We start from the raw sequence: 56876 nt of genomic DNA on the forward strand, positions 1-56876 counted from the left end.
ATCCAGCCCGAACCGCACGACGCGTGGCTGGAGACCATGCGCCAGGCCTACATCGAGTACCAGGCGCGCTGCGACCGCGCCGGCCTGGTCGACTTCGCCGAGCTGCTGCTGCGCGCGCACGAACTGCTGCGCGACAACCCGGCGCTGCTGTCGCACTACCGCGCCCGCTTCCGCGAGATCCTGGTGGACGAGTTCCAGGACACCAATGCCATCCAGTACGCCTTCGTACGCGTGCTGGCCGGCGATTCCGGCCACGTATTCGTGGTCGGCGACGATGACCAGGCCATCTACGGCTGGCGCGGTGCCAAGGTCGAGAACGTGCAGGGCTTCCTGCGCGACTTCCCGGGTGCGCAGACCATCCGCCTGGAGCAGAACTACCGCTCCACCGCCAACATCCTCGGCGCCGCCAATGCGGTGATCGCGCACAACCCGGATCGCATCGGCAAGCAGCTGTGGACCGACAGCGGTGACGGCGAGCCGATCGACCTGTACGCCGCGTACAACGAGATGGACGAGGCGCGCTACATCGTCGAGCGCGCCCGCCAGTGGGTGCGCGACGGTGGCAGCTACACCGAAGTGGCCGTGCTCTATCGCAGCAACGCGCAGTCGCGCGCGCTGGAAGAAGCGCTGCTGAGCGAACAGGTGCCGTACCGCGTGTATGGCGGCATGCGCTTCTTCGAGCGTGCCGAGATCAAGGACGCGCTGGCCTACCTGCGCCTGCTGTCCAACCGCAACGATGACGCCGCCTTCGAGCGCGCGGTCAACACGCCGACGCGTGGCATCGGCGACCGCACGCTGGACGAAGTGCGCCGCGAGGCGCGCGCGCAGGGCATCTCGCTGTGGGAAGCGACCATGCTGGTCACCCAGGGCAGCGCGCTGGCCGCACGCGCGCGCAATGCACTGGCCGGCTTCCTGGTGCTGGTCAACGAGCTGCAGGCGCAGACCGTGCACATGACCCTGGCCGAGCGCGTGGACCACGTGCTGGCCCGCTCGCAGCTGCGCGAGCACTGGAGCAAGGAAAGCCGCAACGCGCTGGATTCGGAATCGCGCACCGACAACCTCGACGAACTGGTCTCGGTGGCCTCGCGCTTCGTGCGCCGCGCCGACGACATCGAGGAAGTGGGCGAGGACATGGATGAGCTGGTCGCGTTCCTGGCCTATGCCGCGCTGGAGGCCGGTGAAGGCCAGGCGCAGGCCGGCGAGGATGGTGTGCAGCTGATGACCCTGCACTCGGCCAAGGGCCTGGAATTCCCGCTGGTGTTCCTGGCCGGCCTGGAAGAAGGCCTGTTCCCCAGCGCACGTTCGCTGGAGGAAAGCGGGCGATTGGAAGAAGAGCGCCGCCTGGCCTACGTCGGTATCACCCGCGCGCGCCAGAAGCTGGTGCTGAGCTATGCCGAATCGCGCCGCATCCACGGCCAGGACAACTACAGCCTGCCGTCGCGCTTCCTGCGCGAGATCCCGCGCGAGCTGCTGCACGAAGTGCGCCCCAAGGTACAGGTCTCGCGGCCGGCCTCGATGGGCGCCAGCCGGGTGATGGGCCATGCCTCGATCGAAGCACCGCCGATCAAGCTCGGCGCGCTGGTCATCCATCCCAAGTTCGGCGAAGGCATGGTGACCGACTACGAAGGCAGCGGCGCGCACGCCCGCGTGCAGGTCGAGTTTGCCGACGCCGGCAGCAAGTGGCTGGTGATGGCGTATGCCAACCTGACGGTGATCTGATCACCGCCGAGGGGTCGGATCACTTTCCGTTGGAAAAGGGATCCGCCCCCGATTAGGCTGCCGGCATGACTCGCAACGTGCTCTTCCTCTGCAGCCAGAACCGCCTGCGCAGCCCCACCGCCGAGCAGGTCTTCGCCGATTGGCCGGGCATCGAGACCGCCTCAGCCGGGTTGCTGGCCGACGCCGAGGAAGTGCTCAGCCCCGAGCTGCTGCAGTGGGCCGACCTGGTGTTCGTGATGGAGCGCGCCCACCGCAACCGGCTGTCCAGCCGCTACAAGGCGTGGTTGAACGGCAAGCGAGTGATCTGCCTGGATATCCCGGATGACTACGAGTACATGGACCCGGTGCTGGCGGAGCTGCTCAAGCGCAAGGTGACCCCGTTCCTGCGCTGACGGGCTGTTGTAGAGCCGAGCCCATGCTCGGCTGCTTCTGGCGCGAAAAGCAGCCGAGCATGGGCTCGGCTCTACAATAGGCGGCACTTCTTTCAGGAACGCTCCCATGACCGAACCTACGCTGCACGTCACCGTGACGTTGAATGCCCGGCTGCAGCCCGAGCATCGCCACGAACTGTTCGAGGACCCACTCGATGCGCTGCTGCAGGCGGCCAATGTCGGCGAGATCACCGGCGGCGGCACGGCGATGTCCGACCTGGGTGAGGTCGAATACGGCGATATCGAAGTGGCGCTGGTCGATGCCGATGGCGTGCCGAAGCTGATCGATCTGCTGGAACAGCTGGGTGCGCCGAAGGGCTCGAAGATCCAGGGCGCGGGTGAAGCCGATCGCAGCTTCGGCGTGACCGAGGGCCTGGGCATCTACCTGGATGGCCTGAACCTGCCGGACGAGGTCTACGAACAGTGCGATTCCAACCACGTGTTCGAGCAGCTGTCCGAGCGCATTGATGGCCTTGGCGAGATCTGCAGCTGGTGGCAGGGCCCGAGCGAGACCGCGCTGTACATGTACGGCCAATCGTTCGAGGCGATGCGCGATGCGATCGCTGAATTCGTGGGCAGCTACCCCCTGTGCCGGAACGCACGCGTGGTGCAGATCGCCTGAGGGCGGAAAATGTGGAGCCGAGTCATGCTTGGCTCATGCATCCGAAGCCGAGCATGGGCTCGGCTCTACAGAAGGGGGGCGGGCAAGCGGGTGGCGCGCACGGGCCGCTGCACGGCGCCGGATTGATCCTGCTCAAGGCGCCGCCTCCACATCCGGTGTGCAATGGTGTTGTTCCCATCTGGCAGACCGCCACGGAGCCCTACCATGTACAAGCGCATCCTGATTGCCACTGACGGGTCCGAGCTGGCCGACAAGGGCCTGGCCAAGGGCCTGGAGCTGGCCAAGGACCTCAATGCCGAGGTCGATATCGTGACCGTGTCCGAGCCGTGGGCCGTGGGCATGTATGACGCCATGGGCTGGAGCGTGGGCTACATGAACAGCCCGGAATACAAGGCCGACCGCGAGGAGGGCGCGCAGAAGGTGCTGCAGCCGGCGCTGGCCAAGGCCGCCGAGCAGGGCATCACGGCCAACCCGGTGCACGTGCTGGACCGCTACGCGGCCGACGGCATCATCGAGACGGCGGCCGAGCGCAACAGCGACCTGATCGTGATGACCTCGCACGGCCGCCGTGGCGTGACCCGTGTACTGCTGGGCAGCCAGACTGCCGAGGTGCTGGCGCGCAGCACGCTGCCGGTACTGGTCATCCGCTGATCCATACCCGCTGATTGAAGCGTTCCCCGGGGAGGGGACCCGACGCCGGTGCGCAGGATGCGTGCCGGCGTTGTTTTTTGTAGGGGGCTGGGGTGAACTACTGGATCGCAGGGATCCGACCCGGTCACCTCACCAGCTGTACAGCTTCCAGTAGACCGGCGACACGCCATCCTTGTCGTTGTCGAATCGGCCATCGCCGTTCTTGTCGTACATGTAGAACGGGGCACCGCGCGACGGGGTCACCTTGACCATGCGCAGCTGGCCGGACACACGGTATTCCTCGATGACATCGCCGTTGTCCATGGTACGCCTGGACACATCCGCGCCCTTGACGTCCACCGGGGGAGCACCCGCGCCACCCATGCTGGCGCAGCCAGCGAGCAGGAGCAGGGAAGCCAGCATCAGGGTCTTCATCGGCGGGGGCCTTTGCCTGGAAAGAGCCCTGATTATGCCCCATCGCGGTGTGCGCGCCGTGTCGCCGCGGTGCAGGCACGGGCGCGTAGAATCGGCGCATGAGCAGATTAGTCCTGATCGACGGGTCCAGTTACCTGTACCGCGCGTTCCACGCGCTGCCGCCCCTGTCCAATGCACAGGGTGAACCCACCGGCGCGCTGTTCGGCGTGGTCAACATGCTGCGTTCGACGCTGAAGGAGCGCCCGGCCTACGTCGCGTTCGTGGTCGATGCGCCCGGCAAGACCTTCCGTGATGACCTGTACGACCAGTACAAGGCCAACCGCCCGCCGATGCCCGATGAACTGCGCAGCCAGGTCGAGCCGATGTGCCGCATCGTCGAAGCGCTGGGCATCAGCATCCTGCGCATCCCCGGCGTGGAAGCCGACGATGTGATCGGCACGCTTGCGCTGCAGGGCCTGGCGCAGGACCTGAAGGTGACCATTTCCACCGGTGACAAGGACTTCGCCCAGCTGGTGCGGCCGGGCATCGAACTGGTCAACACCATGACCGGCAGCCGCATGGATTCCGACGCGGCGGTGATGGACAAGTTCGGCGTGCGCGCCGATCAGATCATCGACCTGCTGGCGCTGATGGGCGACGCGGTCGACAACGTGCCGGGCGTGGAGAAGTGCGGGCCGAAGACCGCTGCCAAGTGGCTGGCCGAGTACCAGCACCTGGACGGGGTGATGGCGGCCGCGCCGACCATGAAGGGCAAGATCGGCGAGAACCTGCGTGCCGCCCTGGAGCGGCTGCCGCTGAACCGCGAGCTGGTGACCATCCGTACCGACGTGGAACTGGACGCCAGCCCGGCCACGCTGGCCCTGCGCGAGCAGGATGTGCCGGCGCTGACCGAGCTGTATACGCGCTATGGCTTCACCCAGGCGTTGAAGGAGCTGGGCGCGCCGGTGCCGGCACCGGTGGCCGCCAGCGAGGCGACCCCGAGCCTGCGCGGCACTGCGGCCGGCTTCGCGCGTGGCAGCGTCGAGGCGCCCGCCGCCGGCACGCTGGATCCGGCACTGTCCGCGCCGGGTGAATACGAGACCGTGCTGACCAGCGGGCAGCTGCAGGCCTGGGTCGAGCGCCTGCAGCAGGCCGAGCTGATCAGCTTCGATACTGAAACCGATGCGCTGGACGCGATGCGCGCGCGCCTGGTCGGCGTCAGCCTGGCGGTCGAGCCGGGCAGGGCGGCCTACATTCCGGTCGGCCACGATTACCCGGGTGCGCCGGCCCAGCTGCCGATGCAGCAGGTGCTGGATGCGCTGCGGCCGGTGCTGCAGGACCCGGCGAAGAAGAAGCTGGGCCAGCATGGCAAGTACGACCTGCATGTGCTGCGCCGCCACGGCGTGGAGGTGCAGGGCTACCACGACGACACCATGCTCGAGAGCTTCGTGCTCAACTCCACCGCCACCCGCCACGACATGGATTCGCTGGCCCTGCGTTACCTGGGCTACACCACCCTCAAGTTCGAGGACGTGGCCGGCAAGGGTGCCAAGCAGATTCCGTTCTCGCAGGTGGGCATCGACGAAGCCAGCCGCTATGCGGCGGAGGACGCCGACATCACCCTGCGCCTGCATCGCGCGCTGCAGCCGCAGCTGCTGGCCGAGCCGGCGCTGGACAGCGTGTACCGCACCATCGAGATGCCGCTGGTGCCGGTGCTGACCACGATCGAAGCCAACGGCGTGCGGATCGACACCGACGAACTGCGCCGCCAGAGCCAGGACCTGTCCTCGCGCATGCTGGCCGCGCAGCAGAAGGCCACCGAGCTGGCCGGGCGCAGCTTCAACCTGGATTCGCCCAAGCAGCTCCAGGCGGTGCTGTTCGACGAGCTGAAGCTGCCGGCGGTGGTGAAGACCCCGAAGGGCCAGCCCAGCACCAACGAAGAGGCGCTGGAGGCGATTGCCGACCAGCATGAACTGCCGCGGGTGATCCTCGACTACCGCGGATTGGCCAAGCTGCGCAGCACCTACACCGACAAGCTGCCGGAGATGGTCAATCCGGACACCGGCCGGGTGCACACCAGCTACCACCAGTCCGGCGCCGCTACCGGCCGCCTGTCCTCGTCGGACCCGAACCTGCAGAACATCCCGATCCGCACCGAGGACGGCCGCCGCATCCGCCGCGCGTTCGTGGCGCCGGAAGGCTTCCAGCTGCTGGCCGCCGACTATTCGCAGATCGAGCTGCGGATCATGGCGCACCTGTCCGAGGATCCGGGCCTGGTGCGCGCCTTCGAGCAGGGCGCCGACGTGCACCGTGCCACCGCCGCCGAGGTGTTCGGGCGCACGCTGGAAGAGGTGACCCCGAACGAGCGCCGTGCCGCCAAGGCGATCAACTTCGGCCTGATGTACGGCATGAGCGCCTTCGGCCTGGCCCGCAACCTGGGCATCGACCGGGGCCAGGCGCAGGACTATGTGGCGCTGTACTTCAGCCGCTACCCGGGCGTGCGCGACTTCATGGAGCGGATGCGCCAGCAGGCCCGCGACCAGGGCTACGTGGAAACCCTGTTCGGCCGCCGCCTGTACCTGAACGACATCCACGCCCGCAACCAGGGCCTGCGTGCCGGGGCCGAGCGCGCCGCGATCAACGCGCCGATGCAGGGCACCGCCGCCGACATCATCAAGCGTGCAATGGTGGATGTGGACCAGTGGCTGCGCGACAGCGGGGCACCGGCACGGATGATCCTGCAGGTGCACGATGAACTGGTCTTTGAAACCGAAAGCGGTTTCGTTGAAGACTTGCGTTTGCAGGTGGTAGAGCGCATGTCGCAAGCGGCCAAACTGCGGGTGCCTCTGGTGGTCGACACGGGCGTCGGCAACAACTGGGACGAAGCGCACTGACGGCATTTCAGGCCGAAAACGACGTGAATGTGTTCATGAGTCAGGGGTTTCTGACTCGACCATGAATGTTGCCCCGATTGAATTTCATTAAATGGGGCCCCTTCACGAACCGTTAGTGTTCGGAGTGCTTCTATAACTCCCGACAGGCGCAATGCCTGTTGTGGATCTCTCCCATCCCCTGGAGCAGATCTCGGAACGGGGACTCCTCCCCAAGTGCCCGTTCCCCGGCCCCGTTGACCTCCCCCTGGTCAGCGGGGCTTTTTATTTGTGCTGCCGGAACCGCAGATGGGGTCAGGCTGGGCCACTGTCCAGCAAGGGAAGACCATGCCCGACCTGTTCGCGCTGGCCATGCCGTGGTGGGAATTCATCCTGCGCGCGGTGGTCGCCTGTTCGAGGCGGTACTTCGGCGCGAGCTGATCAGCCGCGCCGACTTCGATGCCGCGCTCCGCCAGCAGGGCGGGCTGCAGATTGAAGACGTGCAGATTGCCCTGCTGGAGACGACAGGGCACATCACCATCATCGCGCGAAAGGGCAGCTGACCAGCGCCGAGCCCACGTCCCGCGCGACGACACCCCTCAGAGCCAGTCGCGCGGCACCAGGTAGTCGGCCAGGCGCGATTCGGGGCTGCCGGGTTCGGGCGAGAAGCCGTATTCCCAGCGCACCCGCGGCGGCAGGCTCATCAGGATGCTTTCGCTGCGGCCACCGCTCTGCAGCCCGAACAGGGTGCCGCGGTCGTAGACCAGGTTGAATTCCACGTAGCGGCCGCGGCGGTACAGCTGGAACTCGCGTTCGCGTTCGCCATGGGGTGTGTTCTTGCGCTGCTGCACGATCGGCAGGTAGGCGTCGAGGAAGCCATCGCCGACCGCGCGCAGATAATCGAAATCGCGCTCGAAATCGCCGTGCAGGTCGTCGAAGAACAGACCGCCGACGCCGCGCGTTTCGTTGCGGTGGCGCAGGAAGAAGTACTCATCACACCAGCGCTTGTGCGCGGCGTAGCGTTCGTCGCCGAACGGCGCACACAGATCGCGTGCGACCCGGTGCCAGTGCTGCACGTCCTCGTCGAACGGATAGAACGGGGTCAGGTCGAAGCCGCCGCCGAACCAGCTGGCCACCACTTCACCGTCGCGCTGCGCCTGGAAGAAGCGCACGTTGGCATGGGTGGTCGGCACGTACGGGTTGAGCGGGTGGAACACCAGCGACACGCCGGTGGCGCGCCAGGAGGCGCCCGCCAGTTCCGGGCGGTTGGCCGAGGCCGACGGCGGCAGGCGGCTGCCAGCGACGTCGGAGAAGCCGATGCCGGCCTGCTCGAACACCGCGCCGTCGCGCAGCACGCGGGTACGCCCGCCACCGCCCTCGGCACGCTGCCACAGGTCTTCCTGGAAGCGGGCCCGGCCATCGACGGCCTCGATCGCCGCACAGATGCGGTCCTGCAGCTCGGTGAGGTAGGCGCGAACGCGCTCGAATTCGTTCATGGCGCGTACTTTACCGCAGGGCCCGGCCAACGCTGCGGACAGGCCCTGGCAGGCTCAGCGCTTGCGATTGGAAGTGCGCGGCGCCGGAGCGTCCTCGGCCGTCGCTTCGTCCACCGCCTCCTGCAGGACGCGACCCAGCTCCAGGGCGCTCCAGTTTCCGGTGTCCAGCACATCGCAGGCGACGTGGCGCCCGCTGCGGTCGGCGGCGCACAGCCGCTCCAGCGTCGCATGGGCGTCGACGTCGCTGCTGCGGCCCTGCGCTGCGACCAGGTTCTCGCAGCCCTCGCGCACGCCGGCACGGCACACGGTGGTGTAGTGCTCTGCCGCCTGTCGCCACTGCCCGGACAGCGCAAGACGGTTGCCAAGAATGTTGCAGCCCTGCAGCTTGCCCTGCGCGCAGCAGGCTTCGGCACCGCCGCTGGCCAGCGCCTGCGGGCAGTCCTGCGGCAGCGGCAGCACCGTGTAGTGTTTCGGCGGGCTGCAGGTGCTCGCGCCCTCGCCGGTCGGTACGAACACCTGGAAGCGTGTCCACGTGTCCAGGCCCAGCAGCTGGCCGCCGGGCAACGGCCGCAGCACGAAGTCGCCGCCCTTGTCGTGGCGGATGCGGACGTCGCCGTCTTCGACACGGGCACGCAGCTGGCTGTCCCAGCCGATGCCGACCCGTCCTGCATCGCCGAAGTCCAGCGTATCCATCAGGCCACCTGCGGCGCGGAAGGTGCCGCAGGGCAGCGCCGTAGCCGGCTGCGGCCGCAACGAGGCGCCCAGCGCCTGCAACGCAGGCAGGCGCTCACAGGCGGCGCTGTCATTGCCGGGCGCGCACGCTGTGGCCAGTGCCTGCACCGCCTGCAAGGGGTCGCCGGATTCCCACGAGAGCTCGGCCACGCGGCTGCAGAAGCCGCCATGGCCGACCTGCTGGCACAACTGCAACAGCTGCTGGCGCTGCGCGGCCGGCACCACCACCGGCGTGGAGGGTGACAGTACGGAGCTCACCGCTTCGACCATCGCCGCACCCATCGCGGCCTTGACGATCTGCTCCTGCAGCGCCGGATCCGCTTCCAGCGCCGCTGCACAGGCCGGTGTCTCGTTGCTGAAGCCGCCATTCCGGCACGGCACAGGCAGTTCGATGCCGGCCAGTGCGGTATCGAGGATGGCCTGTTGCCGCGCCTCATCCGGCGTGGCCGGCGCCTTGGCCTCGTCATGCCAGCGATCGGCCAGCTGCAGGCACATGCCGGGCACGCCTTCCCGGCACGCCGCTGCCAGCGCGGTGGGGGTCGCCTCGTGGCGGTTGTCCAGGCAGGCCGCCGCATCGGCCAGGCAGCTGCCCGCAGCCGGCGCGGCGGCTGCGGCGCACTGTGCAGGGGCCTGCAGGGTGTAGACCGTGCCGTCCACCTCGAGGGTGCGGCCACGGTCGCGCACCTGCAGCGCGCTGGGCAGGCCATATTCCAGATTCACCAGCTGCAGCTTGCCTTCGATCTGCTGGAACGCGACCGGGGTCGGTGCGCTGCCGAAGTGCTTCTGCTCGCCACGGTTGGATGAGCTGACGCGCAGCGTGCTGCTGCCTTCGTCGGCCTTGAACAGGCCGCATTGCGGTGACTGTGCCGCGGCCACCGGCGTGGCCAGCAGCAACGCCCAGGCCAGCCAGTGGCGGTACGGTGCGAATGAGAGCATGTCGTCTCCTTGACGATCAAAGGCAAAACGCCGGGCGCTGCCGGAGGCCTTGGCCCACGCCCGGCAGAACTCAGTGGAAGCGCGCGCGCACGTCGGGGCGCAGCAGGCGCCAGGCCAGCCAGCCCTGCAGGCCGAGAAGCACGAACGACATGCCGACCACGGTCAGCGTGATCAGCCAGCGTTTCAGCTGCAGTTCCTGCAGCAGGGCCGGGTCATCGGCCAGCAACGGAATGAAGTCGCCCATGAACAGGTCCAGCCACCAGGCGGCTGCGAAGTTGGTCAGGGCACTCAGCAGCAGCAGTACCACGAAGCTCCACAGGCCCCAGCGACGTTCACGCAGCAGGCCCCAACTGGACACGGTCGAGGCCAGGCACAACAGCGCGACGACCATTGACGCGGCCACCGGGTGCGCCAGCAGCCAGACCAGGCTGTGCATCTGCTGGAGCTGCACTTCACCTTCCACCAGGTGCCACAGCGCGAGGTTCTGCAGCGGCCACAGCACCAGTCCCTGCAGCACGAAGTAGATCGTCAGCAGCAGTGACAGCCAGAACGAAGCCTGTGCGACCGGGCGCACCCAGGCGTGATAGGCCGGGGAAAGCGGCGAGGGGATCGACGGGATCGACATTGACATCCGATGTCCTTGCAGTCGGCGCCCGCCTGCTCAGCGGGCCGTCGCCCGGGTGGCGACGGCCGGCAGGATATGGTGTTCGCTCAAGGGTGCCAAGGGCAGGCCATGCGGCGGTTGCAGCGGCACCCAGGCCAGTTCGGCAATTTCGGCGCGCGCCTGCGGCGTGCCGTCCACCTGCACCCACCACGCCTGTGCCTGCACGCGGTGGCCGGGCTCGTTCACCGCCCAGTCCTCGAACGTGCCCAGCGCGATGGCGGCATCGGCGCGCAGCTGCACGCCCAGTTCCTCGTCCAGCTCGCGGGCCAGCGCCTGCAGGGGTGCCTCGCCGGGTTCGGGCTTGCCACCGGGCTGGATGAAGCGGCGCGCACCCTGCTTGCGCACCACCAGCGCCCGGCCGCGGTCATCCAGGATGACCGCAGCCACGATCCGGATCGTGGCTGCGGCGTCGCTCACTTCAGGTTCTGCTCGAACAGCTTGAGGATGCGCTTGTACTGGTCCAGCCAGGAATCGGCACGCACATAGCCGTGGCGTTCCAGCGGGTATGGGGCGATCGACCAGTTGTCCTTGTGCAGTTCGATCAGGCGCTGGGTGAGGTTCACCGAGTCCTGGAAGAACACGTTGTCATCCATCATGCCGTGGGCGATCAGCAGGTTGTCCTGCAGGTCCTGCGCGTACTCGATCGGCGAGGACACGCGGTACGCCTCCGGGTCGATGTCCGGGGTGTTGAGGATGTTGCTGGTGTAGCCGTGGTTGTAGTTGTGCCAGTCCACCACCGGGCGCAGCGCGGCGCCGGCCTTGAAGGTGCCCGGCGCACGGAACAGTGCCATGAAGGTCATGAAGCCGCCGTAGGAACCACCGTAGATGCCGGCGTGGTCGCGGTCACCCTGCTGGGTGTCGACCAGCCAGTCCAGGCCGTCCTTGTAGTCTTCCAGTTCCGGGTGGCCCATGTTGCGGTAGATGGCCGTGCGCCAGTCGCGGCCGTAGCCCTCGCTGCCGCGGTAGTCCATGTCCAGCACGATGTAGCCCTTCTGCACCAGCAGGTTGTGGAACATCTGCTCGCGGAAATAGGCCGGGTAGCGCTGGTGCACGTTCTGCAGGTAGCCGGCGCCGTGCACGAACATCACGATCGGATACTTGCGGCCCGGTTCCTTGTTTTCCGGTTCGTAGTACTTGGCCCAGACCACGCCGGCACCATGCTTGGACGGCACTGCCACCAGCTTCGGCTGGATCCACTGGCGTGCCTTGTAGTCGGCGGTGCGGGTGTCGGTCAGCACGCGCGCCTGGCCACCGGCACTGGGCAGTACCGCCAGCTGCGGCGGCAGGTAGGCGCCGGAGTAGCGCACCAGCAGCTGCTGGCCGTCGGGCGACAGCGAGAAATCCTCCACGCCGTTGAGGCTGGTCAGCTCGCGCACCTGGCGGCTGCCGGTGTCGACCGTGCAGACTTCGTAGTCATGCGGCGCCTGCTGGTTGCACAGGAAGTAGAAACCCTTGCCATCGGCCGACGGCACCGGCGCCGAGGTTTCCCACTTGCCGCTGGTCAGCGCCTGCGGCTTGGCGGTGCCGGCCTGGGTGTACAGGTGCGAGAAGCCCGATTCCTCGGACAACAGCCACAGCGTGCGGCCATCGGCCATCCAGCCGAAATCGTTGAAGCCCCAGTTGATCCAGGCGTTGTCGGTCAGGCGGTGGCGGTTCTGCACGCGGCCGTCGGCAGCATTGACGCTGATGATCCAGCGGTCCTTGTTGTCGTTGGCGCGCAGCATCACCGCGGCCTGCTGGCCGTCGGCGCTCCAGCGGATGCCGCCGCCCATGAAGTCGCTCATCACCTGCACGCTGCGCTCGCCCTTCAGCGCATCCTTGCCGGCCTTGCGGCGCAGTTCGGCCAGCGGGTCGGTGCTGATGCCCGGCAGGCCGGACAGCGAGACCTTCTCGGCCTTGCCGGTGCGCACATCCACGTACCACAGGGTGTGTGGCTCGAAGCCGTTGCGGCCGACGCGGGTGCGGGTGTCCTCGGTTTCCTCGTAGCCCGACTCGGTCACGTACAGCGGCATCTTGCTGGTGCGGCCGTCGTCGAAGTCCTTCGGCTTGGTCACCACGATCAGGTGGGTCAGGTCCGGCGACAGCACGCTGTCACCGATCTCGACGTCGGCGCCCAGGTAGACCGGGCCCGGTGCGCGGGTCGGATCAGCCTGGCGCCAGCGCTGGTCCTGGTCCTTCAATGCCTCGCGCTGCTCGCGGTCGCGGCGCAGGGTTTCCAGCGTGCGCAGCTGCTGGTCGCGCAGCACGTCGGCCTTCGGCGGCGTGCGCGGGTCCTTCTCGGCCTTCAGGCTGGCCACCTGCTGCACGCCGCTGGCGGCGGTCCAGTGGAACCAGTTCTGGCCGACGCGCCAGATCACGCCGTTGTCCGCGGCAAAGTTCACGTTGCCCGCGCGCTCGTTGCTGCGGGTCAGCTGGGTCAGCGCGCCGCTGCGCAGGTCGCGCACGAACACATCGCCATTGCGCACGAAGGCGCTGCGGCTGCGGCTGCGGTCGTAGACCGGCTCGGCCACGTCCAGGGTGCCGCGCTGGTCATCGGCCACCTGCGCGGCCACGCCGCCGGCCACCGGCTGGCGGAAGGTGTCGCGCACCGGGCTGCCGTTGCGCTTGAGCTGGTACTCCACCTGCTGGCTGTTCCACGACCACCAGGCCTTCTCTACCGGCGGACCGATCCAGTCCGGGTCGGCCATGGCCTGTTCGATGGTGATCGGCGTCGGCGCGGCATGCGCAGCCGGTGCGGCCAGCACGGCCGACAGCAGGAGGGACAGGGGCAGCACTCGGGACATGGGCGGACGGCACCAGAAGAGGAAACCGGGCAAGGGTAGCAGCCGTCCGGGCCGGGGGCAGGGGCCACAGGTCATGGCAGCGGGATTGGCAAAGTGGCGCAACCGGTTGCCGTGGTCGCGCATCCATTCTCCTGAACCCGCATCATCCACCGAACAGGAGCCCGACCATGCAGGAACTGATCCCGATCACCCTCTTCATCTGCATCGCCTACGCGATCCATGCCATTGCCGATGCGCGCGCGCGCAGCAAGCTGGTGGCTCCGCACGTGCCAGAGGAAGTGATCCGCTCGCTGGCGGTACTGGAAGAAGAACGCCGCCGCCAGGGCGCCCTGCGCTGGGGCATCAGCCTGGTCTGCCTGGCCCTGGCCATGGCCCTGCTGGAGGCCATCGGTGCGCGTGACCTGACCTTTGGTGCCGCTGCCGCGCTGGTCGGCAGTGCCGGCCTGGGCCAGCTGCTGGCCTGGCACTTCACCCGCCCCGCCGCACGCAAGGGCTGAGCCGGCGCATGCCACGGGCACAGGGGGCGCCCCGTAGATGAGCCTGCTCGGCGAAGCACTGTCGGCACTGCGGGGCCGTCGCCGCGAGGATACGGCGGCGACGGCAGCCCCCGCCAAAGCGTTGGACGCGGACCAGGCCCTGGTGCGGGCCATCATCGATGGCTCGCAGGCGGCCTTCGCGAAGCTGGTGGAGACCCACCAGCGCACCTGCGCGCATGTGATCGGACGCATGGTCGGCGACCGCGACCAGGTCGCCGACCTGCTGCAGGAAACCTTCCTTGCCGTGTTCCGCCAGCTGCATCGGTTTCGTTTTGAATGCTCGCTGCGCACCTGGGTTTCCCGGGTCGCTTACACCACGGCGCTGCAGCACCTGCGCCGGCGGCGGCTGGAGGCGCAATGGATGGTGGCGGTGGAGGTGCCGGAGGAACTGGGGATCGGCGATGAAGGCCCCGGGCCCGCCGAGTTGAGCGAGGCGCTGCAGGCCGGGCGCCAGCTGGGCGCGGCACTGGAACGGCTGAGTCCGCCGCAGCGCCTGATCGTCGGCCTGCATTACCTGGAGGATTTCGATCTGGCCGAGATCGAACAGGTGACCGGGCTGGCGCGCGGTACCATCAAGAGCCATCTGCACCGCGCGCGCCAGATCCTGAAGCAGGAACTGACGCGGCATGCCACCGCCGGAGAGCTGCTGTGAATCCACCGACCGACCCTCGCGATGCGGAAAAGCGCGCGCTGGCGCAGGCGTTGCGTGAGCAGGCGCAGCAGGAACAGACACCGAATGTGAGTGAGGCGCTGCAGAAGCGCATTGCCGCTGAGTCGCACGACAGTGGTGTGGGCTATGTGGTGGTGCAGGTGCTGTTGTTTGGCGCGCTGTTGGCTGCAGCGGCCTGGTATTTCTGGCACTGAGGCACCCGCCGGGCAAGGGGCCGCTCCAATCGCGGTGGGTAGAGGCCGACCTGGGTCGGCGTTTGGGCGTGTGTGCCAACCAAGGTTGGCAGCTACCAGAACGGTTGACCCCTGCGACAAAGTGAAGCAGCGCGTCACCCGGTCGCATCCCGTCTTAACGAAGTCCTCCTAAAGTGGTCCGGTATCCCACCGGTCGCAGGCAGGAGGCGTCCCTTGGACGCGTTGTTGTTGTCCCGGATCCAGTTTGGATTCGTCATCAGTTTCCACGTGCTGTTCCCCGCCTTCACCATCGGTACGGCCAGCTGGCTGGCCTTCATCGAATGGCGCTGGCTGCGCACGAGGCTGCCCGTGTGGCGCGAGCTGTACTTCTTCTGGCAGAAGATCTTCGCGGTGTCGTTCGGCATGGGCGTGGTCAGCGGCATCGTCATGGCCTTCCAGTTCGGTACCAACTGGCCGCGGCTGAGCGAGGTGGCCGGCACGGTCATCGGCCCGCTGCTGACCTACGAGGTGCTGACCGCGTTCTTCCTGGAAGCCAGCTTCCTCGGCGTGATGATGTTCGGCTGGGGCCGGGTCTCGCCGCGCCTGCATTTCCTGTCCACCTGCATGGTTGCGCTGGGCACGCTGTTCTCCACGTTCTGGATCCTGTCGTCCAACAGCTGGCTGCACACGCCGGCCGGCTACGAGATGGTCAACGGCATCGTGCATCCGGTGGACTGGTGGCAGGTGGTGTTCAATCCCTCGTTCCCCTACCGCCTCGCGCACATGGCGCTGGGCTCGTTCATCACCACCTGTTTCGTGATTGGTGGCGTGGGCGCGTGGTACCTGCGCAAGGGCACGCACGTGGAAGCGGGCCGGCGCATGCTGATCGCCGCCGTGGCATTCGCTGCGCTGACCGTGCCGGTGCAGATCTTCGTCGGCGACATGCACGGCCTGAACACGCTCAAGCACCAGCCGATGAAGATCGCGGCGGTGGAGGCGCATTGGCATGAGACCCGGGAAGGCGAGGGCGTACCGCTGGTGGTGTTCGCGCTGCCCAACGAGAAGGAGGAGCGCAACGATTTCGAAGTGGCCATCCCGAAGCTGGGCAGCGTGATCCTGACCCACAGCCTGGACGGCACCTTCGACCCGCTCACTTCGGTACCGGCCAGCGAGCGGCCGCCGGTGACGCCGGTGTTCTTTGCCTTCCGCATCATGGTCGGGCTGGGCACGCTGATGCTGCTGCTGGCCTGGGTGTCGGCCTTCCAGCTGTGGCGCAACAAGCTGCTCGATTCGCCATGGCTGCTGCGCGGCTGGAACTGGATGCTGCCCAGCGGTTTCATCGCGCTGCTGTCGGGGTGGTTCGTCACCGAGATGGGGCGCCAGCCGTGGGTGGTGTATGGCCTGCTGCGCACCGCCGATGCGGTCGGCCCGCAGAGCGCGTGGATGACCGCGCTGTCGCTGGGCGTCTACGTGGTCGGCTACGCCTTCGTGTTCGGCTGGGGCATCTGGTACCTGGTGAAGATCCTGCGCCACGGACCGCAGCCCTACGCCGAAGGGCCGTCGCTGGACCACGGCAGCCACACCCCGGCGCGCCCGCTGTCGGCAGCCGACGAACCGCTGGAGGAGCGCTGACATGGACCTGATGACCTGGCTGCCGGTGGCGTGGTTCGCGGTGATCGGCTTCGGCGTGCTGATGTACGTGGTGCTGGACGGCTTCGTGCTTGGCATCGGCATCCTCGCCCCCTTCGCCGAGGACGAGGAGCAGCTGGACCTGATGATGAACACCGCCGCGCCGATCTGGGACGGCAACGAGACCTGGCTGGTGCTGGGGGGGGCCGGCCTGCTGGCGGCCTTCCCCAAGGCCTATGCGGTGCTGTTGTCGGCGCTGTACCTGCCGGTGCTGGTGCTGGTGGTGGCGCTGGTGTTCCGTGGCGTGGCCTTTGAATTCCGCTTCAAGGCACATCGGTCACGCCGGCTGTGGAGCGTGGCGTTCGGCCTCGGTTCGCTGCTGGCGACGTTCGCCCAGGGCGTGATCCTGGGCACGCTGGTGCAGGGCATCCCGCTGGTGGACGGTGTCTATCAGGGCGGGCCGTTCGCCTGGTTCAGCCCGTTCGCGATGCTGACCGGTGCCGCGCTGGTGGCCGGCTATGCGTTACTGGGCAGCACCTGGCTGATCCTGAAGACAGAGGGACGCGTGCAGGCGCTGGCGCGGCAGATGACCCGGCCGCTGGTGGTGGCGGTGATCGCGGCGATGGGCCTGGTCAGCAGCTGGCTGCCGTTCCTCGACTCGCGGTTGATGGCGCGCTGGTTCAGCGACGGCAACTTCTGGTGGCTGTCGCCGGTGCCGCTGCTGACCCTGGCGGTAGCCGCCGCGCTGTGGCGCAGTGCCACCCACCCGCGCCACGACCTGCCGCCGTTCGTGCTCAGCCTGGCCCTGTTCGTGCTCGGCTTCCTCGGCCTGGTACTGGGCATGTGGCCCTACCTGCTGCCACCGTCGATGACCCTGTGGCAGGCCGCCGCGCCGGCCTCCTCGCTGGGCTTTACCTTGGTTGGCCTGGTCATTCTGCTGCCGGTCATCCTCGGTTATACGGCGTGGTCGTACCGGGTGTTCCGTGGCAAGGTGCACGCCGATACCGGTTACCACTGATCGTTTGAAGCGGGGCCGCCGGTGCCGGCTCCCGTGTTGGGGAATGTGAAACCTGCACACCCCGTGCAGGACGTGCTAGCGTGCGCTCCTTTCCGGCAGCCAGGGGGGCAGCCGGCGACGTCCTGGACGGACGCACGGCTGCAGGACTGGGGGGCCGCCGCGCGTCGCCGTAATGGCTCGTGCCTATCGTTCTCCCGTTGAAGCACCTTCGCTAAATGATCGAATTCTCCATCGTCGACTGGGCTGCCTGGGCGCCCGGCCTGAGCGAGCGTAGCCAGTGGCTGGGCTGGGCCGATGCGCCGTATCCGCCGGTTGGCGAGGACACGCCGGCGCTGGCCGAGATCCCGGCAATGCAGCGCCGGCGCATCGAGCGGCTGGGCCGGATGGCGATCCAGGCCGCCTGCTGGTGCGAGGAGGGGCAGGGGGCAGACAGCCAGGTCCCGCTGGTGTTCGCCAGCCGCCACGGCGACGTGGCCCGTTCGATGGAGCTGCTGGGGGCGCTGGCCAGCGATCAGCCCTTGTCACCGACGGGGTTCGGCCTGTCGGTACACAACGCGATTGCTGCGTTGTACTCGATCGCGCGCGGCCACCGTGGCAACTACCTGGCGCTGGCCGCCGGCCAGGCCACGGTCGAAACCGCCTGCCTGGAAGCGGCCGGTCTGCTCGCCGATGGCGCCCGCGAAGTGCGGGTGGTGGTGTATGAGTCGCGCCTTCCCGAGATTTACGCGACGTTCGCCGACGAACCCGACCCGTTCTTTGCCTGGTGTTGGCGTTTGACGGCGCCGACGCCGGGCCAGCCGACCCTCTCCCTGCAGTGGGAGGCGGCGCCGGAGGCCACTGCCACCGCCCCGGGCGCGCTGCCGCACGCGCTGGACCTGCACCGCTTCCTGCTGTCCGGTGCGCCGGCGCTGGAGCACGTGGCCCAAGGCCAGCGCTGGCGCTGGGGGCGCCGTGGCTGAGGCGCTGCGCCGTCTCGATCATGCCTGGCGGGTGCTCGGCACCGGCCTGAGCTTTGCCGCATTCGGCATGGGTGGCCTGTTGCTGGGCGTGCTGGTGATGCCGGTGCTGCTGCTGATGCGCGACCCGGTGGTCCGTCGCCGCCGGGCGCGCCGCGTGGTTCAGGTTGCCTTTGCCAGCCATCTGCGCCTGATGCGCGCGCTGGGGGTGATGACCTACCAGATCGAGGGCGGTGAACGCCTGCAGCGCGACGGTTTGCTGGTTCTGGCCAATCACCCGACCCTGATCGACGTGGTCTGCCTGATCTCGCTGCTGCCCAACGCCGATTGCGTGGTGAAACGCGCCGTGGCCCGCAACCCGTTCATGCGCGGTCCGGTGCGGGCGGCCGGCTACATCTCCAATGACGATGGCGCTGGCCTGGTCGATGACTGCGTGGCGGCGGTGCGCGCCGGCGGCACCCTGGTGATCTTCCCCGAAGGCACCCGCAGCGTGCCGGGCCAGCCGCCGCGGCTGCAGCGCGGGGCCGCCAACATCGCCGTCCGCGGCCGGCTGGACATCACCCCGGTGCGGATCACCTGCACCCCGCCCACGTTGACCAAGGGACAGAAGTGGTATCGTGTCCCCTCACGTCGCTTTCACGTTCGGCTGCAGATCGGCGAAGATATCCCGATCGCGCCCTTCCTGGCCGATGACGACTCGCCAAGGGGGGATGCCTTGGCAGCCCGCCGCGTCACCGAGCACCTTTCTCGTTATTTCGACCTGTCTGGAGATCCGCCCCGTGCAAGCACTTGAGCACGAGATCAAGGAATTGATCATTTCCTCCCTTTCGCTGGAGGACATCACGCCGGAGGACATCGATCCGACCGCGCCGCTGTTCGTCGAGGGCCTGGGCCTGGATTCGATCGACGCGCTGGAGCTGGGCCTGGCGCTGCAGAAGAAGTACGGTGTCAGCCTCTCGGCCGATTCGGAAGAAACCCGTCGCCATTTCTCCAGCGTGCGCGCGCTCGGCGAGTTCGTCGCCGCCCGCCAGTCGTAACGGCGCCAGGAATAGCCATGACCAAGAATGAACTGTTCGAACGCATCGTCAGCATCCTGACCGACAGCTTCGAGATTGAAACCGCCCGGATCACCCCCGAGGCCCGCCTGTATGACGACCTGGACATCGACAGCATCGATGCGGTCGACCTGATCGTGCAGCTCAAGCCACTGCTCGGCCGCAACCTGCAGCCGGAAGCGTTCAAGGCCGTGCGCACCGTGCAGGACATCGTTGATGTCGTGCATGGACTGCTGCCAGACCAGGCAGCCGCCTGACCGCAGCGCCGGCGGCTTCGCCATGGCTCGCGCACGTACCGTCGTGGTGGCAGCGATCTCGCTCGCCTACCCGCTGCTGGTGTACCTGGCGATGGGCCGCTTCGAGCCGCGCTGGCTGTCGCTGCTGCTGTTCACCCTGGCCCTGCTGCGTGCGCTGAGCACTCGCCAGCCATTGTGGTGGGCCGCCGCCGCCGGCACCGGCCTGCTGGCGGTGCTGGCCACCGTGCTCAACCAGGCCCTGCCGCTGAAGCTGTACCCGGTGCTGGTCAATGCGGTGATGCTGGCGGTGTTCGGCACCAGCCTGCGTTTCGGGCCGCCGCTGGTGGAGCGCCTGGCGCGGCTGCAGGAGCCGGACCTGCCCCCGTTTGCGGTGGCCTATACCCGCCGCGTCACCCAGGTGTGGAGCGGCTTCTTCGTTCTCAACGGCAGCCTGGCCCTGCTGACCGCGCTGTACGCGTCGGACCGGGCCTGGATGCTCTACAACGGATTGTTGGCGTACGTGATGATGGGCGTGTTGTTCGCAGGTGAGTGGCTGGTGCGGCGGCGGGTGAAGGCGGCGCACGCGCATGGCTGAGTGGATTGCCCTGGACCGGCTGCTGCTGGAGGCGCGGCCGCAGCGCAGCGTCGGCCTGTGCGACGGAGACATGGTTGACCACGCCTGCTTCCGCCAGCGCGTGCGGGGCTGGCGCGCCGCCTTTGCGGCGGCCGAAGGCCGCGACTGGGCCCTGTACTTCGATGACGCCGTGGCCTTCGCTGCGGCGCTGTTCGGCGCCTGGCATGCCGGCAAGCGGGTGTTCCTGGCTGCTGACAACCTGCCGGCCACGCTGCAGGCGCTGCAGCCGCAGGTGAGCGGTTTCGCGGGCGACGTGCCGGCCGACTACCGCCCGCTGGCGGCGCTGGAAGCCGCACTGGACGACGAACTGCAGGCGCTGGACGAGCGCGCCTGCGAGCTGTGCGTGTTCACCTCCGGCAGCACCGGCCAGCCCAGTGCGATCGGCAAGCGCCTGGACCAGCTGGCGCGCGAGGTGGAAGCGCTGCAGGCCGCGTTCGGCGCGCAGCTGGAGGGCGCGCAGGTGCACGGCACGGTGTCCCACCAGCACATCTACGGGCTGCTGTTCCGGGTGCTGTGGCCGCTGGCCGCCGGCCGCCTGATCCATCCGCGCCGGTTCTTCCACGAAGACCTGGTGGGTGCGCTGGCCGGTACCGACACGGTGCTGGTGGCGACGCCGGCCCATCTCAAGCGCCTGCCCGAGCAGCTCGACTGGGCCAGCCTGCATGGCCGCCTGCGCGCGGTGTTCTCCTCCGGTGGCCCGCTGCCGGAGGACGCGGCGCGACAGGTGCGGCAGTGGTTGGGCGTGGCGCCGACCGAGGTCTATGGCAGCAGCGAGACCGGCGGTATCGCCTGGCGCCGCTGGGACACCGACCTGCCGCCGTGGCAGCCGCTGCCGGGTGTGCAATGGCGGATCGACGACGGCTGCCTGGCGGTGGCCTCGGCGCATCTGGAAACTCCCGGCTGGTGGCGCACCCAGGACCGCGTGGAAGCCTTGGCCGATGGCCGTTTCCGGCTGCTGGGCCGCGCCGACCGCATCGTCAAGATCGAAGAGCGCCGCGTCTCGCTGGATGCGCTGGAACGCGCGCTGCGCGAAGACACCGAAGTGGATGACGTGCGCGTGCTGGTGCTGCCCGGGCAGCGCGAGCAGCTGGCCGCCGTGGTGGTTCCGGCCGATCCGGCGCTGCTGGAGGGCGGCGACGCCGCGCGCCGTGCGCTCGGCCAACGCCTGGGCGCGCGCCTGGCGCATGCGCATGACGCGGTGACCCGGCCGCGCCGTTGGCGCCTGGTGCAGGCGTTGCCGATCAACGCGCAGGGCAAGGTGACCCAGGCGGCATTGGCGGCGCTGTTCCAGCCACTGATGCCGGTGCCGGTCTGGGACCGCCGCGACGCCGCCAGCGCCACGCTGCGCATGACCCTCGACCCGGCGCTGCGGCCGTTCCAGGGCCACTTCCCGCAGGCGGCGATCCTGCCCGGTGTGGCGCAGTTGGACTGGGCGATGCGTTTCGGTCGCCAGGCATTTGCGATGCCGCGCGTGTTCCTGCGCATGGACGCGGTGAAGTTCCAGCACGTGGCCCGCCCCGGCGATGAGTTGACCCTGCAGCTGGACTGGGATGCCGCACGCAACGTGCTCGCCTTCCGCTATACCTCCAGCCACGGTGTGCATGCCAGCGGCAAGGTGGTTTTCGCCGATGCGGACTGACCCGGCCGTTGCCGGTGCCGCGTTCGCGCCACTGGTGGTGATTCCCGTCTACGACCACGAGCACGCCATCGTGGCGGTGGTCGACGGTGTGCAGGCCGCTGGCCTGCCTTGCCTGTTGGTCGACGATGGTTCGCATGACGCGTGCGCGGCGGTGCTGCGCACGCTGGCACAACGCCAGGGCGTTGACCTGCTGCGCCTGGACGCCAACCAGGGCAAGGGTGGGGCGATGCTGGCCGGTTTTGCTGAAGCCGGCGCGCGTGGCTACAGCCACGTGCTGCAGATCGACGCAGACGGCCAGCACGATACCGCTGACCTGCCACGCTTCATCGAGGCCGCGCGTGTGCATCCCGACGCGGTGATCTGCGGCATTCCGGCCTACGACGCCAGTGTTCCCAAGGCACGCCTGTATGGCCGCTACGCCACCCACGTCTGGGTCTGGATCAACACGCTGTCGCTGCACCTACGCGACACCATGTGCGGCTTCCGGGTGTATCCCCTGCCACCGGTGCTGCGCCTGATCGGTGAAGAGACCATCGGTCGGCGCATGGATTTCGATACTGAAGTGATGGTGCGCCTGTACTGGCGCCAGCTGCCGGTCGAGCACCTGGCCACGCGCGTGACCTATCCCGCCGATGGCGTGTCGCACTTCGATGTGTGGCGCGACAACGTGCGCATCAGCCGCATGCACACCCGCCTGTTCTTCGGCATGCTCTGGCGCGCACCGCGGCTGCTGTGGCGCCGCCTGCAGGGGCAGCGCTGAAATGGCGACCGCGCAGGACGCCCCGCACTGGGCCGACATCGGCGAATCGACGTCGGTGGCCGGCGTGCTGTTCCTGTGCTGGGTGCACCGCTGGTTCGGGCGCTGGCCATTCCGCCTGTGCGCGTGGCCGGTGGTGGCCTGCCATTGGCTGGGTAACCGTGTGGGGCGACAGGCCTCGATGCAGTACCTGCAGCGGCTGCAGGCATACAGCGGCGTGCTCGGCCGCGCGCCAACCCGGCGCGACAGCCTGCGCCACTTCTTCGCCTTCGCCGACACGATGCTGGACAAGATCCTCGGCCTGGGCGGGCGCTACCCGGCCAACCGTATCCACCTGCACCGCGACCTGGTGCTGCAGAAGATCGCGCGCCGCGAAGGCGGTCTGATCCTCACCGCGCACATCGGCTGCCTGGAACTGTGCCAGGTGCTGGCCGAACAGGTGCCGGGGTTCCGCATCACCGTGCTGGTGCACACCGCGCATGCGCAGCGCTTCAACCGCCTGCTGCAGCGGCTGGACCCGCTGGCGGCGGTGGAGCTGGTGCAGGTGACCGGAATGGGGCCGGCCACAGCGGTGATGCTGGCCGAGCGCGTGGCGGCGGGGGGCTTCGTCGCCATCGTCGGCGACCGCACGCCGGTGCAGGGCGGTCGCAGCGTCACCGCCGATTTCCTCGGCCACCGCGCACCGTTCCCTATCGGCGCTTACGTGCTGGCTGCGGCGCTGGGCTGCCCGGTCTACACCATGGCCTGCCTGCACCAGGGCGAGGGCTACCGCGTGGCGTTTGAACAGTTCGCCGAACGCATCGTGCTGCCGCGTGGCTCGCGCGACGCGGCACTTGCCGAACAGGCACAGCGCTTCGCGCGCTGGCTGGAACTCCAGGTCATCCAGTCCCCGTTGGACTGGTTCAATTTCTTCCCCTTCTGGGATCAGGCTCCGCATGACGACTGACGCCGTACCCGTGTGCCGCTTTGGCGATGCACCGTTGACCATCGAAGACGTGATTGCCCTGGCCCAGCGCCAGTGCCAGGCCGCACTGAGCGACGCGCCGGCGTTCCGCGCGCACATCCAGCGCGGTGCCGACTTCCTTGACCGCCTGCTGCGCGAGGATGGCGTGATCTACGGTGTGACCACCGGCTATGGCGATTCGTGCACGGTGAACATCCCGCCGGCACTGGTGGCTGAACTGCCGCACCACCTGTACACCTACCATGGCTGCGGCCTGGGCCGTTACCTGGACCCGGTCGAGACCCGTGCGGTGCTGGCCGCGCGCCTGGCGTCGCTGGTGCGTGGCATGTCCGGTGTCAGCATGCCGCTGCTGGAAGGCCTGGCCACGCTGCTGCAGCACGACGTGCTGCCGATGATCCCGGCCGAAGGCTCGGTGGGGGCCAGTGGTGACCTGACCCCGCTGTCCTACGTGGCGGCGGTGCTGTGCGGCGAGCGCGAGGTGCTGCACGATGGCCGCGTGCAGCCTGCTGCCGAGGTGCTGGCGAAGATCGGCATGACCCCGCTGAAGCTGCGGCCGAAGGAAGGCCTGGCGATCATGAACGGCACCGCGGTGATGACCGGCCTGGCCTGCCTGGCCTGGCAGCGCGCCGACTACCTGGCGCGCATGGCCACGCGCCTGACCGCGTTCAACGTGCTGGCCAGCGACGGCAACGCGCACCACTTCGACGAAACCCTGTTCGCGGCCAAGCCACACCCGGGCCAGGGCCGCATCGCCGCGCGCCTGCGCAGCGACCTGCACAGCGAGCGTCCGCCGCGCAATGAACAGCGCCTGCAGGACCGCTACTCGCTGCGCTGCGCGCCGCACGTGATCGGCGTGCTGGAGGACAGCCTGCCGTTCCTGCGCCAGCTGATCGAAACCGAACTGAACAGCGCCAACGACAATCCGCTGATCGATGCCGACGGCGAGCGCATCCTGCATGGCGGCCACTTCTACGGCGGCCACATCGCGCTGGCGATGGACACCCTGAAGAACACCGTAGCCAACGTGGCCGATCTGCTCGACCGCCAGTTGGCGCTGGTGGTCGATGCCCGCTACAACCATGGCCTGCCGGCCAACCTGTCGGCGGCCACCGGCCCGCGCGCGGCCATCAACCACGGCCTGAAGGCGCTGCAGATCAGCGTGTCGGCCTGGACGGCCGAAGCGCTGAAGCAGACCCTGCCGGCCAGCGTGTTTTCGCGCTCCACCGAGTGCCACAACCAGGACAAGGTCAGCATGGGCACCATCGCCGCGCGCGACTGCCTGCGCGTGATCGAGCTGACTGAACAGGTGGTGGCCGCGATGCTGATCGCCGCCCGCCAGGGCCTGGCGCTGCGCGAACGGGTTGGCCTGAACGCGCAGCTGCATGGCAGTCTGGCCGGCATGTACGCCGACCTGGGGCAGCGCATCGCCCTGGTTGAAGAAGACCGCGCGCTGGATCGCGAACTGCGGGAACTGCTGGTGGAGATCCGCGCGCAACGTTGGGAGCTGTATGCCGGTGAATGAGGCTATTGAACGGGTTGGCGAAATTGCGTTGACCCCCGCCTTCCATGACTGCGATCCGATGAACGTGGTCTGGCATGGCAACTACTTCAAGTACTTCGAGATCGCGCGCTGCGCGCTGCTTGGGCGCTACGACTACGACTACCCGCAGATGCTCGAATCGGGCTACCTGTGGCCGGTGGTCGATGCGCGGGTGAAGTACGTGCGCCCGCTGCTGTTCAACCAGGCGCTGCGCGTGATTGCGCGCATCGTGGAATGGGAGAACCGGCTGAAGATCGAGTACGAGATCCTTGATGTGGAAAGCGGCCAGGTGCTGACCCGTGCGATGACCATCCAGGTCGCGGTGGACGCGACCAGCAGGGAAATGCTGTACCAGTGCCCGCCGGTACTGTGGGAACGCCTGGGAGTGCCTGCACCGTGAACACCCTTGTCCGCCTTTCGAGCGTGCTTCTGTGCGCGCTGATGTTCATTGCCGCGCCGCAGGTGCAGGCGGCCGACGCCGCCATTGATGTGATCACCCAGGCGGTGGCGCGGCCGGACGTGCTGCGTGGCCAGTTCAGCCAGGAAAAGCAGGTCAGCGGCTTCAAGAACCCGCTGCGCTCGCAGGGCCAGTTCGTGGTCGCGCGCCAGCATGGCGTGATCTGGACCACGCTCAAGCCGTTCCCCTCCGAAGTGGTGGTCACCGCCGACCGCATCCTCAGCCGCCAGCGCGATGGCAGCACCCGTGTCGAGCTCGATGCGCGGCAGCAGCCGGCGATGCGTTCGGTGAACGCGATCATGTTCGCGCTGATGAGTGGCGACGTGCAGGCGCTGTCCGGCCAGTTCAACGTGGCGGCCAGCCGTGAAGGGCAGGGCTGGCGGCTGCGGCTGACGCCGAAGTCGGCGATGCTGGCCAAGGCGTTCCAGTCGCTGACCCTGCAAGGTGACCGCTACGTGCGCCAGGTCGAGATCGTCGAGGCCAACAAGGACCGCACGCAGATCCAGTTCAGTGCACTGAGCGAAGCGCCGGCCACGCTCACCGCCGACGAGGCGCGCCGCTTTGAGTGAGGGGGCAGCATCGAACGGGCCGGACCGGTTGCGGCGCTGGTGGCACTGGCTGGGCATCGCCTGGCTGGTGCTCCTGCTGGTGTTGGGGGCGCAGCAATGGCGCCTGTGGAGCCAGCAGTCGCGGATCGACACCGACATCCTCGCCCTGCTGCCGCAGGACGCGCATGACCGCCTGTTGAGTGACGTCACCCGGCGCATCGCCGACGGCAGCTCGCGCCAGGTGGTGGTGCTGCTGGGCAGCAAGGATGGCGCCGCCGCCAAGCGCGCACAGGCGGCGTTCGCTGCGGCGATGGCGGCGGATGCCGACAGCGCGTTGCTGGTGCCCAGCGGTTCGATCGAAGGCTGGTTCGACGAGGCGCGCGCGTTCTACGCACCGTACCGCGACCGCCTGCTGACCCCGGCCCAGCGCGAGCAGCTGCAGGGCAGCGAACCGGGCGCGTTGGCCGAGCAGGCGTTGGCTGCGCTGTACGGCCCGATGGGCGCCCCGCGCCTGACCGACTGGCGGCAAGACCCGCTGTCGCTGTGGCCGCAATGGTGGCAGCAGCAGGCGCAGGGGTCGGGGTTGCGGCTGGGCGATGACGGCCTGCTCGAAGCCGAGGGCAGGCATTGGGCCGTACTGCAGTTCGATACGCCGGGGTCGGCGTTCCAGCTTGACGGCGAGCGCCATCTCGACGGCCTGCTGGAACGTGCCGGGCTGGCCGCGAGGGCGGCGGCGCCAGAACTGGAAATCCTGCATGCGGGTGTGCCGCTGCACGCCGAAGCGGCGGCGGTGCAGGCCAACCAGGAGATCAACACGATCGGCTGGGGCTCGCTGGCCGCGGTGCTGCTGCTGGTGTGGCTGGCGTTCCGTTCGCTGCGACCGATCCTGCTGGTTGCCGCCTCACTGCTGATCGGCTGTGGCGTGGCGCTGGCGGTGACCGTGCTGGTGTTTGGCAAGGTGCATGTGCTGACCCTGGTGTTTGGTGCGTCGCTGGTGGGCGTGGCCGAGGACTACGGCATCCACTGGTTCGCTTCGCGCCAGGCCGAACCGGCTGATCGTCGCTGGAAACTGCTGCGGCACCTGCTGCCCGGCCTGTGGCTGGCCCTGCTGACCAGCGCGCTGGCCTACCTGGCACTGGGCCTGGCCCCGTTCCCGGGCCTGCGCCAGATGGCATTGTTCTCGGTGGTCGGCCTGGCCGCCGCCTTCCTTACGGTGATTTTCTGGTTCCCGTGGCTGGATGGCGGCGAGATCCGCCAGACCCGTTTCTCGCAGTGGCTGGGCAACACGCTGGAGCGCTTCCCGCGCCTGCATGGCCGCCGCCCGCTGACGGTGTTCGTGGTGATCACGCTGGCACTGGCTGCAATCGGCATCGCCCGCCTGCACAGCAACGACGACCTGCGCAGCCTGCAATCGTCGCCGCCCGCGCTGATGGCGCAGCAGATCCGCTTGAGCCAGCTGCTGGGCATGCCCAGCCCGGCACAGTTCTACCTGGTACAGGGCACCGACGCGGCGCAGCTGCTGCAGCGTGAGGAAGCGTTGACCGAACGCCTGCGCGTACTGGCCAACCAGAAGCGCATTGGGGGCTATCGCGCGATCAGCGATTGGCTGCCGTCGCCGTCGCGCCAGCAGGCCGATGCGGCGCTGACCGCGAAGGTTGAACCGGGTGTGCTTGCGGCCGTGTCCGAGGCCGTGGGAGAGCCACTGCAGCGACCGCCGTTCGCTGACGCGCCACTCACCGCCGAAGCGTTCCTGGCCTCGCCGGCCTCGCAGCCGTTCCGGCACCTGTGGGTGGGCCAGGTCGGCGGGCAGATGATCAGCGTGGTGATGGTCGATGACCTGTCGCGCGCCGACGCGCTGACCACCCTGCGCGGCGCGGCCGAGGGCCTGCCCGGTGTGCGCTGGGTGGATCGCACCGCCGACTTCTCGCAGCTGCTGGGCCACTACCGCAAGCTGATGGGCGGGCTGCTGCTGGTCGGCATCGTGCTGGTGTTCACCGCGCTGTGGCTGCGATACCGCCGCCAGGCCTGGCGCGTGTTCGCGCCGACCCTGATTGCCGGCGCATTGACCTTGGGCCTGCTGGGCCTGTTCGGCCAGCCGCTGCAGCTGTTCAACGTGCTGGCACTGATGCTGCTGCTGGGCATGGGCATCGACTACGGCATTTTCCTGATCGAGCACCGCGGCGACGCCAGTGCCTGGCTGGCCGTGTGCGTGGGCGCGGCCAGCACCTGGCTGTCGTTCGGCTTGCTGGGCCTGTCGCAGACCCCGGCGTTGCGCGCGTTCGGCCTGACCCTGCTGTTCGGCATCGGCCTGGTCTGGCTGATCTCGCCGCTGTTCCGTCCGCCGCCGCACGATCTGCCGCCGGCCTGAGCCTGTTTTCCGACTTCCTTCTTTCCACTTGATCGAGCAACAAGGACGCACCGATGAACACTGCTGTGGATGCTGTCGAACGCACTGAAATCCTGATCATCGGCGCCGGCCCGGCCGGTTCCGTGGTCGCGGCGATGCTGCGCCAGCAGGGCCGCCAGGTGCTGATGCTGGAGCGCCAGCAGTTCCCGCGCTTCTCCATCGGCGAAAGCCTGCTGCCGCAGAGCATGGAGTACATCGAGGCGGCCGGCCTGCTGCAGGACGTGGTCGAGGCGGGCTTCCAGTACAAGAACGGTGCCGCCTTCGTGCACGGCGAAGCGCGTACTGCGTTCGATTTCAGGAAGAAGTTCTCGCCGGGTTGGGGCACCACCTACCAGGTGCAGCGCGCCGACTTCGACAACGTGCTGGCACGCGGCGCCGAGCGCATGGGGGCCACGCTGCGTTTCGGCGACGAGGTGCTGTCGGTCGAGCCGGGCGAGCAACCGGCGGTGACGGTACGCCGCCCGGACGGCAGCGAGTACCGCATCGAGGCCGATTTCATCCTCGACGCCTCAGGCTTCGCGCGCCTGCTGCCGCGGCTGCTGCAGCTGGAATCGCCGTCCAACTTCCCGGTGCGCGGCGCGATCTTCTGCCACGTGCGCGACAACATTCCGGCCGAAGCGGAATTCGACCGCAACAAGATCCTGATCACCACCCACCCCGAGCACATCGACGTCTGGTATTGGACGATCCCGTTCTCCAATGGCTGCTGTTCGCTGGGCGTGGTCGCCGAGCCGTCGTTCTTCGAGCGCTACGAGGGTGACGACCTGCAGAAGCTGCAGGCCATCGTCGGCGAGGACCCCAACCTGACCCGCCTGCTGGCCAACGCCGAATGGGCGGTGCTGCCGGTGCGCCGCATCACCGGCTATTCGGCCAACGTCAGCTCGCTGTGGGGGCCCGGCTACGCGTTGCTGGGCAACGCCGGCGAGTTCCTAGATCCGGTGTTCTCCTCCGGCGTGACCATTGCCTTCAAGTCCGCGCAGCTCGCCAGCGAATGCCTCAAGCGCCGCTATGCCGGCCAGGCCGTGGACTGGGAGGCCGAGTTCTCGATCCCGCTGCGCGCGGGCGTGAAGACCTTCCGCCGCTTCGTCGAAAGCTGGTACCAGGGCGGCTTCCAGAAGATCATCTACCACCCGCAGCAGCAGCCCGAAGTGCGCGACATGATCAGCTCCATCCTGGCCGGTTACGCCTGGGACACCAAGAATCCGTATGTGGCCGATGAAAGTGGTCGCCGCATGCGCGTGCTGGAGAAATTGTGCAGCGCCTGATCTTCCGTACTGCGGCCCTGCTGCTGTGCCTGCTGCTGGCCGCCTGTGCCGGCCGCATGCCGAAACCGCAGGTGGAACTGCCGCCGCTGCGCCTGGCGCCGGCCAGCCTGCCGACGCCGCTGGCGCTGCAGCAGCAGCTGCATTTCCGCTTCGGCACGCATGAGCGCGATCTCGACGCGCTGCTGGAAGCCGACGCCCAGCAGGTGCAGCTGGCCGTGCAGGCGATGGGCCAGACCGGCGTGCGCCTGCAATGGGACGGCCAGCAGCTGACCCAGCAGCGCGCGCCATGGCTGCCACCGCAGGTGCGCGCCGAGCGCGTGCTGGATGACCTGCAGTTCGCGCTGTGGCCGACCGCGGCCATTGCCGCCGTGCTGCCGCCGGGCTGGCAGGTCAGTGATGATGGCCATCAGCGCAGCCTGTCGCGTGAGGGCACCGTGTGGCTGCACCTGCAGCGGCTGGACGATGGCAGCGTGCAGCTGGACAACCGCGCCGAAGGCTATGCGCTGCGCATCGAATCGATCGACATGGCCGGGCCGTACCGATGAGCGCACCGATCTACCTGAACGACCTGGGTGTGGTCTGTGCACTCGGCGCTGGCCGCGCCGCAGTGACGTCGGCACTGTTCGCCGACGCGCCGGGCGGGCTCAGCGACAACGACAGCCTGTTGCCGGGGCGCACCCTGGCGCTGGGAGAAGTACGCACGCCGCTGCAGGCGCTGGATGACCTGCCGGTGGCCCTGCGCGGGCGCAACAATGCCCTGCTGGACGTGGCATTGGCTCAGATCGCGCCGGCAGTGGCCGCGGCGATCGCCCGCCATGGCGCCGAGCGCGTAGCGGTGGTGCTGGGCACCAGCACCTCGGGCATTGGTGAATCGGAGCAGGCATTGCGCAGCCATGCCGAACAGGGCCAGTGGCCGCAGGGCTTTGACTACGCCCAGCAGGAAATGGGCACCGCCGCGCAGTTCGTGCGCCAGCGCAGTGGCGCACAGGGGCCGGCATGGACCCTGTCCACTGCCTGCTCGTCCAGTGCCAAGGCGCTGATGTCGGCTGCACGCATGCTGCGCGCCGGCATCGTCGATGCGGTGATCGCCGGTGGCGCCGATTCGCTGTGCCGCTTCACCGTGGCCGGCTTCAGCGCGCTGGAATCGGTCTCGGCCCAACGCTGCAATCCGTTCTCGCAGCATCGTACCGGTATCAACATCGGCGAAGGCGCCGCGCTGTTCCTGCTCACCCGCGAACCCGGCCCGGTATGCCTGGCGGGGTGGGGCGAGTCGGCCGACGCCCACCACATGTCCGCCCCGGACCCGCAGGGCCTGGGTGCCATCGACGCCCTGCAGCAGGCGCTGCAGCGTGCTGGCTGGGCCGCCGGTGAAGTGGACTATGTGAACCTGCATGGGACCGCGACCGGCCACAACGATGCGATGGAAAGCCTGGCCGTGTCGCAGGTGCTGGGCAGCCACGTGCCGGCCAGTTCGACCAAGCCGTTGACCGGCCACACGCTGGGTGCCTCGGGTGCCATCGAGGCGGCGCTGTGCTGGATCGTGCTGGCCGAGAACCCGCAGCAGCTGCTGCCGCCGCACTGGTGGGACGGCGTGGCCGACCCGGCACTGCCGGTGCTGCCGCTGGTCGCACCGGGCACGCGCCTTGCGCAGCCGCCACGGCGGGTGCTGAGCAATTCGTTCGCCTTCGGCGGCAGCAATGCCGTGCTGGCACTGGAGCGTCGATGAACACGCTGTACGCGATCGAAGACGTGGTGCCGCACCGCCAGGACATGTGCCTGCTGGAGCGCATCACGCAATGGGACCAGGACGCCATCGAGGCCGAACTGGTGGTGCCCGAGGCCGGCCTGTTCGTCGAGGATGACCAGGTGCCGGCATGGGTCGGCATCGAGTACATGGCGCAGGCCATCGCGGCCTGGGCCGGTTGCCGCGCGCGTGCGGCCGGCAGGCCACCGCAGCTGGGCTTCCTGCTCGGCAGCCGCCGCTACAGCAGCGCGCGCAGCAGCTTCCCCAGCGGTTCGCGGCTGCGCGTACAGGCGCGCTGCGAGCTGTTGGGTGACAATGGATTGGGGATGTTCGCCTGCCGCATCCTGGCAGGCGAGGAAGAATGGGCGACAGCCAACGTCTCGGTGTTCGAACCGGCCGACGCGATGGCCTATCTGGAGAGTGGACAGGCATGACAGGGAATCGAAGCGTGCTGGTGACCGGCGCCAGCCGGGGCATCGGCCGGGCCATCGCGCTGCGCATCGCGCGCGATGGCTTCGACGTGGTGGTGCATTGCCGCAGCCGCGTGGATGAAGCACAGGCGGTGGTCACCGAGATCCAGGCACTGGGCCAGCAGGCCCGCGTACTGGTGTTCGACGTGGCCGACCGCGAGGCCGCGAGGGCCGCGCTGGAAGCCGATGTCGAGGCACATGGCGCGTATTACGGCGTGGTCTGCAATGCCGGCATCGCCCGTGACGGCGCCTTCCCGGCGCTGTCGGAGGACGATTGGGACCAGGTCATCCACACCAACCTGGATGGCTTCTACAACGTCCTGCATCCGCTGATCATGCCGATGGTGCGGCGGCGCAAGCCGGGCCGCATCGTCACCCTGTCGTCGGTCTCCGGACTGGCCGGCAACCGCGGGCAGGTCAACTACAGTGCCGCCAAGGCCGGCATCATCGGCGCCACCAAGGCCCTGGCGCTGGAACTGGCCAGCCGCCAGATCACCGTCAACTGCGTGGCCCCGGGCCTGATCGAGACCGAAATGCTCAACGACGAAGTGGTTGAACACGCGCTCAAGCTGATTCCCGTCGGCCGCGTTGGCCGCCCGGACGAAGTGGCGGCTACCGTGGCGTTCCTGCTGTCCGAACCGGCCGGCTACATCACCCGGCAGGTGATCTCGGTGAACGGAGGCATGATCTGATGGCCGCCGATCGTCGCGTGGTGGTCACCGGCGCCGCCGCCATCAGTCCGCTCGGCCACGACTGGCCCACCATCGAAGCGCACCTGCGCAGCTGCCGCAACGCGGTGCGCGCGATGCCCGAGTGGGATGTCTATGCCGGGCTGAACACCAAGCTGGCCGCGCCGGCGCAGGACTTCGAGCTGCCGCCGAACTACAACCGCAAGACCACCCGCTCGATGGGCAAGGTCGCGATCATGTCGGTGCGCGCCACCGAGGTGGCGCTGCGCGAGGCAGGCCTGCATGAGCATCCGGTGCTGCGCAGTGGCCGTACCGGCGTGGCCTATGGTTCCTCGTCCGGCAGCCACGAGGCCACCGGCGAATTCGGGCGCATGCTCAACGAATTCACCACCGATGGCATCAGCGCCACGACCTACCTGAAGATGATGAGCCACACCGCGCCGGTCAACATCGGCGTGTTCTTCGGCCTGTCCGGGCGCGTGTACACCACCTCCAGCGCCTGCACGTCGGGCAGCCAGGGTGTGGGCGCGGCCTATGAAGCCATCCGCAGCGGCAAGCAGACGGTGATGGTGGCCGGCGGTGCCGAGCAGCTCGATGCCACTGCTGCAGCGGTGTTCGACACGCTGTTCGCCACCAGCGTGCGCAACGACGCGCCGCAGACCACGCCACGCCCGTTCGATGCCGGCCGCGATGGCCTGGTGCTGGGCGAGGGCGCCTGCACACTGATCCTGGAAGACCTGGAACACGCGCAGGCGCGCGGCGCCACCATCCTTGCAGAGGTGGTCGGCTACGGCACCAACAGCGATGGCCAGCACGTCACCCAGCCCAGTGCCGACACCATGGCCCAGGCCATGCGCCTGGCATTGGAGGACGCCGGCCTGGACGCGGCGCAGATCGACTACGTCAACGCCCATGGCACCGCCACCGACCACGGCGACATCGCCGAGACCCAGGCTACCGCACAGGTGTTCGGCAGCCGCGTGCCGATCAGCTCGCTGAAGAGCTACGTCGGCCACATGCTGGGTGCCTGTGGCGCGTTCGAGGCCTGGGTGAGCATCCAGATGATGCGTGCCGGCTGGTTCGCGCCCACCCTGAACCTGGCCGAGGTCGACCCGCGCTGTGGCCAGCTCGACTTCATCACCGGGCAGGGCCGCGAACTGCAGGCCGAGTACGTGATGAGCAACAACTTCGCCTTCGGCGGCATCAACACCTCGCTGGTGTTCCGCCGCTGGAGCGAGTGATCCACTGCGCCAACACACCGTTCCCGTTACCCCCGCACCCTCGACAAGGAGATGTTCCGATGCGCCGCACTCTCATGATCGCCACGGCTACCGCGCTGCTGGCCCTGACTTCCACCGCTTCCGCCCGCGACACGCGTGTCGAACAGTCCCTGCAGGAACTGGTCAATTCGCAGGCCGCCAAGGACGCCGGCATCGACGGCAGCGTGCGCTTCTACCTGGCCGGCCAGCCGGTCAGCGTGCAGCAGCGCCTGGGCGAAGACGTGACCAACAAGAAGACCAACGCCGCCAACAAGAGCGATGCCGAGGCCTGCCGCTGGGTTGCGCTGTCGGCACTGCGCGCGCTGCAGGACGGTGCCAAGTCGCGCGGCGCCAACGCCGTGGTCGACATCGTCAGCTATTACAAGAAGAACGAGTTCAAGAGCAGCACCAACTACGAGTGCTACGCCGGTGCCATCCTCGCGGGTGTCGCGCTGAAGGGCACCTACGCCAAGGTCAAGTAAGCGCCGGTGTGGCGGCGGCGCAGCCTGAACGTCGCCGCCACATTGCTGAACCCCGCAGGCGAAACGCCGCCGATCGCGCCGCCATCGCCGGCTGACGGCTTTCCCCGGTGTCGGCTTTCCGACACAATCATGGCTCTTCCCGGGTTATCGTCCCGCGGACATGCACGCCTACGTCTATAAAAGCCAACTCAAGCCGGACACCTACGTCTACGTTCCCCGACGCGATGATTTCAGCGCGCTGCCCGCGCCGCTGCTCACCTCGCTGGGGACGCTCGCCTTCGTGCTGGAGGTGGCCCTGGATGCCCAGCGCCGCCTGGCGCAGGCTGACCCGGAAAAGGTCCGCAGCGAAATGAGCGAGCGCGGGTTCTACCTGCAGGTGCCGCCGTCGGTGGCCAGCCTGATGCCGCGCCACTATGACTGACGCCTCCCGTCCGCGCATTCTGTCAATTGCCTTCGCCGCGGGCGCGGTGCTGGCGCTGGGCGCCGCCGTGGGCGGCGTTCCGGGTGCGGTCCTTGCCGCATTGGCGCAGCCCGCGTTCGCGTTGGCGATATCGTGGTGGCGCCGCAGCCGCGCGCTGCTGCCGCTGAAGGTGGTCGCACGCCAGGACCTGCCGGCGCTGCTGGCCTTGTGGGCAGCCGCGCCGCTGTTGCTGGCGCTGCTGCTGGCCTGGCCGCTCGCAGCGCTGCGTGACAGCGGCAGCCTGGCGGCAGTGCTTGGCCTGAGCGTACTGGTCAGTGCCGGCCTGCTGGCGGCCTGGCGCACCTGGCCATTGTGGAACGATGTCGAACGCCTGGATGGCAGCCTGGCCCAGCACTGGCAGGCGCTGGCGGGGCGCGACCTGACTGCCTGGCGTGGCCTCGGAGTGGCCGCGCTGGTCATTGCGCTGGCCGCGCTGGTGGTGCTGCCGGCCTGGCCGGGCCTGTTGCCGGAAAGCGCGCGCTGGCCCGCCGCACTGGCGGTCGTACTGCTGTCGCCGGTGCTGCACCTGCTGCTGCAGCGGGTCGCGCCCGCGCCGCTGGTGTCGCTGCGCTCCAGCCCGTTGGCGGCGTCCAGCGCTGCACCCGAACCGATGTTCGCAGCGGTGGCCGAAACCGTGCCGCTGGAGGCGATGGCGCCGCAGGAACTGACACCGGCGCTGTATGAAGCCGCCCGCCAGGGCCGCATCGACCGGGGCCTGCAGCTGCTGCAGGCCGGTGCCGATCCGTATGCGCTGCCGGACCCGAACTGGCGTGACCAGCGCAGCCTGGCGGTGCTGGCCGCGGTGCTGCCGGACCTGCGCCTGCTGCGCGAACTGATTGCCCGCGGCGTCGATGTGAATGCGCCGCACCGGGGCATGACCCCGCTGCTGGCGGCGACCCGCGACAGTTGGCATGGCCGCCCCGAAGCGGTGATGACCCTGCTCGCCAACGGCGCCGACTCGCGTGCCACCGACAGTGATGGCAACACCCCGCTGCACCATGCCGCACGCAGTTCCGACCCGGGGGTGGCCGCGCTGCTGCGCGATGCCGCTGCCGAAGTCGATGCGCTGAACCGTGATGGCTGGTCGCCGCTGGCGGTGGCCTGCCAGGTGGGCAACTGGCGTCTGGCCCGCTTCCTGCTCGAACGCGGTGCACGCTGCGAACCGGCCGATGGCACCCCGGTGCTGCTGGCCGCCGCCGCCACCGAGGATGATGATCCGGCGGGCGTGCAGCTGCTGCTCAAGCACAAGGCACGGGCCGACGCCCGCGATCGCCAGCGCCGCAGTGCGTTGCATGAGGCGGCCCTGGCCGGCCATGTCGAGATCATCGGCGTGCTGCTCGGCGCGGGCGCCAATCTGGAGGCGCGCGATGCACTGGGGCGTACGCCGTGGCTGGAAGCGGCCCGTGCCGGTCGCGCCGCCGTGATCGAGCACCTGCTGCCGCACAAGCCGGACCTGGTCGCGGTGGACGGCGAAGGCCGCAATGCGGTGCAGCTGGCGGCGATGGCCGAGGATGTCTCGCCGCTGCTGATCAAGCGCCTGGTCGAACTGGGCATCGCGGCCGATGCCACCGATCCGCTCGGCCGCCGTGCGGTGGACTACGCCGCCGAGGCCGGCCGCTGGGCGATCGTAGCCCTGCTGGACCCGTCCTATCCGTTGCCGGCCGCGGTCAGTGATGGCCTGGCCGATCGTGGCGAAGCGGCCAGTGCCAGCGGCCTGCTGCCGGACCGTCCGCCGCTGACCCTGCTGCGCGAGGCCCTGGGCTTCGGCAATACCGACGGCATGGCGGCGCTGGCCAGGCTGTGCCAGCCGGAGGAACTGGGCGGGCTGCTGCTCGATCCGGAGTTGGCGCTGGAGCCGCGTGCGGTGGACTGGCTGCTGGGCCACGGCGCCGATCCCTATGTGCGTGATGCCTGCTCCGATACGCCGATGTTCGCGCTGTTGTCGCGCGGCATCGATGCGGTGCCGGCGTTGCAGGTGATGCTGCAGCGTGGCCTGTCGCCGGCCGGCCGCGGTGGCCTGGCGCGCTTCCTTGCTGCCTGCGCACAGCACGACCAGGCCGCGCGTGGCCTGGAACAGCTGGCACTGGAACTGCTTGAGCGTGGCGCCGATCCGTTCGCCGCCTCGCCGGCGGGCGATCCGCCGCTGTCGCTGGCGGTGCGGCTGGGGTGGCTGCGGCTGCAGCAGGCCCTGCTCAAGGCCGGCGTTGATCGCGAGGCACGCGACAGCCACGGCATGACCGCACTGCACCTGGCCACCGCATTGGCCCGCGAAGGCGCGCTTAAGCTGCTGGTGCAGCATGGTGCCTCGCCGGAAGCACGTGCCGCCGACGGCCAGACACCGCTGGGCGTGGCGCTGTCGATCGGTCGCCGCGATCTGGCCGACTGGCTCGATTGGCGGGTGTGGCCGTTGCCGCGCCGCACCCTGCGCGAGGCCGATCTACCGGCCGCCGCAATGGCCGGTGACGTCGATGCCGTGCGCCGCCTGATCGATCTGGGCTTCGCCGTCGACGCGGTCGACGCACAGGGCTGCACCGCGCTGCTGCGTGCTGCCGGTGGCGGCCACCTGGCGGTAACCGACCTGCTGCTGGCGCGCGGCGCCGATCCGCAGCACGCGGCGGCCAGTGGCGCGACGCCGCTGTCGGCGGCGGTCAGCATGCGCCAGGTGGACATCGTTTCGGCCCTGCTCGACGCTGGCGCCAAGCTGGAACACCGCCTGCCGGGTGGCGTGACGGTGCTGATGCTGGCCTCCGCGCTGGGCCTTCCGGACATCGTCGCGCGCCTGCTCACGGCGGGTGCCGACGTGCATGCCGGTGACGCGCAGCAGCTGGGTCCGCTGCACTGTGCCGCGCTTTACGGTTTCAGTGCCCGCGACCGCTCGCGCCTGCTGGCGCTGCTCGACACCCTGCTGCTGGCCGGCGCCGAACCGGACCAGGCCGCCGCTGGTTCTGTCACGCCGCTGCTGCTGCTGCTGGGCGCGCGCGCCGAGCCGGGTACCGCCTGCGACGAGCAGGTGGTGATGGCCGCAGTGGAGCGCCTGCTGGACGAGGACGTAAGCCTGGACGTACGCGACCCGCGCGGCTTCGGCCCGCTGCATCTGGCCGCGCTGCATGGCCTGCCGCTGCTGGTGCAGCGCCTGCTGCGCGCCGGCGCTGATCCTGAAGCGCGCGACAGCCTCAACCGCAGTCCGCGCGAGATCGCGGTGATGCGCGGCTTCATCGACGTGGCCGGCGAATTCGAGCCGCGTGTGCCGGGCGTTTCCTCGATGGCGCGGTTCCTGCGCGACAACGGCTGATTCCTGGAAAAGGGTCGTGCCGGCCGCTGGCCGGCAACCGCAATCTGTGGTGGGTGCCGACCGTTGGTCGGCACGCCTACTTGCCGTCCCTTTCCGCGTCGGCCTCGAACAGATGCATCAGGTCGTTGCGTGCATCACGCGAGGTCTGGATCACCGCGGCCTCGTCGTCGTACACCAGGTACTGGTCGCGCAGCAGCTGCTCATCATGCTCACGGAAGCGCTGCACATGGCGCTCGGCCACGTCCGGTGCCACGCCCAATGCGGTCAGCACGCGCCCGCTCATTTCTAGACTGGTGCCGAACACTTCGCGGAACGGCTCGGCCGACATGTCCATCAGTCGCCAGGCATGCTGGCGGTTGCGTGCACGCGCCAGCACCTTCGCGTCCGGGTACAGCCGGCGCACCATGCGCACCGCGCGCAGGTTGGTCTCCGGGTCGTCCACGGTGATGACGAACACATCAATGTGCTCGCCACCCGCTGCACGCAGCATCTCCGGGCGGGTCGGGTCGCCGTAGTACAGCTGGTTGCCGAAGCGGCGCAGGTCGGCCACCGTGTCCGGGTTCGCCTCCAGCGCCACGAACGGCACCTTCTGTGCGGTCAGCAGGCGCGCGATCACCTGGCCGAAGCGGCCCATGCCGGCGATCAGCACCTTGGGCCGGTTGTCCGGTGCCACCTTGTCGGCCTCGGCGCTCCCGCGCGGTGGAGCCTTCTCCTGGCCGAGCAGCTTGAGCAGCGCGATCATCAGCAGTGGCGTGATCGCCATCGACAGGCCGACGATCGCCACCAGCCGATCGTGATTGGCGTTGCCGAGCAGGTGCGCGCGCTGCGCTTCGTTGAACACCACGAAGGCGAACTCGCCCCCCAGCCACAGCACGCTGCCCAGCAGCAGCGACTGCCGCGGACTGAGCTTTGCAATACGGCCAATCACATACAGCAGGCTGAACTTGACCACCAGCAGGATCGCCACGCCGGCGGCGATCAGCCACGGCTCTGCGGCGATGCGGTCGAGATCGATGCCCATGCCCACCGCGATGAAGAAAAGCCCCAGCAGCAGGCCCTTGAACGGCTCGATCTGCGCTTCCAGTTCGTGCCGGAACTCCGAATCGGACAGCAGCACCCCGGCCAGGAACGCGCCCAGGCTGGGGCTGAGGCCCGCTTCCTGCATGAACCAGGCAGTGCCCAGCACCACCAGCAGGGCGGTGGCGGTGAACACTTCCGGGCTGCGGGTGCGGGCGATGATGCTGAACACCTTGCGCAGCACCGGTCGCCCGCACAGGATCACCACGGCCAGCGCGCCGAGGGCCACGGCGGCATCTTCCCAGCGCAGGGTCTCGTTCTTCGCCCCGCCCAGCAGCGGGATGGCCGCCAGCAGCGGGATCGCGATCAGGTCCTGGAACAGCAGGATGGCAAAACCCAGCCGGCCATGGTCGCTGTTGATCGCCTTGTGCTCGGACAGCAGCTGCAGGCCTACCGCGGTGGATGACAGCGCCAGCGCAATACCGACCACCAGCGCGCTCTTCCACTGGAAGTGGTCGAGCAGCAGCAGGCCGCCCAGCACCAGCCCGGACATCGCCACCTGCGCCGCGCCCGCGCCGAACACCGAGCGCCGCATCACCTTCAGGCGTGCCGGCGACAGCTCCAGGCCGATCACGAACAGCAGCATCACCACGCCGATCTCGGCCGCGCCGAGGATGCGGTCGGCGTCCTGCACGAAGCCCAGCCCGTCCGGGCCCAGCACCACGCCGGCCGCCAGGTAGCCCAGCACCGCGCCGAAGCCGAACTTCTTGAACACCGGCACGGCAATGACCGCCGCCAGCAGCAGCACCAGGGCCAGTTCCAGACCGCCGCTATGCATGGGAATACCTGGTCATCGGGGAAGCCCGCAGTGCGTCCGTTCGGGTGGGGTAGGGCGTGGTGAGCACCACCGCGACATTATGCGCCGGTCTGTGTACGCACGAGAACAACCGGCCAGGCTTCGGTGCGGGGCTGCCGGGTTGACCTGCATGGCCCGCGGGTCCAGACTGCCCGCCGCTGGCGGCGCACCGCCGGCACGCGCATTCCGGAGTCCCCAACCCATGTCCAGCGACAGTAGAAGTCGACCTCGTTCGACGCCAGCGATGGCCACCGCCTGACATCGGGACGGTTTGCCTGCGTTGGCGTTGCGCGAGGTCGCACCCCCACAAGGCAAAACCGATGAACCAGAAGCAATTGCTGCGCCCGGTGGCCGATGCCGCCGCACTGGCCGCACCGCTGGCGAACTACAACACCGCTGACGCGGTGGAATTCCTCAACACACTGGAACTGGCCCGCGCTGCGGAAACGCTGGCCGCGCTGCCGTTGCCGCGTGCAGTGAAGATGCTGGAAGCGCCGGAACTGCACCGCAGCGGTGAGCTGGTGGCCGCGCTGCCGCCGGCACGCGCCGCTGCCCTGCTCGGGCTGATGGCTGACGATCGCGCCACCGACATCGTCCACGAGCTGGATGAGGAAGAACGCGCGCGGCTGATCCCGCTGCTGGGCACCGACGCCCGCCAGGCCATCCAGAAGCTGCTGAGCTATCCGCCGAACACCGCCGGCGCGCTGATGACCACCGAGTACGTGGCGGTACCCGCCAGCTGGACCGTGGCGCAGACCCTGCAGCACATCCGACAGGTCGAGCGTACCCGCGAGACGGTGTACGCGATCTACGTGCTGGAGCCGGCCAGCCAGCAGTTGCAGCAGGTGGTGACCATGCGCCGGCTGATCACCGGCCTGCCCGAGGAATCGATCCTGGACGTGGCCCAGGTCAATCCGCCGGTGACGGTGGACGCGCTGATGGACCAGGAAGAAGTCGCGCGGCTGATCCGCCGTCACGACCTGCTGGCGATCCCGGTGGTCGATGCGCAGCAGCAGATGCTCGGCATCGTCACCGTGGACGACGTGCTCGATGCGCTGATCGAGGAATCCACCGAGGACGCGCACAAGTTCGGCGGCATGGAAGCGCTGGACAAGCCCTATATGCAGATCGGCTTCTTCGAGATGCTGCGCAAGCGTGCCGGCTGGCTGAGCGTGCTGTTCCTGGGCGAGATGCTGACCGCCAGTGCGATGCAGCACTACGAGGACGAACTGGCGCGCGCGGTGGTGCTGACCCTGTTCATCCCGTTGATCATGAGTTCGGGCGGCAATTCCGGCTCGCAGGCCACCTCGCTGTTGATCCGCAGCCTGGCGCTGCGCGAACTGCGCCTGCGCGACTGGTGGAAGGTGGCCATCCGCGAGATCCCGACCGGCATGGTGCTGGGTGCCATCCTCGGCTGCCTGGCGATCGTGCGCATCGTGATCTGGCAGCTGGGTGGCCTGCATGACTACGGCGAGCACTGGATCCTGCTGGCGATCACCATCGGTGCCGCGCTGGTCGGCATCGTCACCTTCGGTTCGCTGTCCGGCTCGATGCTGCCCTTCATCCTGAAGCGGCTCGGCTTCGACCCGGCCAGCGCCTCGGCCCCGTTCGTGGCCACCCTGGTGGACGTGACCGGCCTGGTGATCTACTTCAGCATCGCCGCGCTGATCCTGCACGGCACGCTGTTGTAAGCCGGAGCCACCGTGCTCTGGTAGGTGCCGACCTTGGTCGGCACGCAGAACAAAAAGGGGACGGAGGGGATTAAGTCGTTTGTGCCACAAACGACTTAATCCCCTCCGTCCCCTTTTTTGGGTACCGTAGGCGCATGAGTACCTACCACCTGCAGTCCGTGTTCCGTCCGCAGTCGGTCGCGGTGATCGGCGGCAGCCCGCGTGAGCGTTCGGCCGGCCGCGCGGTGATGCGCAACCTGCGCAGCACCGGCTTCCCCGGCAAGGTGGCGTGGATCAACCCGCGGCACGCCGAAATTGATGGCATCCGCACGATCAAGCGGCTGAAGGACCTGGACTGGGTGCCCGACCTGGTGGTGATCACCGCGCCCGCGGCGATCGTGCCGCAGGTGGTGCGTACCGCTGCAGAGCGGGGCGTGCAGGCGGCGATCATCCTCACCGCGCACCTGGGCGAAGGCCCGGGTTCGTTGTCCGCACAGGTAGAGGCGGTGGCGCGCAAGCATGGCCTGCGCATCCTCGGGCCGCATTGCCTGGGCGTCATCGCGCCGCACGCGCGACTCAATGCCAGCATCGCCGCGCACTTCCCGCAGGCCGGCGACCTCGCCCTGATCTCCGAATCCTCGGCCATTGCCGCCGCGCTGGTGGAGTGGGGCGTGGCGCGCTCGGTGGGCTTCTCCGCCGTGGTCTCGCTGGGCGACACGATGGACGTCGACTTCGGCGACCTGCTCGACTACTTCGCCACCGACTACCGCACCCGCGCCATCCTGCTCTATGTCGAGCAGATCAAGGACGCGCGCAAGTTCATGTCGGCCGCGCGTGCCGCCGCCCGCGCCAAGCCGGTGGTGGTGGTGAAGTCCGGTCGCGCCGAGCGCGTGCAGCCGGGCAGCCGCGATACCCATGTGCAGGCTCTGGCGCGTGCCGATGATGTGTACGGCGCGGCCTTCAATCGTGCCGGCCTGCTGCGCGTGGGTGCGCTGGACGAACTGTTCACCGCCGCCGAATCGCTCGGGCGGTTGGGCACCTTCCCCGGTCGCCGCCTGGCCATCCTCAGCAATGGTGGTGGTGTCGGTCGCCTGGCCGTGGACCAGCTCATCGCATTGCGTGGCACGCTGGCCAACCTGTCCGACAGCACGGTCGAGAAACTCGACGCGGTGCTGCCGCAGGGCTGGTCGCGCAGCAATCCGGTGGACATCGTGGTCGACGCCGATGGTGACCGCTATGCCGCGGCCATCGAAGCGCTGCTGGCCGACAACGAGAATGACGCGGTGATGGTGGTCAACGTACCCACCGCATTCACCTCGTCCGCCGACGCGGCGCAGGCCCTCACCCGCACGCTCGGCCTACGCCCGCGCCATCATCGCGACAAGCCGGTGTTCGCGGTGTGGCTGGGCAACGATGACCAGGCCACCGCCACGCTCAACGCGGCGCGGGTGCCGACCTATCCGACCGAGGCCGAAGCCGTACGTGGCTTCCAGCATCTGGTGCGCTATCGCGAGGCACAGAGCGCGTTGATGGAAACGCCGCCCAGCCTGCCGCAGGACTTCAGCGTCGACACGGGCACCGGGCGCGCACTGGTCGATGCCGCGCTGGCCAATGGCCAGCAGTGGCTGGACCCGCTGGCCACGCATGAACTGCTCAAGGCCTACGGCATTCCGTCTGCTCCGGTGATGCATGCGCGTGATGCGCACGAGGCGATGGACCTTGCGCAGCCGCTGCTGGAACGCGGTGCCACGGTTGCGCTGAAGATTATCTCGCCGGATATTCCGCACAAGTCGGAAGTGGACGGCGTGCGCCTGAACCTGTCCACGCTGCCGGCGGTGCAGAGCGCGGCCAACGCGATCCTGTCGCGTGCGCGCCAGCTGCGGCCGGATGCGCGCATCGATGGCCTGCTGGTGCAGCCGACCATCGTCCGCCCGAAGGCGCGCGAACTGATTGTCGGCATCGCCGATGACGCGACGTTCGGCCCGGTGATCGTGGTCGGCCGTGGCGGCACCGCCGTCGAAGTGATCAACGACAAGGCGCTGGCCCTGCCGCCGCTGGACCTGCGCCTGGCCCACGAGCTGATCGGCCAGACCCGCGCTTCGCGCATCCTCAAGGCCTACGGCGATGTGCCCGCCGCCGACGAGCGCGCACTGGCGCTGGCGCTGGTCAAGCTGGCACAGCTGGCCGCCGATATTCCCGAAGTGCGCACGCTGGACATCAACCCGCTGCTGGTCGACAGCAAGGGCATCCTTGCCCTCGACGCACGCGTGGCGGTGGCACCGTCGCGGATCCTGCACAAGGGCCGTGGCCATCCGCGCTTTTCGGTGTTTCCGTATCCGAAGGAGTGGGAGCGCACCATCGAACTGTCTGATGGCGGCCGGGCCTTCGTGCGCCCGGTGCGGCCGGAGGATGACGCGCTGTTCCGTGCGTTCTTCGCCCGCGTCAGCGACGAGGACCTGCGCCTGCGCTTCTTCCAGTCGGTGAAGCACTTCAGCCACGAGTTCATCGCGCGCCTGACCCAGCTCGACTACGCGCGCTCGATCGCGCTGGTAGCGATCGAACCGCGCAGCGGCGAGATGCTGGGCGCCGTGCGCCTGCACGCCGATGCCGATTATCATCGCGGCGAGTACGGCATCCTGATCCGCTCGGACCTGAAGGGCCACGGCATCGGCTGGCGGCTGATGGCGATCATGATCGAGTACGCCAAGTGGCTGGGCCTGGACGTGGTCGAAGGCCAGGTGCTGCGCGAGAACAGCACCATGCTGGCGATGTGCCAGAGCCTGGGATTCAAGACCCGACTCGACCCGGACGACCCGACGGTGATGATGGTGACCTTGCCGGTGCAGCAGGTCGAGGTGCCCGACGTGCCGCCGGTGGCGTAATTCCTGTAGAGCCGAGCCTACGCTCGGCTGCTTTTGCGTACGCTTGGCGGCTGCATCACCGCACCGGCTCTACCACCACCGCCGTGCCATAGCACAGCACTTCGGTCAGCCCGGTCATCACATCGGTGGCGTCGTAACGCATGCCGATGATCGCGTTGGCACCCAGCTGCCGCGCGTGCTTGACCATGTCGCGGTAGGTTTCCTCGCGGGCCTGTTCGCACAGTTCGGTGTAGATGGTGATGTTGCCGCCGAACAGGGTCTGGATGCCGCCGAGGAAATTGCCGACGATCGAGCGCGAGCGCACGGTGATGCCGCGTACCACGCCGAGGTTGCGCACCACGCGATGGCCGGGCAGCTCGAAGGCGGTGGTGACCAGCGCATCGTCGAAACGCAGCGCGGGCGGGGACGTGGGGCTGCTGTTGTAGGGGTCTGCCATGGTCGCGTCCGTGTCGTAGAGTCGAGCTTGCTCGACTCTACAGTGCAATCACCCGTTGCGGCATGGCGCCGTCACCGCACCAGCGCGACAATACCCCCATGACCGACCGTATCCCCCTGTTGCTGCTGCCCGGCCTGCTCAACGATGCCGAGCTGTGGCGCGCGCAGATGGCCGACCTGGCCGACATCGCTGACTGCACGGTAGGCGACCAGACCCGTGGCGAGACCCTGCAGGCGGTGGCCGAAGACGTGCTGGCGCAGGCACCGGAGCGCTTTGCGCTGGCCGGGTTCTCGCTGGGCGGCTTCGTGGCCCAGCAGATCCTGCGCATCGCGCCGGAACGGGTGCTGCAGCTGGCGCTGATTGACACCTCGATCCACGCCGACTCGCCGGAGCGCGCCGAGCAGCGGCGCAGCCAGCGCGCCAGCGTGCGCCTGCCGGGCAGGTTCCACGGCTTCGGCGATGTGCTGATGCGCAGCTACATCGATGCCTCGCGGCTGGACGACTACGTGCTGGTACAGCGCGTGCGCGACATGACCACCCGCCTGGGCGCGGAAGTGTTCCTGCGCCAGAGCGCACTCGAACGCCGTGACGGCCATGATGTGCTGGCCGGTTACCGCGATCCGCTGCTGATCGTGTGCGGCGCCAACGACCGCATCACGCCGCTGGCAGTGAGCGAGGAAATGCACGACCTGGTGCCGCACTCGCAGCTGGTGGTGGTGCCCGATTGCGGGCACCTGGCCCCGATGGAAAAGCCGGACGAGGTCAGTGCGGCGATGCGTGGGTGGCTGTCTGTGGATTGAAGGGGATCGGTGGCATCGGCGGTTCGTTCCACCCCAGTCTGTTGTAGGCGTGGTAACGAAGCACGCCGATACGTTCGTGCAACATCACCTCAGCCAGCAGCAGGTTGAAGGCCGAGGGGAGCCATCCGGGTGTGGCGCGTAGCCGGTCGCTGGGCAGGCCTTCGGCAATCACGCCGAAATGCTGGAAATAGAGCAGGCTTCGCCTGAGGTGAAGGCCCGAGGTCACGATTACCACGCGCGATGGGTCGTGGTGGAGCATCGCACTGCTGTTCCGGGCGTTCTCCCAGGTGTTGGCGCTGGCATCCTCCTGCTCGATGCGATCCATCGGCACACCCAGACGGACCAGCTCGCGCGCATAGACGTTGGCCTCGCTGGTATTACGGTTTCGTGAGGCACCTCCGCTCACGATCAACCTGCAGGTCTCGTGCTTCTGCTGGCAGAGCAGATAGCGCTGCGCCGTAACCAGTAATCGGCTGTACCCCACCAGACCCGGGCTGGAGCCCTCGGCATGGTGCTCGATGCCACCGCCCAGCAGCACGATCGTTGTCTTCGGCCGATCTGCAGGTGTCGTGAATGCAGCGCTGGCCTGGGCCCGGTCGAGCATCCATTGCGTTATCGGGCCCGTTGCGCTGGACAAGGCCATCAGGGGCAGCACCGACAGGAGTGCCGCGGTGCGGAATCGGCGTGTGGCGATCAGTGCAGCACATGCCAGCAGAAGAAGAAGGGTAAACGCCAGCACAGTGCACCTCAGGAAAGTTTGAATGAATTCCGATGGCACGGGGCCTTCGTTGTGTGGATGCTGGATGCCATGGATCTGAAGCGACTGTCACCCTCCGCAAGAGCGGGCGTCATTCTCGGCGGCGTATTGCTTGGATTAGGGCTGGGATACGTGTTTTCCGAGCGGTTTCCGGGTTTGTTCGCTCTCATTCATGAGCGGATGCAGTAGCGAATCGGGAAGATGCGTTGTCGCGAATGGCCCTGCACGAAATCGTATTTGGCCGGGAGCGATATGCACGAACAGGTCGCATGCGACATATGGCGGAGACAGATGCACGCAATCGATCGACGTGGCATGGCGGGAACGCAGGCGGCAGGCGCCGATCGCCCTGAGCTTGGCGAGCATTCAATGCTGAAGGTGATTGCCGCGGTGTCACCATGCGAGCTGCCGTCCTTTGTTGCTGCGTTGGACGAAGCGATAGCACAGTGGAGGGCGGAGTCTGCGAGTACGCCCAGCAGCGATCTGGATGCAGAACTGGCGCGCCTGCACGCGCTCAAGAGCATCACGTCGGCGCTGGGCAGCAGGATGATCGCCAGCGCGTGCGACGACCTGGGTGAGTGCCTTCGATCGGGCGCGGCGACAGACCACGTACGCCGCCGCTCCCAAGCCGTGGCGGTAGCGGCGCAGCGCCTTCTGCAACGTTCCATCGTTTCTCACAGGTGAAGGAGTCCGGCCATGCCCCATGCACCTTCTGGTCTGCTCGATGCTGGCCCCGATGCACTGCTTGAGGCGGCCCGCTCACTGGAAATGAAACGACTTGCGCTGTTGCTGTCCTGGCTGCAGGAACCACGTGCCAGCCTGTCCAGGGTGGTATTGCAGGTACTGACCGTGCTGTGGTGCTGGCTCTGGATGGATGGACCACAATCCGTGCTGGCCAACGAGGCGGCGAAGGTGCTGCCTGCGTCGATTGCGCTGCTTGTTGCGTCCGTGGCATGGGCTGCATGGGTGAATCTCCATAAGGATCGCGGTGTGGCATGGCGCGACGCGGTGGGCCTGTTCCTCAGCCTGGTGATGGTGACGGTGCAGGTTGATGCAGCCTTCATTCTTCTGATGACGCTCAATGCAACGCTGCCTTTCCTGGTGATCGCCGCGACGGCTGTCTACGGGCGGAGGGCGATCGCACCGGCCATCGCCGCAACGGCGCTGGGCCTGCTGTGGGCCGCGCCGGAGGGCTATTGGATCTCGCGACCTGCCTACCTGGCCTATGCCCTGGCGCTGACGATCCTGCTGCCGGCCGTGGTTGCCTCCATGGTTGCGGCCATGCGCGATATTGCGCTCCGTGCCGTCGCGTCGCGCGAGGCCCAGGGGCGGTTCATCGGAACGATGAGCCATGAGCTGAGGACGCCGTTGAACGCCATCATCAATGGCATCCAGTTGCTGGACATGGATGCCGCGACGTCGGCGCAGCGCAGTTCGTTTGCGATGGTGGCCCGGCAGGCAAGAGCGCTGCGGCATCGCATTGATGATGTCCTCGATGTGGCCAGCATCGAGGGTGGAACGCTGCGGCTTCGTCCTCAACCCTGTTCATTGGCGTCCGCGCTCGATGCGATGCAGGAAAGCTGCGCACCGGCTGCTGCGGAGAAAGGTGTACTGCTGACGGTGGAGGACTGCGATCCCGCAGTGTGGATGCTGGTTGACGCAGGCCGGGTCGAACAGGTGATCAGCAATTTTGTCTGCAACGGGATCAAGTTCAGCCCGGTGGGGGGCGAGACCCGCGTGTCCATTGACGCCTCCCGCATCGGTGAGAAATGGCAGGTGCGGGTGACCGTTTCCGACTCCGGGTGCGGTATCGACGAGAGCGACCAGGAGGCGATCTTCTCCCCCTTCGTCCAGGTGAGCGAGGGTGATGCCCGTTGCGAGCAGGGGGTTGGGCTTGGGCTCTACATCGTGCGACTGATTTCCGATGCCATGGGCGCGACGATCGAGGTGGGCCGCAGCACGTGGGGTGGCGCCTCGTTCCAGTGGTGCTTCACCGCTCCTGCCGTGATCGGCGAGGCAGCATCACCTTCGCTTGAGGCCGTGTTCAAGGCACATGCGGCGTCGGTACGATCCCTGCATTGCCTGCTGTTCGAGGATGTGGAAACCAACCGGCAGGTGGTCGAGCGGCTGATGGAATGTGCAGGTCATCGACTGAGTTGCCGGCACGACGGGCGCGATGCGCAGGCTGCGGTGGCGTCGCTTGCGCCGGACGTGGTGCTGCTGGACCTTCATATGCCGGGTTGCAGCGGTTGGGACGTGCTTGAAGCGGTCGGCTCCAGAACGGACGGTCCGCCCATCCTGGTGATGAGCGCGGACACGCGTCTGCAGGTCATCGAGAGGGCGCGTTCAATGGGCGCTGCCGGCTTCCTGTGCAAACCGTTGGATGTGCACGAGGTGCTGCGGATGCTGCACGAGGTGGCGCCCCGGAGATCCAGTCTGTAGAGCCGAGCCATGCTCGGCTCCAGGGAGACGGCAGCCGAGCGTGGGCTCGGCTCTACAACAACAGGGCCTCAATCCCAGGCCGGCGCAATGCCTTCCGGGTTGGCCAGGCGATGGCCGCGGTCGAGCTTGGCGATCTGTGCCATGTCTTCGTCGGTCAGGCGGATCGCTGCCGCTTCCAGGTTGCTGGCCAGGTTCTCGCGCCTGGTCGAGGACGGAATGACCGAGAAGCCCTGCTGCAGCGCCCAGGCCAGCGCGACCTGCGCCGGCGTGGCCTGGTGGCGGCCGGCGATGGCCTGGATCACCGGGTCCTTGATTACCTCACCATAGGCCAGGCTCATGTAGGCGGTGATGTGGATGCCGTTGTCCTGCAGGAATTTCACCAGCAGGCGGTTCTGCAGGTACGGGTGGATCTCGATCTGGTTGGTGGCGATGGCGCCGGCACCCAGGATGCCGATCGCCTTGCGGGTCTGCGCGATGGTGAAGTTGGAGATGCCGATCTCCTTCGTCAGGCCCTGTGCCTTGGCCTCGGCCAGTGCGGTCAGGTACTCCTCCATCGGCACGTCGACCTTGCCGTTCGGCGACGGCCAGTGGATCAGCGTCAGGTCCACATGATTGGTACGCAGCTTTTCCAGACTGGTACGCAGGCTGGCCAGCAGCGCTTCGCGCTTGAACTCGGTGATCCAGATCTTGGTGGTCAGGTAGATCTCATCGCGCGGCACGCCGGAATCGGCGATGGCCTGACCGACTTCGGCTTCGTTGCCGTAGATCTGCGCGGTATCGATGGCGCGGTAGCCGACCTCCAGCGCGTTGCGCACGGAATCGATCACGGTCTGGTCTTTGAGGCGGAAAGTGCCGAGACCGAAGGCGGGGACTGTCATGAGGGGCTCCAGCAGTGGGGGAGGGAGACGGGAATATTCACGAAAGGGTAGGCCAGCGGCCGTGTGCATGCCGGCAACGGTGCATTGCACTGCCGTGTACGACCACAGGCCGTAATGAGTGCGGAACGTTGGTCCGCACTGTTCATGCCGCCACCCATGTAGCGTTGGACGCTGCCGGCCAGCGGCCGGCACTACCCCAGTCCGCGCTCCACGGGGGTGCCGGCCGCTGGCCGGCAACCGGATCCCTCAGGCCGCGCGCGCCAACGCGTCCTTCGCTGTCGCCGTGGCCGACAGGTCGAACACATCGACCGCATCGATCAACCGGTTCGCCTGCTGTTCCAGGCTGCGCGCCGCGGCGCTGGCTTCTTCCACCAGCGCGGCGTTCTGCTGGGTGGTGCCGTCCATCTGGATCACCGTCTGGCTGACCTGTTCGATGCCCGCGCTCTGTTCCTGCGAGGCTGCAGAGATCTCGGCCATGATGTCGGTCACGCGCTGCACCGAGGCGACGATCTCGGCCATGGTGTCGCCGGCCTCGCGCACGCGCTGCGCACCCTCACCGACCTGTTCCACCGACGCCTCGATCAGCGACTTGATCTCCTTTGCCGCCGCCGCAGAGCGCTGTGCCAGCGTGCGCACTTCGCTGGCAACCACCGCGAATCCGCGGCCCTGCTCACCGGCGCGTGCCGCTTCCACCGCGGCGTTCAGCGCCAGGATGTTGGTCTGGAACGCGATGCCATCGATCACGCTGATGATCTCGGCGATCTGCCGTGACGAGGTTTCGATCGCGCCCATCGTCGCCACCACCTGGCCGACCACGCTGCCGCCCTGCGAGGCGACCGCGTGCGCGCCGATCGCGAGCTGGTTGGCCTGGCGCGCGTGTTCGGCGTTCTGGCGCACGGTGGAGGTCAGCTCTTCCATGGATGCCGCGGTCTCTTCCAGATTGGCGGCCTGCTGCTCGGTACGGCGCGACAGGTCATTGTTGCCGGCGGCGATCTCCGCGGCGGCGGTGTGGATGTTGCCGGAGGCGTGCTTGATGTCGGTGACGATGGTCGCCAGCTGCGTGGCGGTGGTATTGGCATCGCCGGCGATACGCGCGAACACACCCTGGAAATCACCGTGCATGCGTGCACCGAGGCGGCCATCGGCGATCGCGCGCAGCATCGTTGAGACTTCGCCCAGGTTCAGTTCTGTGGTCTGCATCAGGCGGTTCAGGCCATCGACCATCGCGCGGAAGTCATGCTCGAAGCGCGCGCTGTCGCCGCGCTGGCTGAAGTCACCGGCGGCCGCCGCTTCGGCCAGGCGGCGGATTTCGCCGTTGATCGCACCGAGGTTGTGCTTGACCGCATCCAGCGCTTCGGTGATCACTGCCTTCTCGCCGGGCAGGCGTTCCATGTCCTGGCTGAGGTCGCCGACGGCGTAGCGGCCCATGATCGAGATCGCGCGCATCTTCACCCGGATGTGCGCGTCGACCAGCGTGTTGCAGTCGGCCACCATGGTGCCGAACGCGCCGGGGAAGGCAGCGGCGTCCATGCGATGGCTGATGGTGCCGGCCTCGTGCGCCTGGGCCATCGCGGCCTGTGCATCCAGCACGCCGCGCAGCGTGGACTGCAACGCCTGCATCGCCTGGGCGAGGCGTCCGATCTCGTCGCGGCTGCGCACCTGCACCACGTGCTGCAGGTCGCCGGCAGCCACTGCGCGTGCAGCGGCTTCCACCGCCAGTACCGGCTGCACCACCGCGCGCCGCAGCCACCAGGCCAGGCCGATCAGCAACAGCACGGCGGCCAGCACCGTCAGTGACGCGCACAGCAGCAGGGTCTGCCGCGCCTGCTGCGAACGCGCCGCCAGCGCCGCTTCGGCCACCTGCGTGGCATGCGTGCTCAATGCATCCAGTGCGGTCGCCACCGCGCGATCCTTGCCGCGCACGAGGGTGTCGCCGGCGGCGGGATCGTAGCCGGCCGCGGCAAATGCCTGCAGCGCCGCGTGATAGTCCTGCTGCAGCTGCGCGTGCAGGCCAACGAACGCCTGCGCCAGTTCACGCGTGCGCGCGTCCGGGCTGGTCACCAGGCCCTTGGCCAGCCGTTCGACCAGGCGGCCTTCGTTGTCGAAGGCGTCCAGATGGCGCTGACGCAACGCGTCGTCGTGACCACGCAGCAGCACGTTCTTCCATTCCTGCACCTGGCCGCGGAACTCACGCTGCAGGCGTTCGGCGTCGCGGCTGTGCGCGACTTCGGGTGGAACCTCGGTGGACAACTTGAACCAGGCGGAGGCCAGGCCAGCCAGCGCGCACAGCAGGACCACGGCCAAGCCAACAGAGACCGCGCCGAGCAGCTTGGACTGCAGGCGCGGAGCACGGACAGACGCATTCATCGGGAAGCACTCTCGGGAAGGGGCAATGCGGTATCGACCCGCCAAGCTCCCGCTGAAGTGCGACGAACATCACATTAGCGTTTCGTTTATTGATGTGAAGAAAGTGTTTCATAGGACAAATGTGTCCATATAGAACGAATATGGACCCTGGACAGGGGATATAAATGTAACTAATGTAGTTACATGAAATCCGCGAACCTGCTCTCTGATGCCCTGCACGTGATGGCGCACCTGGTCGGCCAGGACGGCCCGCGCACCTCCGAGCAGCTGGCGTCCTGCCTGCCGACCCATCCGGTGGTGATCCGCCGCCTGCTGGCGCAGCTGCACAGGGCGGGCCTGGTTCACAGCGCCCGTGGTCATGGCGGTGGCAGCCAGTTGGCGCGCGATGCCGCAGCCATCACCCTGCATGACGTCTACCTGGCGGTGGGCGCACCGTCGCTGGTACAGGTCGGTACCCGTGATTCCGGCGGTGGCTGCCCGATCCAGCAGCTGGTCAACAGCGCTTTGCTGGAGGGTGCACGCGAAGCACAGCGCCTGCTCGAACAGCGCCTGCGGGCGACCACGCTGGACAAGCTCGGCGCCGACTTCGCCCGCCATCTCGCCCATCACCGTTCCCTGGAAGGTCACCATGAATCCTGATGTGCTCATCGTCGGCGGCAGCTATGCCGGCATTGCCGCCGGCCTGATCCTGGCCCGTGCCCGCCGCCCGGTCACCGTCATCGACGCCGGTTCACCACGCAACCGCTTCGCCAGCCATTCGCACGGGGTGCTGGGGCTGGATGGCATCAGCGGCGCCGAGCTGCTGAAGACCGCGCGCCAGCAGCTGCTGGATTACCCCAGCGTGCGCTGGGTGCATGCCGAGGCCGTGCAGGCCACCGCCGGCGCAGTGGGTGTGGAAGTACGAACCGCCGATGGGCAGGTGCTGGCCGCGCGCAAGCTGCTGCTGGCCAGCGGTATCGCCGACCAGCTGCCGGAGCTGCCCGGGCTGGCCGAGCGCTGGGGCAGCACCGTGCTGCACTGTCCCTATTGCCACGGTTACGAAGTGGGCGGTGGCGCCATCGGGCTGCTTGGCGGGCATCCGATGTCCGCCAGCAAGGCGCCGCTGTTTGCCGACTGGGGCAATGTCACCTTCTTCAGCCAGGGCCTGCCGATCACCGATGAGGAACGGGCTGCCATGCAGCAGCGCGGCGTACAGATCGAGACGTCGCCGGTGCTGGGCGTGCAGGGCGACCAGCCGACCTGGCTGGAAGTGGAGCTGGCCGATGGCCGCCGCATCGCCCAGCGGGCGCTGTTCGTGCCGGCCACCCAGGTGATGGCCACGCCGCTGGTGCAGCAGCTGGGTTGCACATTGGCCGAGAGCCCGCTGGGCGAGTTGATCGAGGTCGACATGATGAAGCAGACCTCGGTGCCGAACGTGTATGCCGCAGGCGATGCGACCACGGTCGGCAACATCACCCTGGCCATGGCCGAAGGCGTGCGCGCGGGCATCGGCGTGCACCACGCGCTGGTGGCTGAAGACAGCAGCGCGCGCTGAACGTTGCACAGGTAGAGGCCGACCCTGGTCGGCGCCGTTCCCTCCACGCATGGCGTGGATCTACTGCCATTGGGTGCGGTGGGTGCCGGCCTTGGCCGGCACCGCTCCATTACCCCTTCACGCACAACACCTGGCGCAGGGTGTGCACCACGTCGATCAGGTCCAGTTGCGCGGCCATCACATCGTCGATCGACTTGTACGCGGCCGGTGACTCGTCCAGCACGCCGCTGTCCTTGCGGCATTCCACGTGCGCGGTGGCCTCGCGGTGCTGGGCCAGCGTGATCTGCTGGCGCGCGGCGCCACGGCTCATCACCCGGCCGGCACCGTGGCTGCAGCTGTGGAAGCTGTCCGCGTTGCCCTTGCCACGCACGATGTAGCTGCGCGTGCCCATGCTGCCGGGAATGATGCCCAGCTCACCCTCGCGGGCACTGACGGCCCCCTTCCGGGTCACCAGCAGCTCCTGCCCGTGGTGCGTTTCCTTCTGCACGTAGTTGTGGTGGCAGTTCACCGCCATCGCCGCCAGCTGGAACTTTGGCAGCCGGTGGCGCATCTCGGCCAGCACGCGCGACATCATCGCCTCGCGGTTCTGCCGGGCGTAGTCCTGTGCCCACGACACGGCTTCGACGTAGTCATCGAACAGCGGCTCGCCTTCCATGAAGAAGGCCAGGTCCTTGTCCGGCAGGTGGAAGCCGAGCACGCGCCGGGCCAGTTCCTCGCGCGCCTTCTCGATGAAGTAGGTACCGATCAGGTTGCCGGTACCGCGCGACCCGCTGTGCAGCATCACCCACACCGTGTCGGTCTCGTCCAGGCACAGTTCGATGAAGTGGTTGCCACCACCCAGTGTCCCGAGCTGGCGGTCGAGCTTGTCGGTGCGGATCCTGCGGTGCCTGTCCTTGATCTTCTCCAGGCCGGCGGCCAGTCCGGACTGCACCAGGCGGGTATGGATGCTGTCGGGCATGCGCTGATGCTCGCCGCCGCGCCCGTTGCCGACCGGGATGCTGCGCTCGATGCTGTTGCGCAGCTGCCGCAGGTCATCGGGCAGGTCGTTGGCGCGCAGCGTGGTGCGCACGGCCGCCATGCCGCAGCCGATGTCGACGCCGACTGCGGCCGGGATGATCGCACCGCGGGTCGGGATCACCGAGCCGACGGTCGCGCCCTTGCCCAGGTGCACGTCCGGCATCACCGCCACCCACGGCCCGACGAACGGGATCGCGGCGATGTTGCGCAGCTGCTCATGCGCCTGCGCTTCCAGTGGCACGCCGTTGACCCAGCCCTTGATCGGCGTGGTGCCCTCGGCGTGCAGCCATTGATAGTTCTGTTGCATGTCCATTGTCTTGTTGAATGTCCTTGATGGGCCGGCGGCGCGTCCCTGCGCCGCCGCGACCCCCTACCTGATCGTCACCAGCTGCTTCAGCACGCCATCCAGGCCGCCGAACACGGTGAGCGTGTCGATCTTCTCGGTGACCTTCTCCAGCGCCTCCAGCTCCTTCAAGCGCATCAGCACCGGGTTGTCCTCGATCAGCTTTGCGGTGTTGAGCTGCGAACGCGTGGCGTTGGCCTCCTCGCGGCGACGGATCACGCTGGCCTGGGCCTGCTTCTCGGCCAGCACCACGCCGTTGAGGATCTCCTTCATCTCGCCCGGCAGGATCACGTCCTTGATGCCCACGCCAAGCAGACGTACACCGTGGCCCTCGATCGCCGCCTGCACATGGGCGGCGATCTCACCGTCCAGTGCTGCCTTGTCGCCCAGCAGCTCGTCCAGGCTGCGCGCGGCAATCGCCTGGCGCAGGCCGAACTGCAGCTGCCGATAGATGAATTCATCGGCATTGCTCAGCGTGCGGTGTGCACGCACCGGGTCGACCACCTGCACGGTCGCGGCCAGGTTCACCCGCAGGGTCACCTTGTCGCGGCTGAGCAGTTCCTGGCCGGACACGTCCAGCGAACGCGCACGCAGCTCCACGCGCTCCACCGACACGTTGCCGTTGAAGTTCCAGAACGCATGCAGGCCGGCGTCCAGCGTCTGGCGCAGCGTGCCATCGATGAACAGCAGGCCGACCGACTCGCTCGGCACGGTGCTGATCACCGCGACACGCGGCAGCACGCCCAGCTGGCCCAGGCGCTGCTGCACGTCCAGCGGGATGCGCGGCTCGTCACCCAGCGCCATCACGCGTACCTGGGTGTCGACCGAACCGCGCCAGTACAGACGGCGGCTGCCCGGCGGCAGCACCTCGTCGATGCGGCCGTTGCGCAGCAACAGGCCGACCTCGCCGGCGCCGACGTTGGCCAGCACGAAGTGCGTGTCCAGCTGTGCGCCCAGCGCTTCGATCAGGCTGTCCTGGTCGCTGCCGGTGTAGGCCGCGCCCTTCGATGCGGTGTGGATGTCCACGTGCGGGCGGCCGCCGAACGGCGACAGGCGGTGCACGCCCGGCAGCAGGATCTGCTGGAAACGACGGTTGCGATACACCAGGCCGCGCTCGCCGTCGCCGATCACGACCTTGATGGTCCAGAACATGGGAGTCTCTCCTTGTATGGCTCTGGTGGTTCGACCCGTTGCGGATGAATCGCCAAGACCCGGGTCGATCAGGTCGTGGCGAGGCCGCCTGCACACCACGTGCAGGCAGCGGAAGAGGGCGGCCATCGGCGGACGGTCCGCGCGCGGAGCCTTCGGTGCACCGGCAGTGCTGCCATCGTCGTTCCCGGCAGGCAGCACCGGGGCGGAACGTGGCTGGCAGTGACGGCGGGCCGAGGCCCGGCGTGCGGTCCGTTGCCTTCCACGCCCCCGCCCGAAGGCAGTGACCGTGGACGGCGACGATGGCCGCTGGGGCTTGCGCCCCGGGTGTTGCTTCAAGTCATGACGTGAAAGGTCATGTGGTTGGAGTGGGAGTCGAACCCACGACAGACGGATTACGGATCCGTTGCTCTACCCGACTGAGCTATCCAGTGGTGAACCGCGCGGAATCGAACCGCGTGCCGGCGAACCGGCGCCTGCCTCCAGCAGGCGATCCAGGCGATGGCATGTCCGCGACCGCCGGCATACGCCACGGCAACGCCGCGCGCACC

51 protein-coding genes, 1 tRNA gene and 1 pseudogene (1 of these 53 only partly in view) are annotated in these 56876 nt (G+C 68.1%); 39 read left to right on the forward strand and 14 right to left on the reverse strand.

Annotation, left to right across the window (positions count from 1 at the left end):
* The 4 genes from uvrD to AC2A1N_RS02315 form a co-directional block, all read left to right on the forward strand.
* Positions 1 to 1719 carry the 3' portion of a DNA helicase II gene (gene uvrD, locus AC2A1N_RS02300; RefSeq protein WP_061480538.1) on the forward strand. 474 nt of this gene lie to the left of the window's left edge, so only the last 1719 of its 2193 coding nucleotides appear in the window; the start codon falls outside the window, past its left edge; its stop codon occupies positions 1717 to 1719.
* A gap of 65 nt (positions 1720 to 1784) precedes the next feature.
* Positions 1785 to 2111 (forward strand): low molecular weight protein tyrosine phosphatase family protein, encoded by a 327-nt coding sequence (locus AC2A1N_RS02305; protein ID WP_061480539.1) that lies wholly within the window; start codon positions 1785 to 1787, stop codon positions 2109 to 2111.
* Between the two features lie 106 nt (positions 2112 to 2217).
* Positions 2218 to 2772: a hypothetical protein gene (locus tag AC2A1N_RS02310; protein ID WP_061480540.1), complete on the forward strand. Its 555-nt coding sequence runs from the start codon at positions 2218 to 2220 to the stop codon at positions 2770 to 2772.
* A 204-nt stretch (positions 2773 to 2976) separates the two neighbouring features.
* Positions 2977 to 3423 (forward strand): universal stress protein, encoded by a 447-nt coding sequence (locus AC2A1N_RS02315; RefSeq protein ID WP_005420335.1) that lies wholly within the window; start codon positions 2977 to 2979, stop codon positions 3421 to 3423.
* Positions 3424 to 3552: 129 nt separating this feature from the next.
* Here the strand turns inward: AC2A1N_RS02315 and AC2A1N_RS02320 are convergent, their stop codons facing one another.
* Entirely contained in the window at positions 3553 to 3837 is a 285-nt protein-coding gene (locus AC2A1N_RS02320; protein ID WP_049443782.1) for a DUF2782 domain-containing protein, read from the reverse strand.
* Between the two features lie 98 nt (positions 3838 to 3935).
* On the opposite strand from AC2A1N_RS02320, the gene polA reads away from it, so the two are divergent.
* A complete protein-coding gene (gene polA, locus AC2A1N_RS02325; RefSeq protein WP_061480541.1) occupies positions 3936 to 6710 on the forward strand; it encodes a DNA polymerase I in 2775 nt (924 codons plus the stop codon).
* Between the two features lie 371 nt (positions 6711 to 7081).
* Positions 7082 to 7249: pseudogene (locus tag AC2A1N_RS02330) on the forward strand (YetF domain-containing protein); the annotation flags it as partial.
* Between the two features lie 36 nt (positions 7250 to 7285).
* Here AC2A1N_RS02330 and hemF read toward each other — a convergent pair.
* The 5 genes from hemF to AC2A1N_RS02355 form a co-directional block, all read right to left on the reverse strand.
* The gene (gene hemF / locus AC2A1N_RS02335; RefSeq protein WP_061480543.1) at positions 7286 to 8182 is read right to left on the reverse strand and encodes an oxygen-dependent coproporphyrinogen oxidase; all 897 of its coding nucleotides are present in this window, start codon (positions 8180 to 8182) and stop codon (positions 7286 to 7288) included.
* Between the two features lie 54 nt (positions 8183 to 8236).
* Positions 8237 to 9850, reverse strand: a complete 1614-nt coding sequence (locus AC2A1N_RS02340) for a hypothetical protein (RefSeq protein ID WP_061480544.1) — start codon at positions 9848 to 9850, stop codon at positions 8237 to 8239.
* A 70-nt stretch (positions 9851 to 9920) separates the two neighbouring features.
* Complete coding sequence (locus tag AC2A1N_RS02345) at positions 9921 to 10481, reverse strand: hypothetical protein (RefSeq protein WP_061480545.1); 561 nt, start codon at positions 10479 to 10481, stop codon at positions 9921 to 9923.
* Positions 10482 to 10511: 30 nt separating this feature from the next.
* Positions 10512 to 10931, reverse strand: coding sequence for an NUDIX hydrolase (locus AC2A1N_RS02350; protein WP_061480546.1), 420 nt, complete (start codon positions 10929 to 10931; stop codon positions 10512 to 10514).
* Positions 10928 to 13297 carry a S9 family peptidase gene (locus tag AC2A1N_RS02355; protein ID WP_484371399.1) on the reverse strand — a complete coding sequence of 790 codons (2370 nt, stop codon included), beginning with the start codon at positions 13295 to 13297 and terminating at the stop codon, positions 10928 to 10930. The genes AC2A1N_RS02350 and AC2A1N_RS02355 overlap by 4 nt, the downstream gene beginning before the upstream one ends.
* Before the next feature lie 167 nt (positions 13298 to 13464).
* On the opposite strand from AC2A1N_RS02355, the gene AC2A1N_RS02360 reads away from it, so the two are divergent.
* From AC2A1N_RS02360 to AC2A1N_RS02485, 26 genes are all read left to right on the forward strand, one after another.
* Positions 13465 to 13794 (forward strand): hypothetical protein, encoded by a 330-nt coding sequence (locus tag AC2A1N_RS02360; protein ID WP_005414880.1) that lies wholly within the window; start codon positions 13465 to 13467, stop codon positions 13792 to 13794.
* 37 nt (positions 13795 to 13831) lie between these two features.
* The gene (locus tag AC2A1N_RS02365; protein ID WP_242890480.1) at positions 13832 to 14485 is read left to right on the forward strand and encodes an RNA polymerase sigma factor; all 654 of its coding nucleotides are present in this window, start codon (positions 13832 to 13834) and stop codon (positions 14483 to 14485) included.
* Positions 14482 to 14697, forward strand: a complete 216-nt coding sequence (locus AC2A1N_RS02370; protein WP_242890483.1) for a hypothetical protein — start codon at positions 14482 to 14484, stop codon at positions 14695 to 14697. The genes AC2A1N_RS02365 and AC2A1N_RS02370 overlap by 4 nt, the downstream gene beginning before the upstream one ends.
* Before the next feature lie 213 nt (positions 14698 to 14910).
* Positions 14911 to 16308 (forward strand): cytochrome ubiquinol oxidase subunit I, encoded by a 1398-nt coding sequence (locus tag AC2A1N_RS02375; protein WP_111201091.1) that lies wholly within the window; start codon positions 14911 to 14913, stop codon positions 16306 to 16308.
* A gap of 1 nt (position 16309) precedes the next feature.
* Positions 16310 to 17323, forward strand: coding sequence for a cytochrome d ubiquinol oxidase subunit II (cydB, locus tag AC2A1N_RS02380; protein ID WP_061480642.1), 1014 nt, complete (start codon positions 16310 to 16312; stop codon positions 17321 to 17323).
* Positions 17324 to 17538: 215 nt separating this feature from the next.
* On the forward strand, positions 17539 to 18282 hold the full coding sequence (locus AC2A1N_RS02385) for a beta-ketoacyl synthase chain length factor (RefSeq protein WP_242890486.1): 744 nt from the start codon (positions 17539 to 17541) through the stop codon (positions 18280 to 18282).
* Positions 18275 to 19072: a lysophospholipid acyltransferase family protein gene (locus tag AC2A1N_RS02390; protein ID WP_061480640.1), complete on the forward strand. Its 798-nt coding sequence runs from the start codon at positions 18275 to 18277 to the stop codon at positions 19070 to 19072. The genes AC2A1N_RS02385 and AC2A1N_RS02390 overlap by 8 nt, the downstream gene beginning before the upstream one ends.
* Entirely contained in the window at positions 19059 to 19316 is a 258-nt protein-coding gene (locus AC2A1N_RS02395; protein WP_005411610.1) for a phosphopantetheine-binding protein, read from the forward strand. The genes AC2A1N_RS02390 and AC2A1N_RS02395 overlap by 14 nt, the downstream gene beginning before the upstream one ends.
* A gap of 17 nt (positions 19317 to 19333) precedes the next feature.
* Positions 19334 to 19591, forward strand: coding sequence for an acyl carrier protein (locus AC2A1N_RS02400; protein ID WP_005411609.1), 258 nt, complete (start codon positions 19334 to 19336; stop codon positions 19589 to 19591).
* Between the two features lie 22 nt (positions 19592 to 19613).
* Positions 19614 to 20165: a COG4648 family protein gene (locus AC2A1N_RS02405; RefSeq protein WP_061480643.1), complete on the forward strand. Its 552-nt coding sequence runs from the start codon at positions 19614 to 19616 to the stop codon at positions 20163 to 20165.
* Complete coding sequence (locus AC2A1N_RS02410) at positions 20158 to 21843, forward strand: ApeI family dehydratase (RefSeq protein ID WP_242890491.1); 1686 nt, start codon at positions 20158 to 20160, stop codon at positions 21841 to 21843. Before AC2A1N_RS02405 ends, AC2A1N_RS02410 begins: the two co-directional genes overlap by 8 nt.
* The gene (locus tag AC2A1N_RS02415) at positions 21833 to 22603 is read left to right on the forward strand and encodes a glycosyltransferase family 2 protein (protein WP_053498350.1); all 771 of its coding nucleotides are present in this window, start codon (positions 21833 to 21835) and stop codon (positions 22601 to 22603) included. Before AC2A1N_RS02410 ends, AC2A1N_RS02415 begins: the two co-directional genes overlap by 11 nt.
* A 1-nt stretch (position 22604) precedes the next feature.
* Positions 22605 to 23546, forward strand: a complete 942-nt coding sequence (locus tag AC2A1N_RS02420) for a lysophospholipid acyltransferase family protein (protein WP_061480637.1) — start codon at positions 22605 to 22607, stop codon at positions 23544 to 23546.
* Positions 23536 to 25086 carry an HAL/PAL/TAL family ammonia-lyase gene (locus tag AC2A1N_RS02425; RefSeq protein WP_242890493.1) on the forward strand — a complete coding sequence of 517 codons (1551 nt, stop codon included), beginning with the start codon at positions 23536 to 23538 and terminating at the stop codon, positions 25084 to 25086. The genes AC2A1N_RS02420 and AC2A1N_RS02425 overlap by 11 nt, the downstream gene beginning before the upstream one ends.
* Positions 25073 to 25504: an acyl-CoA thioesterase gene (locus AC2A1N_RS02430; RefSeq protein ID WP_134968937.1), complete on the forward strand. Its 432-nt coding sequence runs from the start codon at positions 25073 to 25075 to the stop codon at positions 25502 to 25504. The genes AC2A1N_RS02425 and AC2A1N_RS02430 overlap by 14 nt, the downstream gene beginning before the upstream one ends.
* On the forward strand, positions 25501 to 26130 hold the full coding sequence (locus AC2A1N_RS02435; RefSeq protein ID WP_061480635.1) for a LolA family protein: 630 nt from the start codon (positions 25501 to 25503) through the stop codon (positions 26128 to 26130). The genes AC2A1N_RS02430 and AC2A1N_RS02435 overlap by 4 nt, the downstream gene beginning before the upstream one ends.
* Positions 26123 to 28477: an MMPL family transporter gene (locus AC2A1N_RS02440; protein ID WP_231352395.1), complete on the forward strand. Its 2355-nt coding sequence runs from the start codon at positions 26123 to 26125 to the stop codon at positions 28475 to 28477. The genes AC2A1N_RS02435 and AC2A1N_RS02440 overlap by 8 nt, the downstream gene beginning before the upstream one ends.
* A gap of 53 nt (positions 28478 to 28530) precedes the next feature.
* Entirely contained in the window at positions 28531 to 29781 is a 1251-nt protein-coding gene (locus tag AC2A1N_RS02445) for an NAD(P)/FAD-dependent oxidoreductase (RefSeq protein WP_484371406.1), read from the forward strand.
* The gene (locus AC2A1N_RS02450) at positions 29769 to 30326 is read left to right on the forward strand and encodes a DUF3261 domain-containing protein (protein WP_061480632.1); all 558 of its coding nucleotides are present in this window, start codon (positions 29769 to 29771) and stop codon (positions 30324 to 30326) included. Before AC2A1N_RS02445 ends, AC2A1N_RS02450 begins: the two co-directional genes overlap by 13 nt.
* Complete coding sequence (locus AC2A1N_RS02455) at positions 30323 to 31507, forward strand: beta-ketoacyl-ACP synthase (protein WP_484371408.1); 1185 nt, start codon at positions 30323 to 30325, stop codon at positions 31505 to 31507. Before AC2A1N_RS02450 ends, AC2A1N_RS02455 begins: the two co-directional genes overlap by 4 nt.
* Positions 31504 to 31959, forward strand: a complete 456-nt coding sequence (locus AC2A1N_RS02460) for a hotdog family protein (protein WP_005420287.1) — start codon at positions 31504 to 31506, stop codon at positions 31957 to 31959. The genes AC2A1N_RS02455 and AC2A1N_RS02460 overlap by 4 nt, the downstream gene beginning before the upstream one ends.
* Positions 31956 to 32687: a 3-ketoacyl-ACP reductase FabG2 gene (locus tag AC2A1N_RS02465; RefSeq protein WP_061480630.1), complete on the forward strand. Its 732-nt coding sequence runs from the start codon at positions 31956 to 31958 to the stop codon at positions 32685 to 32687. Before AC2A1N_RS02460 ends, AC2A1N_RS02465 begins: the two co-directional genes overlap by 4 nt.
* On the forward strand, positions 32687 to 33925 hold the full coding sequence (locus AC2A1N_RS02470; protein WP_049438266.1) for a beta-ketoacyl-ACP synthase: 1239 nt from the start codon (positions 32687 to 32689) through the stop codon (positions 33923 to 33925). The genes AC2A1N_RS02465 and AC2A1N_RS02470 overlap by 1 nt, the downstream gene beginning before the upstream one ends.
* A 59-nt stretch (positions 33926 to 33984) precedes the next feature.
* Positions 33985 to 34425, forward strand: a complete 441-nt coding sequence (locus AC2A1N_RS02475; RefSeq protein WP_005420284.1) for a hypothetical protein — start codon at positions 33985 to 33987, stop codon at positions 34423 to 34425.
* Between the two features lie 160 nt (positions 34426 to 34585).
* Positions 34586 to 34846, forward strand: a complete 261-nt coding sequence (locus AC2A1N_RS02480) for a YcgL domain-containing protein (RefSeq protein WP_014648833.1) — start codon at positions 34586 to 34588, stop codon at positions 34844 to 34846.
* Positions 34839 to 38177 carry an ankyrin repeat domain-containing protein gene (locus AC2A1N_RS02485; protein ID WP_242890496.1) on the forward strand — a complete coding sequence of 1113 codons (3339 nt, stop codon included), beginning with the start codon at positions 34839 to 34841 and terminating at the stop codon, positions 38175 to 38177. The genes AC2A1N_RS02480 and AC2A1N_RS02485 overlap by 8 nt, the downstream gene beginning before the upstream one ends.
* A gap of 76 nt (positions 38178 to 38253) precedes the next feature.
* Here AC2A1N_RS02485 and AC2A1N_RS02490 read toward each other — a convergent pair whose 3' ends face one another.
* Positions 38254 to 40032, reverse strand: coding sequence for a monovalent cation:proton antiporter-2 (CPA2) family protein (locus AC2A1N_RS02490; RefSeq protein WP_242890515.1), 1779 nt, complete (start codon positions 40030 to 40032; stop codon positions 38254 to 38256).
* 338 nt (positions 40033 to 40370) lie between these two features.
* On the opposite strand from AC2A1N_RS02490, the gene mgtE reads away from it, so the two are divergent.
* Both mgtE and AC2A1N_RS02500 read left to right on the forward strand, forming a co-directional pair.
* Positions 40371 to 41741 (forward strand): magnesium transporter, encoded by a 1371-nt coding sequence (gene mgtE, locus AC2A1N_RS02495; RefSeq protein WP_061478973.1) that lies wholly within the window; start codon positions 40371 to 40373, stop codon positions 41739 to 41741.
* 134 nt (positions 41742 to 41875) lie between these two features.
* Entirely contained in the window at positions 41876 to 44602 is a 2727-nt protein-coding gene (locus tag AC2A1N_RS02500) for a bifunctional acetate--CoA ligase family protein/GNAT family N-acetyltransferase (protein WP_242890517.1), read from the forward strand.
* 55 nt (positions 44603 to 44657) lie between these two features.
* Here the strand turns inward: AC2A1N_RS02500 and AC2A1N_RS02505 are convergent, their stop codons facing one another.
* Entirely contained in the window at positions 44658 to 45038 is a 381-nt protein-coding gene (locus AC2A1N_RS02505; RefSeq protein WP_010482286.1) for a YbjQ family protein, read from the reverse strand.
* A gap of 98 nt (positions 45039 to 45136) precedes the next feature.
* On the opposite strand from AC2A1N_RS02505, the gene AC2A1N_RS02510 reads away from it, so the two are divergent.
* Positions 45137 to 45838 carry an alpha/beta fold hydrolase gene (locus AC2A1N_RS02510; protein WP_242890520.1) on the forward strand — a complete coding sequence of 234 codons (702 nt, stop codon included), beginning with the start codon at positions 45137 to 45139 and terminating at the stop codon, positions 45836 to 45838.
* Here the strand turns inward: AC2A1N_RS02510 and AC2A1N_RS02515 are convergent.
* Complete coding sequence (locus AC2A1N_RS02515) at positions 45801 to 46616, reverse strand: YdcF family protein (protein WP_242890532.1); 816 nt, start codon at positions 46614 to 46616, stop codon at positions 45801 to 45803. The two genes, AC2A1N_RS02510 and AC2A1N_RS02515, sit on opposite strands and share 38 nt — an antisense overlap.
* 270 nt (positions 46617 to 46886) lie before the next feature.
* On the opposite strand from AC2A1N_RS02515, the gene AC2A1N_RS02520 reads away from it, so the two are divergent.
* Together AC2A1N_RS02520 and AC2A1N_RS02525 are read left to right on the forward strand one after the other, a co-directional pair.
* Positions 46887 to 47279, forward strand: coding sequence for a hypothetical protein (locus AC2A1N_RS02520; protein WP_242890535.1), 393 nt, complete (start codon positions 46887 to 46889; stop codon positions 47277 to 47279).
* A gap of 12 nt (positions 47280 to 47291) precedes the next feature.
* On the forward strand, positions 47292 to 49037 hold the full coding sequence (locus AC2A1N_RS02525) for an ATP-binding response regulator (RefSeq protein ID WP_484371413.1): 1746 nt from the start codon (positions 47292 to 47294) through the stop codon (positions 49035 to 49037).
* A 68-nt stretch (positions 49038 to 49105) separates the two neighbouring features.
* Here AC2A1N_RS02525 and dkgB read toward each other — a convergent pair whose 3' ends face one another.
* Together dkgB and AC2A1N_RS02535 are read right to left on the reverse strand one after the other, a co-directional pair.
* Positions 49106 to 49915 carry a 2,5-didehydrogluconate reductase DkgB gene (gene dkgB, locus AC2A1N_RS02530; protein ID WP_242890540.1) on the reverse strand — a complete coding sequence of 270 codons (810 nt, stop codon included), beginning with the start codon at positions 49913 to 49915 and terminating at the stop codon, positions 49106 to 49108.
* A gap of 246 nt (positions 49916 to 50161) precedes the next feature.
* Positions 50162 to 52282 (reverse strand): methyl-accepting chemotaxis protein, encoded by a 2121-nt coding sequence (locus AC2A1N_RS02535; RefSeq protein ID WP_242890550.1) that lies wholly within the window; start codon positions 52280 to 52282, stop codon positions 50162 to 50164.
* Between the two features lie 183 nt (positions 52283 to 52465).
* Here AC2A1N_RS02535 and AC2A1N_RS02540 point away from each other — a divergent pair, with 183 nt between their 5' ends.
* Entirely contained in the window at positions 52466 to 52921 is a 456-nt protein-coding gene (locus tag AC2A1N_RS02540) for an Rrf2 family transcriptional regulator (RefSeq protein ID WP_072168047.1), read from the forward strand.
* A complete protein-coding gene (locus tag AC2A1N_RS02545; protein ID WP_242890553.1) occupies positions 52911 to 53816 on the forward strand; it encodes an NAD(P)/FAD-dependent oxidoreductase in 906 nt (301 codons plus the stop codon). The genes AC2A1N_RS02540 and AC2A1N_RS02545 overlap by 11 nt, the downstream gene beginning before the upstream one ends.
* Before the next feature lie 109 nt (positions 53817 to 53925).
* Here AC2A1N_RS02545 and AC2A1N_RS02550 read toward each other — a convergent pair whose 3' ends face one another.
* The 3 genes from AC2A1N_RS02550 to AC2A1N_RS02560 form a co-directional block, all read right to left on the reverse strand.
* A complete protein-coding gene (locus AC2A1N_RS02550) occupies positions 53926 to 55146 on the reverse strand; it encodes an RtcB family protein (protein ID WP_242890557.1) in 1221 nt (406 codons plus the stop codon).
* A 57-nt stretch (positions 55147 to 55203) separates the two neighbouring features.
* Positions 55204 to 56328, reverse strand: coding sequence for a slipin family protein (locus AC2A1N_RS02555; protein ID WP_061478981.1), 1125 nt, complete (start codon positions 56326 to 56328; stop codon positions 55204 to 55206).
* Between the two features lie 357 nt (positions 56329 to 56685).
* Positions 56686 to 56756, reverse strand: a tRNA-Thr gene (locus AC2A1N_RS02560).
* Between the last annotated feature and the right edge of the window lie 120 nt (positions 56757 to 56876).

This window comes from Stenotrophomonas maltophilia group sp. SKK55 (genome assembly GCF_057179845.1).

Coding starts and splice junctions, on each gene's coding strand:
- AC2A1N_RS02320 (WP_049443782.1), bottom strand. CDS start 3,837: ATGAAGACCCTGATGCTGGCTTCCCTGCTCCTGCTCGCTGGCTGCGCC.
- AC2A1N_RS02510 (WP_242890520.1), top strand. CDS start 45,137: ATGACCGACCGTATCCCCCTGTTGCTGCTGCCCGGCCTGCTCAACGAT.
- AC2A1N_RS02490 (WP_242890515.1), bottom strand. CDS start 40,032: ATGCATAGCGGCGGTCTGGAACTGGCCCTGGTGCTGCTGCTGGCGGCG.
- AC2A1N_RS02425 (WP_242890493.1), top strand. CDS start 23,536: ATGACGACTGACGCCGTACCCGTGTGCCGCTTTGGCGATGCACCGTTG.
- AC2A1N_RS02445 (WP_484371406.1), top strand. CDS start 28,531: ATGAACACTGCTGTGGATGCTGTCGAACGCACTGAAATCCTGATCATC.
- AC2A1N_RS02385 (WP_242890486.1), top strand. CDS start 17,539: ATGATCGAATTCTCCATCGTCGACTGGGCTGCCTGGGCGCCCGGCCTG.
- AC2A1N_RS02400 (WP_005411609.1), top strand. CDS start 19,334: ATGACCAAGAATGAACTGTTCGAACGCATCGTCAGCATCCTGACCGAC.
- AC2A1N_RS02550 (WP_242890557.1), bottom strand. CDS start 55,146: ATGGACATGCAACAGAACTATCAATGGCTGCACGCCGAGGGCACCACG.
- AC2A1N_RS02410 (WP_242890491.1), top strand. CDS start 20,158: ATGGCTGAGTGGATTGCCCTGGACCGGCTGCTGCTGGAGGCGCGGCCG.
- AC2A1N_RS02340 (WP_061480544.1), bottom strand. CDS start 9,850: ATGCTCTCATTCGCACCGTACCGCCACTGGCTGGCCTGGGCGTTGCTG.
- AC2A1N_RS02505 (WP_010482286.1), bottom strand. CDS start 45,038: ATGGCAGACCCCTACAACAGCAGCCCCACGTCCCCGCCCGCGCTGCGT.
- AC2A1N_RS02430 (WP_134968937.1), top strand. CDS start 25,073: ATGCCGGTGAATGAGGCTATTGAACGGGTTGGCGAAATTGCGTTGACC.
- AC2A1N_RS02415 (WP_053498350.1), top strand. CDS start 21,833: ATGCGGACTGACCCGGCCGTTGCCGGTGCCGCGTTCGCGCCACTGGTG.
- AC2A1N_RS02305 (WP_061480539.1), top strand. CDS start 1,785: ATGACTCGCAACGTGCTCTTCCTCTGCAGCCAGAACCGCCTGCGCAGC.
- dkgB (WP_242890540.1), bottom strand. CDS start 49,915: ATGACAGTCCCCGCCTTCGGTCTCGGCACTTTCCGCCTCAAAGACCAG.
- AC2A1N_RS02485 (WP_242890496.1), top strand. CDS start 34,839: ATGACTGACGCCTCCCGTCCGCGCATTCTGTCAATTGCCTTCGCCGCG.
- AC2A1N_RS02525 (WP_484371413.1), top strand. CDS start 47,292: ATGCCCCATGCACCTTCTGGTCTGCTCGATGCTGGCCCCGATGCACTG.
- AC2A1N_RS02360 (WP_005414880.1), top strand. CDS start 13,465: ATGCAGGAACTGATCCCGATCACCCTCTTCATCTGCATCGCCTACGCG.
- hemF (WP_061480543.1), bottom strand. CDS start 8,182: ATGAACGAATTCGAGCGCGTTCGCGCCTACCTCACCGAGCTGCAGGAC.
- mgtE (WP_061478973.1), top strand. CDS start 40,371: ATGAACCAGAAGCAATTGCTGCGCCCGGTGGCCGATGCCGCCGCACTG.
- AC2A1N_RS02465 (WP_061480630.1), top strand. CDS start 31,956: ATGACAGGGAATCGAAGCGTGCTGGTGACCGGCGCCAGCCGGGGCATC.
- AC2A1N_RS02460 (WP_005420287.1), top strand. CDS start 31,504: ATGAACACGCTGTACGCGATCGAAGACGTGGTGCCGCACCGCCAGGAC.
- AC2A1N_RS02345 (WP_061480545.1), bottom strand. CDS start 10,481: ATGTCAATGTCGATCCCGTCGATCCCCTCGCCGCTTTCCCCGGCCTAT.
- AC2A1N_RS02535 (WP_242890550.1), bottom strand. CDS start 52,282: ATGAATGCGTCTGTCCGTGCTCCGCGCCTGCAGTCCAAGCTGCTCGGC.
- AC2A1N_RS02365 (WP_242890480.1), top strand. CDS start 13,832: ATGAGCCTGCTCGGCGAAGCACTGTCGGCACTGCGGGGCCGTCGCCGC.
- AC2A1N_RS02475 (WP_005420284.1), top strand. CDS start 33,985: ATGCGCCGCACTCTCATGATCGCCACGGCTACCGCGCTGCTGGCCCTG.
- AC2A1N_RS02555 (WP_061478981.1), bottom strand. CDS start 56,328: ATGTTCTGGACCATCAAGGTCGTGATCGGCGACGGCGAGCGCGGCCTG.
- AC2A1N_RS02420 (WP_061480637.1), top strand. CDS start 22,605: ATGGCGACCGCGCAGGACGCCCCGCACTGGGCCGACATCGGCGAATCG.
- AC2A1N_RS02545 (WP_242890553.1), top strand. CDS start 52,911: ATGAATCCTGATGTGCTCATCGTCGGCGGCAGCTATGCCGGCATTGCC.
- AC2A1N_RS02540 (WP_072168047.1), top strand. CDS start 52,466: ATGAAATCCGCGAACCTGCTCTCTGATGCCCTGCACGTGATGGCGCAC.
- AC2A1N_RS02500 (WP_242890517.1), top strand. CDS start 41,876: ATGAGTACCTACCACCTGCAGTCCGTGTTCCGTCCGCAGTCGGTCGCG.
- AC2A1N_RS02310 (WP_061480540.1), top strand. CDS start 2,218: ATGACCGAACCTACGCTGCACGTCACCGTGACGTTGAATGCCCGGCTG.
- cydB (WP_061480642.1), top strand. CDS start 16,310: ATGGACCTGATGACCTGGCTGCCGGTGGCGTGGTTCGCGGTGATCGGC.
- AC2A1N_RS02405 (WP_061480643.1), top strand. CDS start 19,614: ATGGCTCGCGCACGTACCGTCGTGGTGGCAGCGATCTCGCTCGCCTAC.
- AC2A1N_RS02315 (WP_005420335.1), top strand. CDS start 2,977: ATGTACAAGCGCATCCTGATTGCCACTGACGGGTCCGAGCTGGCCGAC.
- AC2A1N_RS02520 (WP_242890535.1), top strand. CDS start 46,887: ATGCACGCAATCGATCGACGTGGCATGGCGGGAACGCAGGCGGCAGGC.
- AC2A1N_RS02355 (WP_484371399.1), bottom strand. CDS start 13,297: ATGTCCCGAGTGCTGCCCCTGTCCCTCCTGCTGTCGGCCGTGCTGGCC.
- polA (WP_061480541.1), top strand. CDS start 3,936: ATGAGCAGATTAGTCCTGATCGACGGGTCCAGTTACCTGTACCGCGCG.
- AC2A1N_RS02470 (WP_049438266.1), top strand. CDS start 32,687: ATGGCCGCCGATCGTCGCGTGGTGGTCACCGGCGCCGCCGCCATCAGT.
- AC2A1N_RS02455 (WP_484371408.1), top strand. CDS start 30,323: ATGAGCGCACCGATCTACCTGAACGACCTGGGTGTGGTCTGTGCACTC.
- AC2A1N_RS02480 (WP_014648833.1), top strand. CDS start 34,586: ATGCACGCCTACGTCTATAAAAGCCAACTCAAGCCGGACACCTACGTC.